At 72.9% G+C, this 56,759-nt stretch carries 53 protein-coding genes (1 of these 53 running past the window's edge); 34 read left to right on the top strand and 19 right to left on the bottom strand.

The window, feature by feature from the left end; translation table 11 throughout:
* Together arc and dop are read left to right on the top strand one after the other, a co-directional pair.
* A protein-coding gene (gene arc, locus PYR91_RS34995; protein WP_279787075.1) for a proteasome ATPase crosses the window boundary here: on the top strand, positions 1–502 show its end. 1,262 nt of this gene lie to the left of the window's left edge; the window shows 502 of its 1,764 coding nt (coding positions 1,263–1,764); the start codon falls outside the window, past its left edge; the stop codon is at positions 500–502.
* 180 nt (positions 503–682) lie between these two features.
* Complete coding sequence (gene dop, locus PYR91_RS34990; RefSeq protein ID WP_347943989.1) at positions 683–2,200, top strand: depupylase/deamidase Dop; 1,518 nt, start codon at positions 683–685, stop codon at positions 2,198–2,200.
* A gap of 69 nt (positions 2,201–2,269) precedes the next feature.
* Here the strand turns inward: dop and PYR91_RS34985 are convergent, their stop codons facing one another.
* Both PYR91_RS34985 and PYR91_RS34980 read right to left on the bottom strand, forming a co-directional pair.
* Positions 2,270–3,157, bottom strand: a complete 888-nt coding sequence (locus PYR91_RS34985; protein WP_279787073.1) for a serine/threonine-protein kinase — start codon at positions 3,155–3,157, stop codon at positions 2,270–2,272.
* A gap of 124 nt (positions 3,158–3,281) precedes the next feature.
* Complete coding sequence (locus PYR91_RS34980) at positions 3,282–3,695, bottom strand: hypothetical protein (RefSeq protein ID WP_279787072.1); 414 nt, start codon at positions 3,693–3,695, stop codon at positions 3,282–3,284.
* Between the two features lie 231 nt (positions 3,696–3,926).
* Here PYR91_RS34980 and PYR91_RS34975 point away from each other — a divergent pair, with 231 nt between their 5' ends.
* Positions 3,927–4,136 carry a ubiquitin-like protein Pup gene (locus PYR91_RS34975; protein WP_279787070.1) on the top strand — a complete coding sequence of 70 codons (210 nt, stop codon included), beginning with the start codon at positions 3,927–3,929 and terminating at the stop codon, positions 4,134–4,136.
* A gap of 15 nt (positions 4,137–4,151) precedes the next feature.
* On the opposite strand, the gene PYR91_RS34970 is transcribed toward PYR91_RS34975, so the two are convergent.
* The 6 genes from PYR91_RS34970 to PYR91_RS34945 form a co-directional block, all read right to left on the bottom strand.
* A complete protein-coding gene (locus PYR91_RS34970; RefSeq protein WP_279787068.1) occupies positions 4,152–6,902 on the bottom strand; it encodes an alpha-mannosidase in 2,751 nt (916 codons plus the stop codon).
* A 201-nt stretch (positions 6,903–7,103) separates the two neighbouring features.
* Positions 7,104–8,411, bottom strand: coding sequence for a CehA/McbA family metallohydrolase (locus PYR91_RS34965; protein ID WP_279787066.1), 1,308 nt, complete (start codon positions 8,409–8,411; stop codon positions 7,104–7,106).
* The gene (locus tag PYR91_RS34960; protein ID WP_279787064.1) at positions 8,408–9,496 is read right to left on the bottom strand and encodes an ABC transporter ATP-binding protein; all 1,089 of its coding nucleotides are present in this window, start codon (positions 9,494–9,496) and stop codon (positions 8,408–8,410) included. The genes PYR91_RS34965 and PYR91_RS34960 overlap by 4 nt, the downstream gene beginning before the upstream one ends.
* A complete protein-coding gene (locus tag PYR91_RS34955) occupies positions 9,493–10,359 on the bottom strand; it encodes a carbohydrate ABC transporter permease (protein WP_279787062.1) in 867 nt (288 codons plus the stop codon). The genes PYR91_RS34960 and PYR91_RS34955 overlap by 4 nt, the downstream gene beginning before the upstream one ends.
* Entirely contained in the window at positions 10,356–11,240 is an 885-nt protein-coding gene (locus PYR91_RS34950; RefSeq protein WP_279787060.1) for a sugar ABC transporter permease, read from the bottom strand. Before PYR91_RS34950 ends, PYR91_RS34955 begins: the two co-directional genes overlap by 4 nt.
* A 49-nt stretch (positions 11,241–11,289) precedes the next feature.
* A complete protein-coding gene (locus tag PYR91_RS34945; RefSeq protein ID WP_279787058.1) occupies positions 11,290–12,663 on the bottom strand; it encodes an extracellular solute-binding protein in 1,374 nt (457 codons plus the stop codon).
* Between the two features lie 239 nt (positions 12,664–12,902).
* On the opposite strand from PYR91_RS34945, the gene prcB reads away from it, so the two are divergent.
* From prcB to PYR91_RS34915, 6 genes are all read left to right on the top strand, one after another.
* On the top strand, positions 12,903–13,718 hold the full coding sequence (gene prcB / locus PYR91_RS34940) for a proteasome subunit beta (protein ID WP_279787120.1): 816 nt from the start codon (positions 12,903–12,905) through the stop codon (positions 13,716–13,718).
* Between the two features lie 39 nt (positions 13,719–13,757).
* Positions 13,758–14,597: a proteasome subunit alpha gene (gene prcA / locus PYR91_RS34935; RefSeq protein ID WP_279787056.1), complete on the top strand. Its 840-nt coding sequence runs from the start codon at positions 13,758–13,760 to the stop codon at positions 14,595–14,597.
* A 208-nt stretch (positions 14,598–14,805) separates the two neighbouring features.
* Complete coding sequence (gene pafA, locus PYR91_RS34930) at positions 14,806–16,164, top strand: Pup--protein ligase (protein WP_279787055.1); 1,359 nt, start codon at positions 14,806–14,808, stop codon at positions 16,162–16,164.
* Between the two features lie 230 nt (positions 16,165–16,394).
* Positions 16,395–17,342, top strand: a complete 948-nt coding sequence (locus PYR91_RS34925) for an FKBP-type peptidyl-prolyl cis-trans isomerase (RefSeq protein ID WP_279787053.1) — start codon at positions 16,395–16,397, stop codon at positions 17,340–17,342.
* A gap of 67 nt (positions 17,343–17,409) precedes the next feature.
* Positions 17,410–18,048 carry a transcriptional regulator gene (locus PYR91_RS34920; RefSeq protein ID WP_279787051.1) on the top strand — a complete coding sequence of 213 codons (639 nt, stop codon included), beginning with the start codon at positions 17,410–17,412 and terminating at the stop codon, positions 18,046–18,048.
* Between the two features lie 33 nt (positions 18,049–18,081).
* On the top strand, positions 18,082–18,525 hold the full coding sequence (locus PYR91_RS34915) for a DUF3291 domain-containing protein (RefSeq protein WP_279787049.1): 444 nt from the start codon (positions 18,082–18,084) through the stop codon (positions 18,523–18,525).
* 13 nt (positions 18,526–18,538) lie between these two features.
* On the opposite strand, the gene PYR91_RS34910 is transcribed toward PYR91_RS34915, so the two are convergent.
* The gene (locus tag PYR91_RS34910; RefSeq protein ID WP_279787047.1) at positions 18,539–19,612 is read right to left on the bottom strand and encodes a DUF3866 family protein; all 1,074 of its coding nucleotides are present in this window, start codon (positions 19,610–19,612) and stop codon (positions 18,539–18,541) included.
* A gap of 37 nt (positions 19,613–19,649) precedes the next feature.
* On the opposite strand from PYR91_RS34910, the gene PYR91_RS34905 reads away from it, so the two are divergent.
* From PYR91_RS34905 to PYR91_RS34875, 7 genes are all read left to right on the top strand, one after another.
* On the top strand, positions 19,650–20,594 hold the full coding sequence (locus PYR91_RS34905) for a WYL domain-containing protein (protein ID WP_279787045.1): 945 nt from the start codon (positions 19,650–19,652) through the stop codon (positions 20,592–20,594).
* On the top strand, positions 20,591–21,547 hold the full coding sequence (locus PYR91_RS34900; RefSeq protein WP_279787043.1) for a WYL domain-containing protein: 957 nt from the start codon (positions 20,591–20,593) through the stop codon (positions 21,545–21,547). Before PYR91_RS34905 ends, PYR91_RS34900 begins: the two co-directional genes overlap by 4 nt.
* 82 nt (positions 21,548–21,629) lie before the next feature.
* A complete protein-coding gene (locus tag PYR91_RS34895; RefSeq protein WP_279787041.1) occupies positions 21,630–21,818 on the top strand; it encodes a hypothetical protein in 189 nt (62 codons plus the stop codon).
* Positions 21,819–21,885: 67 nt separating this feature from the next.
* A complete protein-coding gene (gene tatA, locus PYR91_RS34890) occupies positions 21,886–22,248 on the top strand; it encodes a Sec-independent protein translocase subunit TatA (RefSeq protein ID WP_279787040.1) in 363 nt (120 codons plus the stop codon).
* 126 nt (positions 22,249–22,374) lie between these two features.
* Entirely contained in the window at positions 22,375–23,160 is a 786-nt protein-coding gene (gene tatC, locus PYR91_RS34885) for a twin-arginine translocase subunit TatC (RefSeq protein WP_279787038.1), read from the top strand.
* 91 nt (positions 23,161–23,251) lie between these two features.
* Positions 23,252–24,139, top strand: coding sequence for a YegS/Rv2252/BmrU family lipid kinase (locus PYR91_RS34880; RefSeq protein WP_279787036.1), 888 nt, complete (start codon positions 23,252–23,254; stop codon positions 24,137–24,139).
* Positions 24,140–24,200: 61 nt separating this feature from the next.
* On the top strand, positions 24,201–26,951 hold the full coding sequence (locus tag PYR91_RS34875; protein ID WP_279787035.1) for a DEAD/DEAH box helicase: 2,751 nt from the start codon (positions 24,201–24,203) through the stop codon (positions 26,949–26,951).
* Between the two features lie 22 nt (positions 26,952–26,973).
* Here PYR91_RS34875 and PYR91_RS34870 read toward each other — a convergent pair whose 3' ends face one another.
* Positions 26,974–27,156: a hypothetical protein gene (locus PYR91_RS34870; protein WP_279787032.1), complete on the bottom strand. Its 183-nt coding sequence runs from the start codon at positions 27,154–27,156 to the stop codon at positions 26,974–26,976.
* Positions 27,157–27,252: 96 nt separating this feature from the next.
* Complete coding sequence (locus PYR91_RS34865) at positions 27,253–27,873, bottom strand: serine hydrolase (RefSeq protein WP_279787030.1); 621 nt, start codon at positions 27,871–27,873, stop codon at positions 27,253–27,255.
* A gap of 9 nt (positions 27,874–27,882) precedes the next feature.
* Here PYR91_RS34865 and PYR91_RS34860 point away from each other — a divergent pair, with 9 nt between their 5' ends.
* The gene (locus tag PYR91_RS34860) at positions 27,883–28,005 is read left to right on the top strand and encodes a hypothetical protein (protein ID WP_279787028.1); all 123 of its coding nucleotides are present in this window, start codon (positions 27,883–27,885) and stop codon (positions 28,003–28,005) included.
* A gap of 27 nt (positions 28,006–28,032) precedes the next feature.
* Here the strand turns inward: PYR91_RS34860 and PYR91_RS34855 are convergent, their stop codons facing one another.
* Entirely contained in the window at positions 28,033–29,475 is a 1,443-nt protein-coding gene (locus PYR91_RS34855) for an RNB domain-containing ribonuclease (RefSeq protein ID WP_279787027.1), read from the bottom strand.
* A gap of 11 nt (positions 29,476–29,486) precedes the next feature.
* Positions 29,487–30,392: a 5'-3' exonuclease gene (locus PYR91_RS34850; RefSeq protein WP_279787025.1), complete on the bottom strand. Its 906-nt coding sequence runs from the start codon at positions 30,390–30,392 to the stop codon at positions 29,487–29,489.
* Between the two features lie 927 nt (positions 30,393–31,319).
* Here PYR91_RS34850 and PYR91_RS34845 point away from each other — a divergent pair.
* Together PYR91_RS34845 and PYR91_RS34840 are read left to right on the top strand one after the other, a co-directional pair.
* Positions 31,320–32,435 (top strand): Xaa-Pro peptidase family protein, encoded by a 1,116-nt coding sequence (locus PYR91_RS34845; protein WP_279787023.1) that lies wholly within the window; start codon positions 31,320–31,322, stop codon positions 32,433–32,435.
* A gap of 31 nt (positions 32,436–32,466) precedes the next feature.
* Positions 32,467–33,621, top strand: a complete 1,155-nt coding sequence (locus PYR91_RS34840) for an acyl-CoA dehydrogenase family protein (protein ID WP_279787021.1) — start codon at positions 32,467–32,469, stop codon at positions 33,619–33,621.
* A 126-nt stretch (positions 33,622–33,747) separates the two neighbouring features.
* On the opposite strand, the gene PYR91_RS34835 is transcribed toward PYR91_RS34840, so the two are convergent.
* Entirely contained in the window at positions 33,748–34,206 is a 459-nt protein-coding gene (locus tag PYR91_RS34835; protein WP_279787019.1) for a rhodanese-like domain-containing protein, read from the bottom strand.
* Positions 34,207–34,278: 72 nt separating this feature from the next.
* Between PYR91_RS34835 and PYR91_RS34830 the strand changes: the two genes are divergently transcribed.
* Both PYR91_RS34830 and hypF read left to right on the top strand, forming a co-directional pair.
* Positions 34,279–35,301, top strand: coding sequence for a helix-turn-helix domain-containing protein (locus PYR91_RS34830; protein ID WP_279787017.1), 1,023 nt, complete (start codon positions 34,279–34,281; stop codon positions 35,299–35,301).
* Between the two features lie 132 nt (positions 35,302–35,433).
* Positions 35,434–38,106, top strand: coding sequence for a carbamoyltransferase HypF (gene hypF, locus PYR91_RS34825; protein ID WP_279787015.1), 2,673 nt, complete (start codon positions 35,434–35,436; stop codon positions 38,104–38,106).
* A 210-nt stretch (positions 38,107–38,316) separates the two neighbouring features.
* Here the strand turns inward: hypF and PYR91_RS34820 are convergent, their stop codons facing one another.
* Positions 38,317–39,339 carry a PP2C family protein-serine/threonine phosphatase gene (locus tag PYR91_RS34820; protein ID WP_279787013.1) on the bottom strand — a complete coding sequence of 341 codons (1,023 nt, stop codon included), beginning with the start codon at positions 39,337–39,339 and terminating at the stop codon, positions 38,317–38,319.
* A gap of 197 nt (positions 39,340–39,536) precedes the next feature.
* Positions 39,537–40,223, bottom strand: coding sequence for an MBL fold metallo-hydrolase (locus PYR91_RS34815; RefSeq protein ID WP_279787011.1), 687 nt, complete (start codon positions 40,221–40,223; stop codon positions 39,537–39,539).
* Between the two features lie 184 nt (positions 40,224–40,407).
* On the opposite strand from PYR91_RS34815, the gene PYR91_RS34810 reads away from it, so the two are divergent.
* The 9 genes from PYR91_RS34810 (at position 40,408) to PYR91_RS34770 (ending at position 50,459) form a co-directional block, all read left to right on the top strand.
* Complete coding sequence (locus PYR91_RS34810) at positions 40,408–40,884, top strand: transcriptional regulator (RefSeq protein ID WP_279787009.1); 477 nt, start codon at positions 40,408–40,410, stop codon at positions 40,882–40,884.
* A gap of 1 nt (position 40,885) precedes the next feature.
* Positions 40,886–42,031, top strand: a complete 1,146-nt coding sequence (locus PYR91_RS34805) for an FAD-dependent monooxygenase (RefSeq protein ID WP_279787007.1) — start codon at positions 40,886–40,888, stop codon at positions 42,029–42,031.
* Positions 42,032–42,209: 178 nt separating this feature from the next.
* Positions 42,210–43,445 carry a cation:proton antiporter gene (locus PYR91_RS34800; protein ID WP_279787005.1) on the top strand — a complete coding sequence of 412 codons (1,236 nt, stop codon included), beginning with the start codon at positions 42,210–42,212 and terminating at the stop codon, positions 43,443–43,445.
* Positions 43,446–43,678: 233 nt separating this feature from the next.
* A complete protein-coding gene (locus PYR91_RS34795; protein WP_279787003.1) occupies positions 43,679–44,125 on the top strand; it encodes a CBS domain-containing protein in 447 nt (148 codons plus the stop codon).
* Positions 44,122–45,414, top strand: a complete 1,293-nt coding sequence (locus PYR91_RS34790) for an ArsB/NhaD family transporter (protein WP_279787001.1) — start codon at positions 44,122–44,124, stop codon at positions 45,412–45,414. The genes PYR91_RS34795 and PYR91_RS34790 overlap by 4 nt, the downstream gene beginning before the upstream one ends.
* A gap of 233 nt (positions 45,415–45,647) precedes the next feature.
* Complete coding sequence (locus PYR91_RS34785) at positions 45,648–46,646, top strand: ABC transporter ATP-binding protein (RefSeq protein ID WP_279786999.1); 999 nt, start codon at positions 45,648–45,650, stop codon at positions 46,644–46,646.
* Positions 46,639–47,418: an ABC transporter permease gene (locus tag PYR91_RS34780; protein WP_279786997.1), complete on the top strand. Its 780-nt coding sequence runs from the start codon at positions 46,639–46,641 to the stop codon at positions 47,416–47,418. The genes PYR91_RS34785 and PYR91_RS34780 overlap by 8 nt, the downstream gene beginning before the upstream one ends.
* Before the next feature lie 162 nt (positions 47,419–47,580).
* The gene (gene nhaA, locus PYR91_RS34775; RefSeq protein WP_279786995.1) at positions 47,581–48,903 is read left to right on the top strand and encodes a Na+/H+ antiporter NhaA; all 1,323 of its coding nucleotides are present in this window, start codon (positions 47,581–47,583) and stop codon (positions 48,901–48,903) included.
* 251 nt (positions 48,904–49,154) lie between these two features.
* On the top strand, positions 49,155–50,459 hold the full coding sequence (locus tag PYR91_RS34770; protein ID WP_279786993.1) for an MFS transporter: 1,305 nt from the start codon (positions 49,155–49,157) through the stop codon (positions 50,457–50,459).
* 8 nt (positions 50,460–50,467) lie between these two features.
* Here the strand turns inward: PYR91_RS34770 and PYR91_RS34765 are convergent, their stop codons facing one another.
* A complete protein-coding gene (locus tag PYR91_RS34765) occupies positions 50,468–50,860 on the bottom strand; it encodes a VOC family protein (protein WP_279786991.1) in 393 nt (130 codons plus the stop codon).
* A gap of 22 nt (positions 50,861–50,882) precedes the next feature.
* Positions 50,883–51,668, bottom strand: a complete 786-nt coding sequence (locus tag PYR91_RS34760; RefSeq protein ID WP_279786989.1) for a MarR family transcriptional regulator — start codon at positions 51,666–51,668, stop codon at positions 50,883–50,885.
* A gap of 317 nt (positions 51,669–51,985) precedes the next feature.
* On the opposite strand from PYR91_RS34760, the gene PYR91_RS34755 reads away from it, so the two are divergent.
* Both PYR91_RS34755 and chrA read left to right on the top strand, forming a co-directional pair.
* On the top strand, positions 51,986–52,705 hold the full coding sequence (locus PYR91_RS34755) for an ArsR family transcriptional regulator (RefSeq protein ID WP_279786988.1): 720 nt from the start codon (positions 51,986–51,988) through the stop codon (positions 52,703–52,705).
* On the top strand, positions 52,702–54,066 hold the full coding sequence (chrA, locus tag PYR91_RS34750) for a chromate efflux transporter (RefSeq protein WP_279786986.1): 1,365 nt from the start codon (positions 52,702–52,704) through the stop codon (positions 54,064–54,066). The genes PYR91_RS34755 and chrA overlap by 4 nt, the downstream gene beginning before the upstream one ends.
* A gap of 69 nt (positions 54,067–54,135) precedes the next feature.
* Here chrA and PYR91_RS34745 read toward each other — a convergent pair whose 3' ends face one another.
* Positions 54,136–54,807 carry a CBS domain-containing protein gene (locus PYR91_RS34745; protein WP_279786984.1) on the bottom strand — a complete coding sequence of 224 codons (672 nt, stop codon included), beginning with the start codon at positions 54,805–54,807 and terminating at the stop codon, positions 54,136–54,138.
* Positions 54,808–55,243: 436 nt separating this feature from the next.
* Between PYR91_RS34745 and PYR91_RS34740 the strand changes: the two genes are divergently transcribed.
* Positions 55,244–56,026, top strand: a complete 783-nt coding sequence (locus tag PYR91_RS34740) for a hypothetical protein (protein ID WP_279786982.1) — start codon at positions 55,244–55,246, stop codon at positions 56,024–56,026.
* A 79-nt stretch (positions 56,027–56,105) separates the two neighbouring features.
* Positions 56,106–56,759: GNAT family N-acetyltransferase (locus PYR91_RS34735; protein WP_279786980.1), on the top strand; the 654-nt coding region annotated here is incomplete at its 3' end.

Below are 56,759 nucleotides of genomic sequence, written 5' to 3'. Positions count from 1 at the left end.
GGCCAAGGACATCTTCTCGAAGTACATCACCACCGAGCTGCCGCTGCACGGGGAAGACCTCTCCGAGCACAGCGACTCGCGCGAGGCCACCGTCAGCGGCATGATCCAGCGGGTCGTCGAGCGCATGTACACCGAAACCGAGGAGAACCGCTTCCTTGAGGTGACGTACGCCAACGGTGACAAGGAAGTCCTTTACTTCAAGGACTTCAACTCCGGCGCCATGATTCAGAACATCGTGGACCGGGGCAAAAAAATGGCCATCAAGGCGTTCCTCGAGACCGGCCAGAAGGGCCTTCGCATCGCGCACCTCCTCGCCGCCTGCGTGGACGAGTTCAGCGAGAACGAAGACCTTCCCAACACCACCAACCCCGACGACTGGGCCCGCATCTCCGGAAAGAAGGGCGAGCGGATCGTCTACATCCGCACCCTGGTTTCCGGAAAACAGGGCACGGAGGCCGGGCGTTCCATCGACACGGTCGCCAACACCGGTCAGTATCTGTAATTGAAGCGGCATGCGACGGCGTGGTTCCTCCCGGGGCCGCGCCGTCGCTGTTTCCCCACCCGGTGTGCGGGCAGCGGACCGGAAGACCCTACGACCGCACAACGGTCTAGGCTCGGTGGTGACGGGCGACGTGACGGCGGTGGTCCAGGTGCGGCACAGCACAGATGAAGGGCTGAGAGCGTGACGGTACGGCGGGTGATGGGCATCGAGACGGAGTACGGCATTTCCGTACCCGGGCAGCCGGGCGCGAACGCGATGGTGACCTCCTCACAGGTGGTCAACGCTTACCTGGCGGCCTCGGCCGCGCGGGCGCGCCGCGCCAGATGGGACTTCGAGGAAGAGAATCCGCTGCGGGACGCCCGTGGCTTCGACCTGGCCCGCGAGATCGCCGACCCGACGCAGCTGACCGACGAGGATCTCGGCCTGGCCAACGTCATCTTGACCAACGGCGCGCGGCTGTACGTCGACCACGCCCATCCCGAGTACTCCACGCCCGAGTGCACCAATCCCCGGGCCGCGGTGATCTGGGACAAGGCGGGCGAGCGGGTGATGCACGACGCCGCGGTGCGGGCGTCGGCGATGCCCGGCAACGCCCCGATCCAGCTCTACAAGAACAACACCGACAACAAGGGCGCCTCCTACGGCTGCCACGAGAACTACCTCATGCGGCGGGCCACGCCGTTCGCCGACATCGTCAGGTACCTCACGCCGTTCTTCGTCTCCCGCCAGGTCGTGTGCGGGGCCGGCCGGGTCGGCATCGGGCAGGACTCCCGGGGTGACGGCTTCCAGATCAGCCAGCGGGCCGACTTCTTCGAGGTCGAGGTGGGCCTGGAGACCACGCTCAAGCGGCCGATCATCAACACGCGTGACGAGCCGCACGCCGACCCCGAGAAGTACCGCCGCCTGCACGTGATCATCGGCGACGCCAACATGTCGGAGATCTCCACCTATCTGAAGCTGGGCACGACGGCGCTGGTCCTGGCCATGATCGAGGACGGCTTCCTCACCGCCGACCTGTCGGTGGAGAGCCCCGTGGCGGCGCTGCGGGCGGTCTCGCACGACCCCACGTGCAAGTACGAGATCGCGCTGCGCGACGGCCGCAGGATGACCGCCGTGCAGCTCCAGATGGAGTACCTGGAGCAGGCCCGCAAGTACGTCGAGGACCGCTTCGGCGCGGCCGTGGACGACATGACCAAGGACGTGCTGAACCGCTGGGAGTCGGTGCTCACGCGCCTCGCCGAGGACCCCATGCAGCTCTCGCGCGAGCTCGACTGGGTGGCCAAGCTGGAGCTGCTGGAGGGGTACCGCACCCGCGACTCCCTGCCCTGGTCACACCCCAGGCTGCAGCTCGTCGACCTGCAGTACTCCGACATCCGGCCCGACCGCGGCCTGTACAACCGCCTGGTGGCCCGCGACCGCATGCAGCGCCTGGTGTCGGAGGAGGACGTCCAGCGGGCGATCGAGCTGCCGCCCACCGACACCCGGGCCTACTTCCGCGGCCGGTGCCTGCGCCAGTACAGCGAGTCGGTGGCGGCCGCCTCGTGGGACTCGGTGATCTTCGACATCCCCGGGCGCGAGTCGCTGCAGCGGGTGCCCACCCTGGAGCCGCTGCGCGGCACCAAGGCGCACGTGGGGGAGCTGCTCGACCGCTGCCGCACCGCCGCCGAGCTGGTCAGCGCCCTCACCGGGGAGCGCTGACCGGCCCCCCGCCGCCTCGGCGGCGGGGGAGACCCCGCCCGCGCGCGGGCGGGGGGCGAAAGTGCTGATCTACATTGTAAAGGCGCCCGGCGGGAGCATCTCGTCGCCGGTCAGCCGCATCGGCGGCACCGCGATGCCCTCCTTGCGCAGGATCTCCGACAGCAGCAGCACGGCCTGGTCGCTGGAGAGCCGGTCGACCGGGTCGGGCCGCAGCAGCCCCTCCAGCAGCGCCCTGAGGGCCCCCGCCCGGCGCGGCGGGCGCGCCTCGCCCGGAGGCCGCGCGGTCAGCAGGTCGCCGTCCCCGGACCCCGGGGGCCGTCCCTCGACCGAGAAGTACAGCGTGGCGCCGAACGACCAGAGGTCGGCGGCCTGGGTCGCCGGATGCCCGCGCAGCCGCTCGGGGGCGATGTAGCCGGGTGAGCCGACGATGGGCATGGTGTTGGTCTGGTGGGAGGTGTCGTCGTCCTGCAGCACCGCGATGCCGAAGTCGCTGAGCACCACCCGGTCGCCGGTGAGCAGCACGTTGCCCGGCTTGATGTCCCGGTGCAGCACGCCGGCCGCGTGGGCGTGGCGCAGCCCGCCGAGCAGGTGGAAGCCGATCCACGCCGTCCAGTGGACGGGCAGGCGTCCGAGGTGCCACGCGGTGGCCTGCAGGGTCAGGGCCTCCACCAGCTCCATGACGATCCAGAGCCGGCCGTCCTCCTCCAGCAGGTCGTGCACGGTCACGATGGCGGGATGGCTCAGCCGCGCGGCCGAGCGCGCCTCACGCAGGGCGTGCCGCCGGGCGCGGCGCACCTCGTGCTCGTCGTCGTGGCGGGTGGGGCGCAGCTCCTTGATCGCGACGTCCCGCGCCAGGCGCCGGTCGTGGGCGCGCCAGACGATCCCCATGCCCCCCTGGCCCAGCGGCGAGATCAGCCGATAGCGATCTCCGAGCTGCTGTGCGTGGTCCGATCTCATTTCACCCGTTCACATGTCGGCATCCAACCCCTGCCCCCACAGCCGCTTCATTTTCCCGTGTGAAGCGGGATGTCCATGGGTGGATCACCACAGAATGCCATATGGCCGGATGTAACAATCTGATTTACCCCTGGGATACCAGGCCTATCCCGAGGATCAGCGTACCGGCCGCCAGGCACAGCCCGCCCGCCACGGTCAGCCGGATCAGCTTGTTCGGATGGGTGTCGCCGGGCCGGGCCACCGAGAGGAAGAAGCCGAGCGGCATGAGGATCGGCGCCGCGACGAAGAGCGTGCGCGTCAGCGTGGCGAGGCCGTCCGGGAGCGCCGCCTGGTCGACGTACAGCATGGCCACCAGGGCGAACAGCACCAGCACGCCGGCGTGCGCGTGACCGGCCCGCCACAGGCCCCGCCGCACCGGGTTGTCGAGGTATCCGGGCGTGCGCCGGTTGACGGCCGACAGCAGGGTGGTGCCGCCGTAGGCGACGGCTGGGACGGTGATGAGCAGCACGCCCGCCGTGGACAGGGATGCGGGGGACATCGGGCCTCCAAAGTTGGACAGTGACCCTATCCAATCATTGGATAGGGTCACTGTCTAGTTGGTGGAATAGGGGGTAATTGCCTGATTTGCCACGCGGTGATGCGGGGAGGCTGTCTAACGGGACGGTCCACCTGCAGCCGGGCTCGCGTAGATCACCGGACGATCCGCGCGAATTGTCTCCCGGTTCGGGGAAGATATGAGTCAGATGCGTCCCCCAAGCGGAGGTACCACATGGCGACGAAGGACACCGGCGGACAGAAGCAGACCGGCCGTCAGGAGACCGAGGTCGAGGAGACCGAGGCACAGGCGGCTCCCGATGTGCAGGAGCGGCAGGAGAAGCTCACCGACGACGTCGACGCCATCCTCGACGAGATCGACGAGGTCCTGGAGGAGAACGCCGAGGAGTTCGTCCGCAGCTACGTGCAGAAGGGCGGCCAGTAGGGCGGAGGCCGCCGGTTACGGCTCCGCCGGAGCCGACGCCGGTCGGGCGACGTGAACGGTCGCGATCTCGAAGGGGCGGAGCGGCAGCCGCACGACTCCGCCCCCGGCGGCCAGCGGGCGTAGCGGCCGGCCCAGCGTGTCGGCCAGGCGCGCGACGTCGAAGTCACCCCGCAGGACCGCCTCGGTGGCCACCGGATGCTGGGCCGCCAGGCGGACCTCAAGCCAGCCCTCGCGTTCGCGCAGGGCACCCAGCACGACCCCCTCGCCGCTCAGCTCCAGCCGGGCGACCGGCGGGGGCGCGGCCTCGACGGCCGTGTCCGGCCCCGTCCCGGCCGCGTCCGCCCCCGCGGATCCGGGAACCGCCAACAGATCCAGCAGGTACTCCTCGGCCAGGCGTGGCAGCCCCGCCTCGTCCCAGGTCCCCTCGTGCGGGTGGACGGCGAACCGCGCGGTGACGGTCCCCGCGCACTGGGCGTCCGGGGTGGCGATCTGCGGCCCCGCCGGCTCGTCCCGCAGGGCGTTGCGGTTGCGCGACAGGTACCCCACCCCCCGCACCAGGGTCAGCGCCAGCTCCCCGGCCGTGCCGGCGTCCCGCGCGTCCCCGCCGGGCCCGACCGGCAGCTCGTACTCGGTGACGTGCTCCAGCAGCACCGCCAGCCCCCCGGCGGCCACGAACCCCGAGGCGGGGTAGGTGGGCAGCGGCTCCTCCCCGCAGCCGCCCTCGCCGGTCAGGCCCCGCCGGACGACGGCGTACTGGCCCTCGGCGAACGACGCGCGGGCCCGGCGCGGCAGCGGCGCGTGCCAGCGCACCCGGTGGTCGCGGCACGGGTTGTCGAACGTCACCGTCAGGCGCGCGTAGGGCTCGCCCGCGCGCAGCTCCACCCGGGTGGTCACCGCCACCTCGGCCTCCTCCGCCGAGCGCCCGTCCCCGTCGGCCCGCAGCGGCCAGCGGTAGCTCCCGGCCACCTCCAGCACCCAGACCAGCGGCCCGGAGCACACCTCGGTGACCGTCACCCGCTCCGGCGCACCGACCAGCCGGTCTGCGGCCGGAGGCGCGTGGTTGTAGGTGTCCCCGACGTCGCCGCCCTCGACGATCCGCCCCACGCCCTCGGCCCGCAGCCCCGAGGCGGTCACCATCGTCAGCGTCCCGTCCGCCTCCGCCGACACGCGCAGCAGGCCGTTGTCCAGGACGCCCGCGGCGCCCGGCGCGGCGGCGGCCCCGTCGCGGGCCGGGACGGCGGTCAGGACCGCGCGGCCCAGGGCCGGGACCTCCACTCGCGCGGCGACCGTCACGACGGGCTCGGCCAGCGTGCGGACCCGCCAGGGCCCCGGGGAGGACGCCGCCGCCGACAGGATGGCGGCCCTGAGGTCGTCGTACCGGTAGCGCGTGGTCGCGTGGCGGCCCACCACGACGGTGAACACGTTCCCCTCGGCGGACCAGGACGCGATCTCGTGGCCGAACAGCTCCCGCTCGTGGACCCGTCCCAGGAGCCGGGTGAGATCGTCCATCTCCGACTCGTCCAGCAGCGTGGGCGCGCTCGCCAGCCGCTGCGTGGCCACCTCGGAGCCGTCGTGCGCGGCCAGGCCCGCGCGCGTCTCGGGCAGGTCGGCGAGCACCAGCGCGGTGCGGGCGAACGGCGAGGGGTTGACCACGACGATCCTGTCGCGCCCCGCCGTCGCGGCCAGCGTGGAGCTCACCAGGTCGACCACGGCCTGCGCGGTCTGCTCGGCCTCGGCGATCCGCGCGGCGACCTGCTGGGCGGTCTCGTCGGCCCCGCAGCCGGTGATCGAGTCGTGGCCGCTGCAGGCCACCACGCCCCGCCAGGCCAGCTCGGTCAGGCGCCGCCCGGCCCCGCGGTCCCCGCCGGGCCACAGCGCCGACAGCGGCTCGGCGTAGCGGGTCAGGACGCGCTCGGCGCGCCCCATCACGCGCTTCAGCGGCACGCGGGCCGAGATGACGCCCGGCAGGATGTTCGCCCGGGCGTGCGAGCGCAGCTCGCCCTCCACCACCGGCAGGTCCGCCGCCTCGGGGCCCGGCTGCCCGGCCAGGTACTCGCCGAGCGTGGCCAGCCGCAGCCCGGCGGCCGAGATGCCGGCCGCCGGGGCGGAGTGGTCGGCGCCGTACATCGCCAGCAGCGGCCCTTCGGGATGCCAGGGGCGCATGGCGCTCGCGAAGGCGTCCAGCCGGTCGCCGAGCCCCTCGGCGGGGCCGGTGAACAGGGCGACCGCGTTGCCGTACCCGCCGGGCAGGTACTGGGTGCGGATCACCGTGCCGTCGGCGCCCCGCCACGCGAACACGTCGCGTTCGACCGACCCGGGGACCCCGCGCCACAGGCAGGCCACCGGCAGGCCCGCCAGCGCGAGGATCTGCGGCATCTGCGCGCAGTGGCCGAACTGGTCGGGCAGGTACCCGACCTCCATGGCGCCGCCCAGCTCGCGCGCCCCCCGCAGCCCGAACTCCAGGTTGCGGATCAGCGTCTCGCCCGAGCAGAGGAACTCGTCGGACAGGATCGTCCAGGGCCCCGCGGCGAACCGGCCCTCGCCGACGAAGCGCGCGAGGTCGGCGCGGCGCTCGGGCCGGATCTCCAGGTAGTCCTCGACGGCGGCGAGCTGCCCGTCCATGGTGAACCGGTAGGCCGGGTCGGCCTCAAGGAAGTCCAGCACCTCGTCGAGCATCCGCACCAGCCCCATGCGGAAGCGCTGGAAGGGCAGGTACCACTCGCGGTCCCAGTGGGTGTGCGGGACGACGACGATCTCGGTCGACACGGGTGCCTCCCTGGTCGGGCGCGGACGGGCGGACGGGCGCGGACGGCCCGGGGAGTGCGGCCGGGCGGGCGCCGTGGTGGCGCGGGCGCCGGGCCGGCCGGCGCGCGGCGGACGGGGCGCGGGCCGCGGAGCCGGGCGCCGGGATGGCGCGGGCCGCGGAGCCGGGATGGCGCGGGCCGGGAAGAGGGCCGGGGGCGGCGGTCAGGTGCACAGGGCCATGACCTCGTTGCGGGTGGTCTCCAGGCGGTGCGGGCCCGGCCGGGCGGGCAGCGTCACGCGGTCGCCGCGGATCACCCGCCGCTCGTCCGGGCCCCACAGCACCAGCCCGTCGGCGTCCAGCGCCAGGAACTCCTCCCCGTGCCGCAGCAGCAGCGGCCCGTAGGGCCCCGCCGACACGGCGGTGCGCCCGGCGCGGATCCCCGCCACGACGGCCTCCGGTGACGGGCCGGAGCCGGCGCCGTCCGGGGCCGAAGTGCCCGCGCCGTCCGGCGCCGAGGCGCCCGCGCCGCGGCCCCACGCCTGCCCGGGGTCCTCGGCGGTGAGCACCCACGTGGCGGGGGCGCCGGGCGGGTGGCCGCCCCCGGGGCCGTGGTAGTCGCCGCCGCCGACGTAGACCGGGTCGTCCCGCCAGGCCTGCGCCCACGACAGGGGGGCGCCCCAGGTGCGGTCCCACCAGCCCGAGTGCCAGACCTCCACCGTGCGGGGACGCTCGCCCGGCGGGTGCCGCCACGCGCAGTCGGCGCCCAGGGGATGGTTGACCGACAGCAGCCCGCCGCGTTCCCGCACGACCCGCGCCCAGGCGCCGGCGGGCTCCCTGAAGTCGACCCAGCCGATCGGGCCGAAGGCGTTGGCGTGGCCGAGGTCGGTGGTCACCTCCTGGCCGGGCACCAGCGTGATCCCGGCGGCCGCCGACACCGCGGGCAGCTCGGCGTGGTGGCTGACGGTGTTGTGGTCGGTCACGGCCAGGAAGTCCAGGCCCTCGGCGCGGGCGAGCAGGGCCAGCTCGGTCACGGTGAGCGCCCCGTCGGAGTGCACGGTGTGCGCGTGCAGCTCCCCGGCCCGCCACCGCATCCCGTCCAGCGCGGGGACCCCGCGCCGCACCGAGGCCGGGACGACCGGCGGCGGCGGGGGAGACGCCGCCGCGCCGTCCCCGGGCGGTGCCGGGGGCCTGCGGTGCGGCGTGACGGTGAGCTCGTAGGCCAGCCCCTCCAGCGGGACGCGGTAGAGGCCGAGCAGCACCCGCCAGACGCCGGGTTCGGGCTCGCCGGGCAGGTAGCCGGGCGTCGCCCACCCCGGCGCGATCGTGTAGCGGGACCGGGCGCCCCCCGACCAGCCCCGGAACCCCGCGGGGCCCTCGCACCCCAGGTCGAGCACGCCCGCGGATTGGTCGTAGGCCAGCTCGACGGTGAAGGCCGGCGTGCCCGGCGGCAGCTCGACGGGCACGGCGTGCACCTGCCGGGCCAGCCGGTCGTCGAGCGTCCACCGCCCGCCCAGCCGCCGCGGGCTCACGCGGTCACCAGCGCGCCGTCGCGGTACACCAGCGCGCGGGGATGGCGGGGGACCGCCCACGCGGCGCCACCGGCCACCGGCCAGGCCGGGGCGTCGCGGCCGGGGCCGTCGTCCTCCGGGACGACGGCCTGGACCAGATGGTCGCCGTCCGGCGACGTCACCTCCAGCGTCACGAGTGAGGAGGTGCCCAGGTTCTCCACGACCGAGACCTGCCCGGCGAAGGCGTCCGGCCGCGGCGAGGGTGACAGGTCGGTGTACTCCGGCCGCAGCCCGTACACCACCTCCTCACCGTCGGCCAGGCCGGCGGGCAGCGGCAGCGCGCCGCCGGCCACCCGGAGCGCGCCGTCCCGCACCACGCCCGGCAGCAGGTTCATCGGCGTCGAGCCGATGAAGGAGGCGACGAACGTGGTGGACGGCCGCCGGAAGACCTCCGCCGGGGTGCCGACCTGGACGATCCGGCCCGCCGACATGACGGCGACGCGGTCGGCCATGGCGAGCGCCTCGCCCTGGTCGTGGGTGACGAACACCGTGGTCACCGCGAGCTCCCGCTGCAGCCGCTTGAGGAACGTCCTGGCCTCCAGGCGCATCCGGGCGTCCAGGTTGGACAGCGGCTCGTCGAACAGGAAGGCGGCCGGGTGGCAGGCGATGGCCCGCGCCAGCGCGACCCGCTGCTGCTGGCCGCCGGACAGCTGCCCCGGCCGGCGCTCCAGCAGCTCGGCCAGGCCGAGCCGCGCCGCGACCTCGGCCGCCCTGGCCTCCCGCTCGGCGCGCGGCACCTTCTTGATCCGCAGCGGGTAGGAGATGTTGGCGGTGACGTCCATGTGCGGGAACAGCGCGTAGTCCTGGAAGACCATGGCGACGTCCCGCCTGCCGGGAGGCAGGGACGTCACGTCGGCCGCCCCGATCGTCACCGTGCCGGACGTGGGGGTCTCCAGGCCGGCGATCGTGCGCAGCAGGGTCGTCTTCCCGCACCCGGACGGCCCGAGCAGGGCGAAGAACTCGCCGTCGGCGATCTCCAGGTCGAGGGAGTCGAGCGCCCGGACCCCGCCGGGGAACACCTTGGTCAGGCCGTGCAGGGAGATCACCGTTTGATCCCTCCGTGGAAGCGGAAGCCGTACTTGCGGCTCACGAAGAGGTACATCAGGACCACCGGGAGCGAGTACAGCAGGGAGAAGGCGGAGATGAGGTCCAGGCGGGGCGCGCCGCCCTCGGTGTAGAGCGTGTAGAGGATGACGGCGCCGGGGGCCTTGGCGGGGTCCCGCAGCAGGATGAACGGGGTGAGGAAGCTGCCCCACACGCTGGCGACCGTCCAGACCGCGATGGTGGCCAGGCCCGGCCGGATCACCGGCACGACGATGTGCCACAGGATCTGCAGCGGGCGGGCGCCGAACACCCGCGCCGACTCCTCGTAGGAGGTGGGCGTGCCGTCCATGAAGTCCTTGAGTATGAAGATCGCGGCGGGCAGCAGCCCGCCCGACAGCGTGAGGACCACCCCGAGGTGGGTGTCGATCAGGTTCAGCCGGGTGGCCAGCTCGAAGATGGGCACCATCGCCGCGGTGCCGGTGACCACCGAGGACAGCAGGAGCAGCAGGTACAGCAGCGCGTCCCTGCCGGGGATCCTGACGCGCGACAGGGCGTAGGCCGCCGTCGCCGCCAGCGTCACCACCAGGACGGCGCCGGCCGCCGCCTGCAGCACCGAGTTGCCGAGCGAGCTGAGCAGGTAGGGGTTGGCGAGCAGCGCGCGGAAGTTGGCCAGCGTGAGCTCCGGCACCGAGGTCGTGATCGTCGGGTGGGCGTCGAACGGGGCGGAGGCCAGCCACAGCATCGGCAGCGCGAAGAAGCCGGTCACGGCGGCGAGGAACGTCGCCCGCCCGATCGCCGCCACCGAGTGCCGCACCCGGCCGTCCCCCGGGCGGCCGGCGCGGGCCGGCAGGTCGCGGGCGGTCACGCGACGGCCCCCTTCCGCTCGCGCAGCAGGCGCAGGTAGACCAGCGCCAGGACCAGGTTGACCAGCAGCACCAGGAACGACACCGCGGCCCCGAAGCCGAGCTGCCCGCCGCTGAGGGCCACGTTGTAGATGTAGACCGGCAGGATCTCCGAGCGCCCCTCCGGGCCGCCCGCCGTGATCTGGTACGTCGTGAAGTCGTTGAACGTCCACAGGCTGATCAGCAGCAGGTTCGTCAGGATGTGCCCTCTGATGTGGGGGAACACCACGTCGCGCAGCTGCTGGAAGGTGGACGCCCCGGCCAGCCTGGCCGTCTCCAGGTGGGACGGCGGCACGCTCGCCAGCGCCGCGCCGTAGAGCATCATCGAGAACGCGGTGCCCCGCCAGATGTTGAACGCGATGATCGACGGCATGGGGTGGTCCAGCAGCCAGGCGAACCCCGGGGTGTGCAGCAGGGCGTTCAGCGTCCCCTGGTCGCGGTCGAGCAGGGCGAGCCACAGGAACGCCACGACCGAGGAGGGCAGGATCCAGGCCAGCAGCACCACGCCCTCGACGGCCCGCTTGACCGGGCCGGGCCGGTCGCGCAGCGCCCAGGCGACGGCGAAGCCCAGGCCCGCCTGGCCGGCGATCGCCGAGCCGGCCACGAACTGCGCGGTCAGCCAGAAGGAGCTGTGGAACCGCTCGTCGGCCAGCGCCGCGGTGTAGTTGTCCGCTCCCACCATCTTCGGGTCGGCCGCCGCCAGGCCGGTGAGCCGGAAGTCGGTCAGCCCCAGGTAGACCGTCCACAGCGCGGGGAAGACCAGGAACACCCCGATCAGCACCAGGGCGGGCAGCACGAACCCGACCGCCCTGCGCCTGCCCAGCCCGGCCGCGTCGGTGCTCACCGGCGCCGCTCCGCCGGCGGGCGGGCCGCCGGGCCCCGCGCCGGGCCGGTCATCCGGCCACGTTCGCCGCGCCGCCGACGATGCGTTCCAGCTTGCCCCGGTAGGCGGCGGCGGCCTCCTCGACCCCCTGCCCGGACACGACCGCGGCGGTGGCCTCCTGCAGGGCCGTCGAGACCTGGGGGTAGACGGCCAGGCCGGGCCGGTAGGCCGTGATCGGCAGCACCTTCTCGGAGATGAAGCCCAGCAGCGGGTCGCCGCTCAGCACCTCGTCGTTCACGTCGGTGCGCGAGGTGATCCGCGCCTCGCCGGCCAGGCTCTCCTTGGTGGCCTCGGCCGAGTGCATGAACGACAGCAGCTCCCAGGCGAGCCCGGGGTTCTCGGCGTTGGGGTTCAGGGCGCGGACGGCGCCGCCGGACATGCTGACGAAGTCCTGGCCGCGCACCCCCGACCCGGGCTCCTTGGCGGGGATCAGCGCGTAGCCGACCACCTCGTCGCGGTCGGGCATGGGCGCCACGCCGGCCTTGGGCTCGACGACGGCGCGCCAGAAGTAGTCGCCCTCGAGCAGAACGCCGATCTCGCCCTCGGCGAACCGCTGGAAGGACTTGTCGCGGCCCTGGGCCTCCTGCTGCAGCCGGGGGTCGCCCAGGCCGCCGGTGTACACCTGCCGGTAGAAGTCGAGCACGTCCTTGACCGCCTGGGTGTCGCCGGCCCACTTGCCGCCGGAGAGGATCTCCGAGCCGGTGCCCGCCAGCAGCGGCAGCACGCCCTGCATGGAGGTCGCCTCGCCCATGGCCGTGCCCGCGTTGATCTGCAGCGGGGTCGGCACCCCGGCCTTCTTGAGGGCCTGGCCCGCCTGGATGATCTCCTGCCAGCTCTTGGGCTGCCAGTCGGCGGGCAGGCCCGCCTTGGCGAACAGGGTCTTGTTGTAGAACAGCACGCGGCCGTCGGTGCCCTGCGGCAGGCCGTACTTGCGCCCGTCGAAGATGCCGAGACCCTGGACCGCCTGGGGGATGCGGCTCCACCCCTCCCATCGCTCGACCTCGGGCCCGGCCGTCTCGGCGAGCGGCTTGACGTAGCCCGCCTGTGCGAACTCCCCGACCCAGATGCCGTCCAGGTCGATCACGTCGGCGCCGGCGCCCGACCGCAGGTCCAGGGCGATCTTGGTCTTGTACTGCTCGTCGTCCACGCCGTTGGGCTGGAACAGCACGCGGACGTCCCTGCCCTTGGCCTTCTGCGCCTGCTCGAACTTCGGGATGAGCCAGTCCTCGGTCCAGTCGGCCGTCGCGGCGTTCTTGCCGCCGGAGATGGCGTTGGCGGTGATCGTCAGGGTGACGCCGCCCGCTTCGGAGGGGCCTCCCGAGCCGCACGCGGCCAGGGGCAGAATCGCGGTGATCAGGACGGCGAGCGCTCGCGCGGGTCTCACGGAAGACCTCCCGGGGGGATGATGGAGGCGCACCTGTGTTCATGTCACGACAACTCGACAATCGCACGCCCGATCTCTCGGGTAAAGATTGATTTTGTGGAAGATGAGCAGGGATGGGCGAAAGTGGTTCGCGCTGAGCTGATCGTGGGAAGTGCAACCACGACAGCACCACGAGTAGGGTCGGCCTAGAAGTCTTGAGGCGCTTGGGAGGGAGTCGCGTGGCAGCACAGCGGGACTGGATGAACAACCTGTTCCTGGACACGGGATCGACGTCGTTCACCGAGTTCGTCGGGACCCACGCTCCCGGGTTGCTCCCGCGGAGGTTCGAGACCTTGGCGGCTCCGGTGGGTGATCAGATCCCGCACGCGACGACCATCATCGCGGCCGTGTTCGCCGACGGAGTGGTCATGGCGGCCGACCGGCGGGCGACGGCGGGGAACTACATCTCCCAGAAGGACATGGAGAAGGTCTTCCGCACCGACGAGTACTCCTGCATGGGCATCGCCGGCTCGGCGAGCACCGGCATCGAGCTGGCCCGTCTCTACTGCGTGGAGCTCGAGCACTACGAGAAGCGTGAAGGCCGCACGCTCTCGGTCCAGGGCAAGGCGAACCGGCTGTCCACCATGATCCGGGGCAATCTCCCCCTGGCGATGCAGGGAATGGTCGTGGTGCCGCTGTTCGTGGCCTACGACACCGACCGCGGGGGCGGCCGCATCTTCTCCTACGACGTCGGCGGCGGCCCGTACGAGCAGACCAACTTCGCGTCGATCGGCTCGGGCTCGCTGTTCGCCCGCGGCTCGATGAAGAAGCTCTACCGCGAGGGCGCCTCCGCCGAGGAGACCGTGCTGGCCTGCGTCAACGCGCTCTACGACGCGGCGGACGACGACTCGGCGACCGGTGGTCCCGATGTCAGCCGCCGCATCTGGCCGTCGGTCGCCGTGATCACCGACGAGGGGTTCCGCCGGCTGCCCGAGGAGGAGGTCGAGGGTCACGTGCGGCGGGTGCTCGACGTCCGCATGGCCGACCCCGACGGGCCCACCGCCCCGCTGCGCTAGTCACCATCAACGGCCACGAGAGGATCACCACCGGTGTCCATGCCCTTTGGATATGTGTCCCCCGAACAGGAGATGCGGGACAAGGCCGATTTCGCGCGGAAGGGCATCGCGCGCGGCCGCAGCGTCGTGGTGCTGCAGTACGAGAACGGCATATTGTTCGTCGCCCCCAACGCTTCGCGGGCCCTGCACAAGATCAGTGAGATCTACGACCGCATCGGGTTCGCGGCCGTCGGCAAGTACAACGAGTTCGAGGCGCTGCGGCTCGGCGGCATCCGCTACGCCGACGTCAACGGCTACACCTACGACCGCAGCGACGTCACCGCCCGCGGCCTGGCCAACCTCTACGCCCAGTCGCTCGGCATGGTGTTCACAGAGTCGCGCAAGCCGTACGAGGTCGAGCTCGTGGTCACCGAGGTCGGCGACGCCCCCGAGGACGACCAGATCTACCGCCTGACCTTCGACGGCTCGGTCACCGACGAGCACGGCTACGTCGTCATGGGCGGCGTGGCCGAGACCGTCAGCGGCCGCCTGAAAGATCGTTACCGTCCGGGCATGACGCTGGCGGAGGCCCTGGACGCCGCCCTGGCGGCGCTCACCGAGCCCGGCGGCGAGCGTACGCCGGTGTCGCAGCTCGAGGTCGCGGTGCTCGACCGCACCCGCGAGCACCGCAAGTTCCAGCGGCTGGTCGGCCCCCGCCTGGAGCGGCTGCTGGCCGCCTCCTCCGGGCCCGAGCCCACGCCGCCGGCCGGTGAGGGCGCCGAGGGCGCGCAGCCCGACACCGGCCCCACGCCCGGCGGCGGCGGCCCGCTGCAGGCCTCGGCGGACGACGGCGCGGCCACCGCGCCCGACGGCGACATCGACACCGGCTCCGGCGGCTGACCGGGCGCGGTGCACGCGCGAGGCCGGCGCCGTCAAGCTTGGGAAGATCTCCGGGCCCGCGCCCGCGACCGCTCCGGCGGTCCGGGAGGCGGGCCCTGTCGGCGCTTCGGCGCCCGCCGGCGCGGGGCGGCGTCAAGCCCCGGCGGGCAACCCCGAAAGGCCGGGAAGATCCCTCCCGTCCGGGGCTTCGGGAGCATAGTGTGATGTGATGGATCGTCGCATCTTCGGCTTGGAGAACGAGTACGGCGTCACCTGCACGTTCCGGGGGCAGCGAAGGCTGTCGCCAGACGAGGTCGCGCGCTATCTGTTCCGCAGAGTCGTGTCCTGGGGCCGATCGAGCAACGTGTTCCTCCGCAACGGCGCCCGGCTCTATCTCGACGTCGGCAGCCACCCCGAGTACGCCACCCCCGAGTGTGACAACGTCGTGGAGCTGGTCACCCACGACAAGGCGGGCGAGCGCATCCTGGAAGGGCTTCTCGTCGACGCCGAGAAGCGCCTTCGCGAGGAGGGCATCGCAGGGGACATCTACCTTTTCAAGAACAACACCGACTCGGCCGGCAACTCCTACGGCTGTCACGAGAACTATCTGGTCGGCAGGCACGGGGAGTTCGGCCGCCTGGCCGACGTCCTGATCCCCTTCCTGGTGACCCGCCAGATCATCTGCGGGGCGGGCAAGGTGCTGCAGACGCCCCGCGGGGCCGTCTACTGCGTGTCGCAGCGCGCCGAGCACATCTGGGAGGGCGTCTCCAGCGCCACCACCCGGTCCCGCCCCATCATCAACACCCGCGACGAGCCGCACGCCGACGCCGAGCGCTTCCGGCGCCTGCACGTCATCGTCGGCGACTCCAACATGAGCGAGGCGACCATGCTGCTCAAGGTCGGCGCCACCGACCTCGTGCTGCGCATGGTCGAGGCCGGCACGGTCATGCGCGACCTCAGCCTGGAGAACCCGATAAGAGCCATCCGGGAGGTCTCCCACGACATGACCGGCCGCAGGCGCGTGCGCCTGGCCAACGGCCGCGAGGCCTCCTCGCTGGAGATCCAGCAGGAGTACCTGTCCAAGGCGCGCGACTTCGTCGACCGCCGCGGCGGGGACGACATCACGCGCCGCGTGCTGGAGCTGTGGGAGCGCACGCTCAGGGCGGTGGAGACCGGCGACCTCGACCTGGTGTCCCGCGAGATCGACTGGGTCACCAAGTACCAGCTCATCGAGCGCTACCGCAACAAGTACGACCTGCCGCTGTCCTCGCCCCGGGTGGCCCAGCTCGACCTGGCCTACCACGACGTGCACCGCAAGCGAGGGCTGTTCTACCTGCTGCAGCGGCGCGGCGCGGTGGAGCGGGTCGCCTCCGACCTGAAGATCTTCGAGGCCAAGTCGGTGCCGCCGCAGACGACCCGCGCCCGGCTGCGCGGCGAGTTCATCCGCAAGGCGCAGGAGAAGAGGCGCGACTTCACCGTCGACTGGGTGCACCTGAAGCTGAACGACCAGGCCCAGCGCACGGTCCTGTGCAAGGACCCCTTCCGCAGCGTGGACGAGAGGGTCGACAAGCTGATCGCCGGCATGTAGGCGGCCCGCCGCGGGCGATCATGAATGTTTCACGGCGCCCGCGCCCGCGGCGCCCGCCCGCCGTGATCCCCGCCCGGCGTAACGGCACGTCGGGCGGGCGCTCGCGGCCGTCCGGGCAAGGCTTTCGAGGGAAAGGTCACGCTTCGGCAAGCACCGCGTGCGTGCCGACTCGAGGGGTATCGCCATTCGGGTAGTGTTACGCGAACGTGATGTCTTCCCGAGGGATACCCATGCGCCGACTGGCCGTTCTCGCCGCCCTGCCGTTGCTCTTCGCCACCGCCTGCGGCGGTGGCGGCGGCGAGGTGACCGCCAGCACCGGGGCATCGCCCGCCGGTGTCAAGGTCAGCGGGGCGTTCGGTAAGAAACCGCAGGTCACCTTCCCGTCGGGCAAGCCGCCGGTCACGTCGTCCTCCCAGACGATCTCCGCGGGCACCGGCGCCGCCGTCAAGGACGGCGACTCGGTGGTGGCCAACCTGACCGCCTACAGCTGGGACGGCAAGACCAACGCCGCCTCCGGCTCCACCTACGACGACGGCGCGCCGCAGTTGATCAAGGTCGACGCCAAGCTGCCCGGCGTCGTGCACAAGGCCTTCCAGGACAGCAAGCCGGGCGGCCGGTTCCTCGCGGTGGTCGCCAAGGACAGCCTCACCCCCGACCAGGCCGAGCAGGCCAAGTCGCAGGGCGCCGACACCTCCATCGCCAGCGTCTACGTCGTCGACGTGATGGGCGTGCCCACCGTCAAGGCGGCCCAGGGCACCGCCGCCGACCCGGCGGTCAAGGGCGTCACCCTGGAGAACCCCGGCGGCGACCAGGCGCCCAAGCTGACCACCAAGACCGACGTCAAGGCGCCCAAGGACCTCGTCTCCAAGACCGTGATCACCGGCACCGGCCCGGTGGTCAAGTCCGGCCAGACGCTCCTGGTGCACTACACCGGCAAGATCTGGGGCAGCGGCACCGAGTTCGACAGCAGCTGGGCCCGCGGCGAGCCCGCGATGTTCCCGATCGGCGTCGGCAAGGTCATCAAGGGCTGGGACCAGAGCCTGGTCGGCGTCCCGGTGGGCAGCCGCGTCCTGGTGTCCATCCCGCCGGCCCTCGGCTACGGCAAGGCCGGCTCCGGCGACAAGATCAAGGGCACCGACACCCTCGTCTTCGTCGTCGACCTCCTCGGCGCCTACTGAGCTCCCGGCGCGGGCCGCGTGCCGCCGGCGTGACGTCCCGCCGGCGGCGGCGCCTAGACTCGCCGCTGTGAGCGGCGACGACCTCGAGGTGCTCGGGCTCCTGCGCGACCCCGTGCGGCGGGCGCTGTACGACTACGTGGCGGCCCAGGGCCGCGAGGTGGGGCGCGACGAGGCGGCCGAAGGGGCGGGCGTGAGCCGCACGCTCGCCGCCTTCCATCTCGACAAGCTCGCCGAGGGCGGGCTGCTGGCGTCGGCGTTCCGGCGCCTGTCGGGCCGCTCGGGCCCCGGCGGCGGGCGCCCCGCCAAGGTGTACCTCCGCTCGCCCCAGGAGCGCCAGGTGAGCGTCCCCCCGCGCGACTACCGCACGCTGGCGGCCGTGCTCGCCGAGGCGGTCGACGCGCTGGGCGGCGACGAGGCGGCCGAGGAGGCCGCCCGGCGCGTGGGCGGGCGGGTCAGGGCCGCCGGCCTGCGCGAGGCGCTGTTCGAGCGCGGCTACGAGCCCTACGAGGCCGAGGGCGAGCTGCGGCTGCGCAACTGCCCCTTCCACGTGCTGGCCGACGAGCGGCCGGTGCTGGTCTGCTCGATCAACCTGGCCCTGTGCGAAGGCCTGCTGGCGGCCGTCGGCGACGACCGCACCACCGCGCGCCTCAACCCCCGGCCGGGGGAGTGCTGCGTGGCCTTCACTTCTAAAAACAATATCCGTTGACATAGAAGGGCCGGGAGTGGTCCCCTTGGGGGCATGCACCTGGCCCAGCTCAACGTCGCGCACATGCGCGCCCCCGTCGACTCCCCCCAGCTCGCCGACTTCGTCGACGCGCTGGAGCCCATCAACGCCCTGTCCGACTCCCACCCCGGCTTCGTGTGGCGGCTGAAGGGCGGGCCGGACCCCCACGACACCGTGCGGCACGACTACGGCGACCTGCTCCTGATCAACTTCTCGGTGTGGGCGTCCCGCGAGGACCTGTGGAACTTCGTGTACCGCACCGCCCACCTCGACGTCCTGCGCCGCCGCCGCGAATGGTTCCACCGCGTGGCCGAGCCCTACAGCGTGATGTGGTGGATCCCCGAAGGGCACGTCCCCGCCCTGGCCGAGGGCATGGACCGGCTCGACCTGCTGCGCGCCAAGGGGCCGTCCCCGGACGCCTTCACCTTCGCCGAGTTCCACGACCCTCCGGCGGCGTGACCGCGCGCCGGGGTCAGGGCAGGAGCGAGGCGGTGTGGCGGCCGGCGGCGGCCGAGGCGAGGAACCCGGCCAGATCCTGCGCGAGGCCGCGCCCCATCGTCGACAGCTTCACCGGGCTCTCGGCGAGCAGCTCACGCAGGCCGTCGACCGGCACGGTCACCAGCTCGTGGCGCGCGGCGAGGCCGGCGGCCTGCGCCGCCACCCGCTCGCCGAACTCCCCGGGCAGGCCGGGCACCACCACCTGCGCGGGCGCGAGAGCCACCCGGCCGTATGCGGTCAGCGAGTGGTGGGAGACGCCGATGTGACGCTCGCGCAGGTCGCCCTCGCTGACCCGCAGCGCGCCGACCGGCCGCCCCTCCAGCACGGCCGCGGCGTTGACGGCCTCGCCCGCCGACACCCCCGAGAACCCCCACCGGGTGCCCGTGCCCAGGTTGCCCGGCCCCTGCGTCACGACGGCGACGTCGGCGCCCAGCACGTGCCGTGCCGCCAGCAGGCCCGTGTGCACCGTCACGGCCTCCACGTCGCCGCCGAACGACTGGCCGGTGGTGACCACCCCGCACAGCCACCCGATCTCGCGCAGCCGGGCGGCCGACATCGAGAACCAGCCGGGAAGCGCGCCGCCGTCGAGCATGACGTAGGCGACCCTCGGCCGCCCGCCGGCCCGCGAGCCGTACAGCCCGCACAGGATCGCGGGCAGCGCCGAGTGCAGGTCGGCGACGACCACCGGCATGCCGCCGAGGGAGTCGGCCTCCCGCAGCACCTCGTGGAACGGCGAGTCCTGCTCGTCGGCGCCCAGCACCGTGGCCTGCAGGGGGGTGTACCGCGCCTTGACCAGGTGGCCGGGTCCTTGCGGATCTTCCGGTAAACGGTCTGGTATGGCCACTACCATGGCGTAACCTCCCGTACCGAGGTTCATGGCGAGCGCGGTGGTGTTCAGCAGCACCATGTCGCCGGGCCGGGGGCGGCCCACCAGAGACGGGTAGGCCAGGGCACGGCACTCCCCCTCGGGGAGGGCCACGTCCAGCTCCACCGCGCCCGGCCACTCGCGCCGGACCGAAAGCACCTCGCCTTTGCGCCACCGGATCACGCCGCAAGGGTAGCGTCACCAGGGGAAGGGAGGCCCGATGTCCCGGCGGAAGACCGAGCGGCTGCTCAACCTCGTCATCTGCCTGCTCGCCACGCGACGCCCGCTCAGCGCCGAGCAGATCCGTCACGCCGTGCCCGGCTACGACTCCGGCAACGACGAGGCCTTCCAGCGCATGTTCGAACGCGACAAGACCGAGCTGCGCGAGATCGGCATCCCGGTCGAGGTGCACAGAGACCCCTGGGAGGACGAGCCGGGCTACCGCATCGTCCGCCAGGCGTACGAGCTGCCCGAGATCACCCTGGAGGCCGACGAGGCGGCGGTGCTCGGCCTGGCCGCACAGGTGTGGCAGCGGGCCAACCTCGCCGAGGCGGCGAGCGGTGCGCTGCTGAAGCTGAGGGCCGCGGGGGTGGAGACCGCCGAGCTCGCCGAAGGCCCGCTGGAGCTGCGGGTCGACACCCGCGACCCCGCGTTCCCCGGTCTGTGGGAGGCCGTGCGCGACCGCCGGGTGGTGCGGTTCGACTACCGCGCGGCGGCCAGCGAGGTCCTGATGACCCGCACCGTGGAGCCGTGGGGCGTGGTCAGCCGCCGCGGGCGCTGGTACCTCGTCGGCCACGACCGCGAGCGCGACGCCCCCCGGGTGTTCCGGCTGAGCAGGATCAGCGGGCCGGTCACCCCGACCGGCCGGCCCGGCGCCGTCACCGTGCCCGGCGGCGTCGACATCCGCTCGATGGTGGGCACCCGCGACAGCCTCGTGCGCGAGCGGGTCGCCACCGTCCGCGTGCGCCCGGGCACCTGCCAGGGGCTGCGCCAGGCCGGCGCGGTGCGGCGGGGCGAGGACGACTGGGACGTCGTCACGCTCGACTTCGCCGACCCCGAGTGGCTGGCCGGGTGGGTCGTCGGCTTCGCCGGCGACGCCGAGGTCCTCGACCCGCCGGACGTCCGCGACGCGATCATCCGGCGCCTGAAGGGAGCCCTGGCGTGAGCTCGGCCGACCGGCTGCCGCGGCTGCTGGCCCTGGTGCCCTACCTCATGTCCCACCCCGGTGCCCAGGTGCCCGAGGTCGCCAAGCTGTTCGGGCTGACCGAGAAGCAGCTCGTCGACGACCTGCAGCTCGTCTGGATGTGCGGCCTGCCCGGTCACACGCCCGGCGACCTCATCGACGTCTCCTGGGACGGCGGCGAGATCCTCATCGACAACGCCGAGACCATCGCCCGGCCGCTGCGCCTGGGCGTCGACGAGGCCAGCGCGCTGCTGGTCGCGCTGCGCATGCTCGCCGAGCTGCCGGAGTTCGGCGAGGGCGACGTGCTGGCCCGGGTCATCGCCAAGCTGGAGCGCGCGGCCGGGGAGGGCGCCGCGGCGGTCAGCAGCCAGGTGGCGTTCGAGCTGGACGCCGCGCCCGACGCCACGGCCACGGTGCGCGAGGCCCTGCGCGCCAGGCGCCGCGTCTCGCTGCGTTACTACGTGCCCGGCCGCGACGAGGTCACCCCGCGCGAGGTCGACCCCACGCGGCTGGTGATGGTCGACGGCCGCCACTACCTCGAAGGCTGGTGCTACCGCGCCGACGGCATGCGCTTGTTCCGGCTCGACCGCGTGATGGAGGTGGAGGTGCTCGGCGTGCCCGCCGACCCGCCCGCCGAGGCCGAGCCGATCGACGTCACCGGCGGGGTCTTCCGCCCCTCGCCCACCGACGAACTGGTGGTGCTGGAGCTCACCCCCACCGGACGCTGGGTCGCCGAGTACTACCCGTGCGAGGAGGTCACCGAGCTGGGGGAGGGCCGCCTGCGCGTGGCCCTGCGCGCCCGCGACCAGGGCTGGATCGTGCGCCTGGCGCTGCGCCTGGGCGACAGCGGCCGCGTCGTGTCCCCCGGCTCGCTCGCCGAACGCGTGCGCGAGGTGGCCGCCCAGGCGCTCTCCCACTACGAGTCGGTGGGGTGAGGGCCCGGTCTCTCCGGGTGACTACAGGGGCGAAAGGCGCATTCCCGGATGAGCAGCCGCGACTGCGGTAAAGTCGCGGGCCATGATCTGGGTCTACGCCGGCGTGGGGCTGGCCGTCGCCGGTCTGGTCCCCCTGGTGCTGCTCGGCGTCCGCGTGGTGGTGGCCGCCCGGCGTCTGGCGGATGAAATCGAGCGGGCGACCTCCCGGCTGGAGCCCGTCCAGGCGCGGCTCGACGCCGTGATCGGCGCATCCAGGCGCCGAGAGGGGTGAAGGAAGTCACGGCGGCAGCGTACGATCGAACTTGAGATCGTACGTCGCTCGGCAATAAGGATGTCTCATGCCATCACTCGGTCCCATGGAATGGATCCTCATTCTTCTGGTCCTCATCCTGCTTTTCGGCGCCAAGAAGCTTCCCGACACCGCGCGGGCGCTCGGCCAGTCGCTGAGGCTCTTCAAGAAGGAGACGGCCAAGGACGAGCAGGAGGAGGCCGCGAGGGCCGCCGCGACGGCCGACCAGCCAGTCCCGCCCGTCACGCCGCCGCAGGCCTCCCTGCCGCCGGCGACGCCGTCGGTCGACGAGCGGCTGCGCGCGCTGGAGGAGGAGAACGCCAGGCTGCGCACCGCCCAGGCCCGCACGGGCGAGGCCGGAGTCAACGGCACCCCGCTCACCCAGGCACAGAAGGACCAGGGCTCCCTCTGATCGAGGGCCCGTCGACCTGACCACGACCGCTCGCGAGACCAGGACGTCCGCATGGCATTGTTGAAACGGTCACGCCCGGCCGGCGAGAGCCGGCCCGCGGCCGATCCCGATGGCCGCATGCCCCTCATGGAGCACCTCCGTGAGATGCGCAACCGCCTGGTCAAGGCGATCCTCGGCCTCGTCGTGGGCACGGCCGTCGGGTTCATCTTCTTCGACCGGCTCTGGAACTTCATGGTGGGGCCCTACTGCCGCCTCCCCGCCGCGCATGATCTCAAGGCCGGCGAGTGCACGCTCGTCGTCCAGAGCGTGTTCGAGGGCTTCATGGTGAACCTCCAGGTCGCCATCATGTTCGGTGCCGTGGTCACCGCCCCGATCTGGCTCTACCAGCTCTGGGCCTTCGTCACCCCGGGCCTGTACCGCAACGAGCGCCGCTACTCGCTGGCCTTCCTCGGGCTGTCGGTGCCGCTGTTCGCGGCGGGCGCCGCCCTCGCCTACCTCACCATGGACAAGGGCCTGGGCCTGCTGCTGAGCTTCGCGCCGAGCAACGTGATCGCGCTCATCACCATGCAGGAGTACGTCGGGTTCCTGCTGGCCATGCTGGTCATCTTCGGCGTGTCCTTCGAGCTGCCGCTGCTGCTGGTGTTCCTCAACTTCATCGGCGTGGTGCCGTTCCGGGTCGTCCAGAAGCACCAGCGGCTGGTCATCTTCCTGATGTTCCTGTTCGCGGCCGTCGCCACTCCGAGCCAGGATCCCTTCACCATGCTGGCGCTCGCGCTTCCCATGGTCGGCATGTTCCTGATCGCCGAGGTGGTCATGTACTTCCACGACCGCAAGAGGGACCGCCTTGAGGCGGAGCGCCAGCGTGAGCTGGCCGAGGAGCTCGACGGGCCGGGCGCCGGCATCGTCGACTGAGTGGGGGCCGGGCCCCGCCCGGTTCTGTCACACAGGTGTTTCCAGCGGTCAACCCCTGGATTGCCGGGCGTTACCCGGATAGGTTCCGGCTGTGGCTGGTGAGCTGGTCCTCCTCGTGAACCCGGCGGCCCGCGGTGGCCGCTCCCTGCGACTGCTCGACCCCGTCGTGCGCCGCCTGCGCGAGGCCGGGCTGCCCGTGTCGGTGATCGTGGGCACCTCCGGCCAGGACGCCCTCGAACGCGCCTGCACGGCGGTCGCCGAGGGCCCCGAGGCGCTGGTCGCCTTCGGCGGCGACGGCCTGGTGCACCTGGCCGTCCAGGCGGTCGCCGGCACCGACGTGCCGCTCGGCGTCATCCCGGCCGGCACCGGCAACGACATCGCCCGCGCCCTCGGCATCCCACGGGCGGACCTGGTGGCCGCCGCCGACGTCGTGGCCGCCGGCAAGACGCGCACGGTGGACGCCGCCAGGATCGGCGGGGAGGAGTGGTTCGCCGGCGTGATGGCCTGCGGCTTCGACTCGCGGGTGAACGAGCGCGCCAACGCGATGGCCGGCCCCGGCGGCCGGGGCAGGTACCTGCTGGCCACGCTGGCCGAGCTCCGGTCGTTCACCCCCCTGCCCTTCACGATCATCGCCGACGGCGAGGTGCTCGAACGGGAGGCCATGCTGGTGGCCGTCGGCAACACCTCCAGCTACGGCGCCGGGATGCGTGTCTGCCCGGACGCCGTGCCCGACGACGGGCTGCTGGACGTGGTGATCGTCGGCCCGATGGCCGCGGGCGCCTTCCTGCGCACCTTCCCCCGCGTCTACCGCGGCTCCCATCTCACCCACCCCGCCGTCACCGTCCGGCGCGTCCGCCGGGTCACCCTGCGGGCCCCCGGAACCGTCGCCTACGCCGACGGCGAGCGCGTCGGCCCGCTGCCGCTCACCTGCGCCGTCGAGCCCGGCGCGCTGCGCGTGCTGGCCCCCGCGGGCCGCTGAGGGCCCACGGGCGGACGGAGCTCTACGGGACCGGAATGCGGATATCGGTAGGCTGAACTGCATGACGACGCCTGCGGAGCGCTACGCCGCCTTCCGGGAGAAGCACGCCGACAGCGGGCCCGCTCTCACATCCTTCCGCGCGTTGTACGACTTCGAGCTGGACGACTTCCAGTTGGACGCCTGCCGGGCCCTGGAGGCCGGCGACGGCGTGCTGGTGGCCGCGCCCACCGGCTCGGGCAAGACGGTCGTGGGCGAGTTCGCCGTCCACCTGGCGCTCGCGCAGGGCAGCAAGTGCTTCTACACCACGCCGATCAAGGCGCTGTCGAACCAGAAGTTCAACGACCTGTCGCGCCGCTACGGCGCCGGGAAGGTCGGGCTGCTCACCGGCGACAACAGCGTCAACGGCGACGCGCCGATCGTGGTCATGACCACCGAGGTGCTGCGCAACATGCTCTACGCGGGCTCCTCCACGCTCACCGGGCTCAGCCACGTGGTCATGGACGAGGTGCACTACCTCGCCGACCGCTTCCGCGGCGCGGTCTGGGAGGAGGTGATCATCCACCTGCCGGAGTCGGTGCGGGTGGTGGCCCTGTCGGCGACGGTCAGCAACGCCGAGGAGTTCGGCGAGTGGCTCGGCGAGGTGCGCGGCGACACCACCGTCATCGTCGACGAGCACCGGCCCGTCCCGCTGTGGCAGCACATGCTGGTGGGCGACCGCCTGTACGACCTGTTCGTCGACGAGGACAACCGGCCCCGCATCAACCCCGACCTCATGCGCATCTCCCGCGACGAGCAGCGCCTGGCCCAGGCGCGCGGCAGGAGGGGCTACTCGCGCCCGCGCCGGTCGGCGGGCGGCGTCAGCCGCTCGGACGCCATCGAGAAGCTCGACTCCGAGGGGCTGCTGCCGGCGATCACCTTCATCTTCTCGCGGGCCGGGTGCGACGCCGCCGTGATGCAGTGCCTGTACGCCGGCATCCGGCTCACCACCGACAGCGAGCGCCACGAGATCCGGCAGATCGTCGACGAGCGCACCGCACACCTGCCCGACGAGGACCTCGCGGTGCTCGGCTACCTGGAGTGGCGCGACTGCCTGGAGCGCGGCCTGGCCGCCCACCACGCCGGCATGCTTCCGGCGTTCAAGGAGGTCGTCGAGGAGCTGTTCACCCGCGGCCTGGTCAAAGCCGTGTTCGCCACCGAGACCCTGGCGCTGGGCATCAACATGCCCGCCCGGTCGGTGGTCATCGAGAAGCTCGACAAGTGGAACGGCGAGACCCACGCCGACCTCACCCCGGGGGAGTACACCCAGCTCACCGGGCGGGCCGGGCGGCGCGGCATCGACGTCGAGGGGCACGCCGTCGTCAACTGGCAGCCGGGCACCGACCCCGTCGCCGTCGCCGGGCTCGCCAGCACCCGCACCTACCCGCTGCGCTCCAGCTTCCGCCCGTCGTACAACATGGCCGTCAACCTGGTCGGCCAGGTCGGCAGGGAGCGCGCCCGCACGCTGCTGGAGTCCTCCTTCGCCCAGTTCCAGGCCGACCGCGCGGTCGTCGGCATCGCCAAGCAGGTGCGGCGCGCCGAGGAGGCTCTGGACGGCTACTCCGAGGCGATGACCTGCCACCTCGGCGACTTCCCCGAGTACGCCGGCATGCGCAGGGAGCTGTCCGACCGCGAGGCCGACCTGTCGCGGCAGCGCGGCACGGCCCGGCGCGCCCAGGCCCTGCGTTCGCTGGAGGCGCTGAAGCCGGGGGACGTCATCCGCGTCCCCGGCGGCAGGCGGGCCGGCCTGGCGGTGATCCTCGACCCGGGCCTGACCATGCGCACCGAGGGGCCCTCCCCGCTGGTGCTGACCAGCGGCAAGCAGGTCAAGCGCCTGTCGGCCGCCGACTTCCCGGTGCCCGTCGAGCCGCTGGAGCGCCTGCGCATCCCCAAGGGCTTCAATCCGCGCGCCCCCAAGGACCGCGCCAACCTCGTCGCGACCCTGCACGCCAGGCTGGGCGACCGCGATCTGGGCCGCCCGGTGCGCGCCCGCGACCACGACGCCGACAGCATGGAGGGCCGGGGCGCCGCGCCCGGCACCCCCGAGTGGGAGATCGCCGAGCTGCGGCGCCGGCTGCGCGCCCACCCGTGCCACGGCTGCGACCAGCGTGAGGACCACGCCCGCTGGGCCGAGCGCTACCACAAGCTGCTGCGCGAGACCGAGGGCCTGCGCCGGCGCATGGAGAGCAGGTCGCACGTCATCGCCCGCACGTTCGACCGCGTGTGCGGGGTGCTCGACGAGCTCGGCTACCTGCAGGACGAGGCCGTCACGCCCGAGGGCCGCCGCCTGGCCCAGCTCTACACCGAGCTCGACCTGCTGACCGCCGAGTGCCTGCGCACCGGCATCTGGGAGGAGCTGGAGCCGGCCGAGCTGGCGGCGTGCGTGTCCTCGCTGGTCTTCGAGTCCCGTCAGGCCGACGACGCCCGCCAGCCCAAGATCCCGGCCGGGCGCACGAAGGACGCGCTGGCCGCGATGGTGCGCATCTTCGCCGACCTGGAGAACGTCGAGCGCGACCACGGCCTTTCGTTCGTCAGGGAGCCCGACTTCGGGTTCGCCTGGGCGGCCTACCGGTGGGCCCGGGGCCACACGCTGGACGCCGTGCTCACCGACGGCGACCTCGCCGCGGGCGACTTCGTCCGCTGGGTCAAGCAGCTGCTCGACCTGCTCGACCAGGTGGGCAAGGCCGCCCCCCAGGGCAGCCGCGTGAAGCAGAACGCCTCCCGCGCCATCGACGCCCTGCGCCGAGGCGTGGTCGCCTACTCCTCGGTCGGCTGAGCCGGCCGCGCCGCCGGACCGGTCACGTGGTCTTGGGCGTGGCCCGCATGCCGATGTACACGCAGGGGGCGCCGTCCGCCAGGGTGGCGAAGACCACGGGGACGGGGTCGTCGCCGAGCAGGCCGGTCGCGGCGAACACCGACCCGGTCGCCGACCGCGACACCGGCAGCAGGTCCGCCTCCAGGGGCGGGGAGAGGTCCTTCATGCCGTCGACGAAGTCGGAGTGGATGCGGCCGCGGCCGTCGTCGCCCCGGGTGACGGTGGTGACGACGCCCTCGCGCCGGTAGGTCCAACCAGGGGGTCACGTCGATGCGCGGCGGGTCGGCGGGCACCGCGAAGGCGTCCGGCATCCGCACGCCGGCCAGTTCCGCCAGCAGCTCGGCGAACAGGGCGGCGTACAGCCGGTTGACGTCGCCGCCGTCGGCCAGCAGGACGACGGCCACGCCCGCGTGCGGGACGACGCGCAGGAAGGAGTGCTGGCTGACGGCGCTGCCGTCGTGGCCGTAGCCGGGTACGCCGCCCAGTCGTACGGGGTCCAGCCCAGGCGCCAGCCGTCGCCGGAGACGATGACCCTGCCGTACGGTCCGGCCGAGCGGGGCATCGGGTCCCAGGCCGGCGCCGGACCGGGGTCGTGCCCGGGGGCGCCCAGGTGGCCCATGGCCGCGCGGAACCGCAGCGCCTCCTCCGGCAGCGTCATCGAGTGCGACAGCCCGAGCGGGGTGAAGAGCCTGTCCCGCAGGGCGGCGTCCCAGGTCTGGCCGGTCAGCACCCCGACGACGCGGCCGAGCACCGCGTAGCCGAGGCTGCTGTAGGACAGCGCCGTCCCCGGCGGGCAGTCGAGCGGCACGTCCTTGGCGGCCGCGACGTACGCGGCGACGCAGTCGTCACCGCGCCCGGAGTTGTAGGTGAAGTCGCAGGTCAACCCGCGGGTGTGGCTGAGCAGCCGCCGGATGGTGATCGCGCCGGCGGCCTCCAGAGCTTCGACGGCGGGCTCGAATGCGTCCTGGACGGTCTGGCGGCCCGTCTTCCCGCCACCGGCGGCCCCGCCGGCTGAGGCCGGCTCGCCCGGGGAGCCGGGAGCTCAGGCCAGGGTGAAGCGGACCTCCCGGGTGGCGAGGTCGGCGCGCGTGAGGCGCACCTGCACCTTCTCGCCCAGGGGGAGGGCGTCGCCGTCGCAGCGGGCGATGACGGCGGGGTCGGCGACCTGGACGACGCCCCCCGGGCGGCCCTGCTCGGCGTCGACCACGACGGCGTCGAAGGTCTGGCCCACCCGGTCGCGCAGCACGAACGCCTCCACCAGGTCGACGCAGGCCCGCTCGGCGGCCGAGGCGCGGCGCCCGGACCCCGTCATCAGGGCCGGGAGCTCCTCCAGCGCCTCCTGCACGGGCTCGGGCACCGGGACTCCCTCGGCCACGGCCAGGCACACCTCGGTGCCGTAGCGGTCGACCAGGCGGCGCAGCGGGGCGGTGACGTGGGCGTACGGGGCGGCGACGGCGGCGTGCGAGGCGTCCTTGGGGGGCTCGCCGTTGAAGGCGGTGTACCCGGCGCCGCGCAGCAGCGCCGCCGACTCCTTCAGGAAGGCCGCGTTGGCGGGCACCTTGGGGTCCAGCGCCCGGACGACCTCGCCGAACCCGTCGCCGTCCGGCCAGGGGACGCCCAGGGCGGCGGCGACCCGGCGCACCGTGGCGAGGGTGTCGGGCGGGGCGGCGGGCAGGGTGCGCAGCACGCCCATCTCGGCGTCGAGCATCATGGCGGCGGCGGCCATGCCGGTCATCAGCGAGATCTGGGCGTTCCACGTCTCGGCGGGCAGGGGCGTGCGGAACTCCAGGCGGTAACCGTCGCCGAAGGGGACGACCTCCTGGTCGGGGGTCGGCAGCGAGACGCCGCCGCGTTCGCGCTCCAACTCCAGGCGCAGCGCGCCGACCACCGCCAGCAGCCGCAGGGTGTCGTCGGCGGTGCCGGTGTCGACGGCGGCCTGCACGTAGTCGTAGTCGAGCCGCTCGCGGCTGCGCACCAGCGCCCGGCTCACGTCGGCCCCGACCGTGCGGCCCTCGGCGTCCAGGTCGAGGCACCACAGCGCGGCGGGCCTGACCACGCCGGGCAGCAGGCTCGCGGCGCCCTCCGACAGCACGGGCGGGTGCAGCGGGACCCGCGTGTCGGGCATGTAGACGGTCTCGCCCCGCACCCGCGCCTCGCGGTCGATCTCGCCCCCGGGGCGCACGAAGGCGCCGACGTCGGCGATGGCGTACCACACCCGGAATCCGCTGGGCCGCTGCTCGATGCACAGCGCCTGGTCGAGGTCCATCGACCCGGGCGGGTCGACGGTCAGCAGCGGCAGGTCGGTGCGGTCGGCCCGGGGCACGGCGGGCGGTGCCGCCACGCGCTCGGCCTCCTCCAGCACGGGCTGGGGGAACTCTTCGGGAAGCTCCAGCTCGTCGCGGACGCGTTCGAAGCCGTCGGCGAGGCGCGGGGCTCCGGAGAGCCGGGGCGCGTCCGGTACGTGGACCGGTGATGTGTGGCGCACAATCCAGGATCTTAGGGGGCCAACACGGCGAGCAGCCTGTTGAGCGGGTTGTCGAGGCCGTAACGGTCGGCCAGCGCGACCAGGGCCTCGGGGTCGCGCGCCTTCACGGGCAGCGTCACGTCGACGTCGGGCAGCGGGGCGTCGTGGGCGACCTTCACCACGGCCGGGGCGACGGCCAGGTAGTCGCGCGCGGCGTTGAGCCGGTTGCGGCTGCCGGCGGGGAACCCGGTGGAGGCGCCGTCGTCGAGCGCGGCCATCATGGCCTCCAGGGTGCCGAACCGGGTGATCAGCGCGGCGGCCGTCTTGTCGCCGACCCCGGGAACGCCGGGCAGGCCGTCGCTGGGGTCGCCGCGCAGGGTGGCGTAGTCGGCGTAGGCGCGCCCGGGGATGCCGTACTTGGCGGTGACGTGGGCCTCGTCGATCACCTGGATGTTGCGGATTCCCTTTACCGTGTAAAGGACGCGGCGCCGGCGCTCGTCGTCCACGAGCTGGAACAGGTCGCGGTCGCCGGTGACGATGTCGACCGGCCCGGTGGCCTGAGCGGTGTAGGTGCCGATCACGTCGTCGGCCTCGTAGCCGTCCACCCCCACGCGGGCGACGCCCAGAGCGTCGAGCACCTGCTCGATCACCGGCACCTGCGGCGCCAGGGTGTCCGGCACCTCCTCCTCGTGCCCCGTGGCCACGCGGTGGGCCTTGTAGGACGGGATCGCCGCGACCCGGAAGGCCGGCCGCCAGTCGGCGTCCATGCACGCCACCAGCTCGGTGGGCTCATGCGCGCGCACGAGCGTGGCGATCATGTCGATCAGCCCCCTGACCGCGTTCACCGGCATGCCGTCCGGAGCCGTCATCGACTCGGGCACCCCGAAGTAGGCGCGGAAGTACAGCGAAGGCGTGTCGAGAAGCATCAGCCGTGGCATGCGCCCATCCTTCCAGCATTCCCCCACCGAGGTCACCGCCTCACCCCCCTTCCCACCCCCAGGCGCCCCTCCTCCCCAGCCGCCGAACCCCCGGCGCCACAGCCCACGCGCACGAACGACCCCACGGCACCGCCCGCCCCCTGGAACGGCGCGACCGGCTCCCCCCGGCTCATCGCTTCGGCGCCGGGCCGGCGCCATCTCCGGCTGGCAGATGCCCGGACCGCACGGCACCGCCCGCCCCTGGAACGGCGCGGCCGGCTCCCACCCGCTCATCGCTCGCACCTCCGGCGCCGGGGCCGGCGACATCTCCGGCCCGCCCATGCCCGGACCGCACGGCACCGCCCGACCTGGGAACGGCGCGGCTGGCTCCCCCGGCTCATCGCTTCGGCGCCGGGCCGGCGACATCCCCGGCCCCCATGCCCGGACCGCACGGCACCAACAGCCCCTGGAACGGCGCGGCCGACTCCCACCCGCTCATCGCTCGCACCTCCCGCGCCGGGACCGGCGACATCTCCGGCCCGCCCATGCCCGGACCGCACGGCACCGCCCGACCTGGGAACGGCGCGGCCGACTCCCACACCCGCTCATGGCTTCGGCGCCGGGCCGGCGACATCCCCCGCCTGCCCATGCCCGGACCGTTACGGCACCGCCCGACTCTGGACCCGCCGAGGACGCCGTCTCGCCCCCTTCTTGCCCGGCCGCCTCGGGCCGGGGCGTCGTGGGTTCCGCAGGTGGACGGGGCCGGGCGGCTGCCGGGCGGTGGGGTGAGTGCCGCCCCTGGGGCGGGCCTCTTCTCGTCCCGCGTCCGGAACCCTCCCGCCGGCGCCGATGCGGCGGGTCCCGGTACGGCGAAGGCGGCGCCGTCGTGCGGCGGCCCGCGGTGGAGCGGGGTGAGGGCCGTGCCCCGGGGGTGGATACATTGGCGGGGTGACTGCGACGTCCTTGGACCTTTACCCCGTGACCCGCCTGGCGGCGCTGCGAGAGGCGACCGCTGCCGCGGGAATCGGCGCGCTGCTGCTGACGCCCGGGCCCGACCTGCGGTACGTGACCGGCTACGAGGCGCTCCCTCTGGAGCGGCTCACCTGCCTGGTGGTGCCCGCCGCGGGGGAGGCGTTCATGGTGGTGCCCCGGCTGGAGCTACCGGCCGCCGAGCATTCGCCGGCCGCGCGGCTCGGCGTGGAGTTCGTCCCGTGGGACGAGACCGACGACCCGTACGCGCTGGTGGCCCGCAGGATCGGCCCGGTGGCCGACGTCGGGCTCGCCGACCGCATGTGGGCCATGCAGTCGCTGCGCTTCCGCGACGTCCTGCCCGAGGCCCGCCAGCTGCTCGCCGGCTCGGTGCTCAGAGACCTGCGCATGACCAAGAGCCCCGCCGAGGTGGACGCCCTGCGCGAGGCGGGGGCCGCGATCGACGCCGTGCACGCCCTGGTGCCGGGCCTGCTGAAGGCGGGCCGCACCGAGCGCGAGGTCGGGCGGGACATCGCGGAGGCCATCGTCGCGGCCGGGCACGAGACGGTCGACTTCGTGATCGTCGCGTCCGGCCCGAACGGCGCCAGCCCGCACCACGAGCTGTCCCAGCGGGTCATCCAGGCGGGTGACCCGGTCGTCGTCGACATCGGCGGGCGCATGCCCAGCGGCTACTGCTCCGACTCCACCCGCACCTACTCCGTCGGAGAGCCGCCCGCCGACTTCGCCGCCTACTACGAGATCCTGCGCCGCGCCCAGGACGCCGCCTGCGCCGCCGTGCGCCCCGGGGTCTCCTGCGAGTCCGTCGACGCCGCCGCCCGCGAGGTGATCACCGAGGCCGGTTACGGCGAGTACTTCATCCACCGCACGGGCCACGGCATCGGCCTGGAGACCCACGAGGAGCCCTACATCGTCGCGGGCAACACCGAGCCCCTCGTCCCCGGTCACGCCTTCTCGGTCGAGCCCGGGGTCTACCTGCCCGGCAGGCACGGCGCCCGCATCGAGGACATCGTCGTGTGCACGCCGTCCGGGGCCGAGCGTCTCAACGTCCGCCCCCGCGAGCTCGTCGTGGTCTGAGTCGTCCCCCCGTGATCTGGAGTGTCAAGCCATGCCGGTCGACCGCGTCCTGCCCACCGCCGAATCCCGTGACCTGCTCGATCTCGTCCGCGACCTGATCGCCAAGGAGGTGGCGCCGCGCGCGGCCGGAGACGAGGCCGAGGGCCGCTTCCCCCGCGAGGTGTTCACCACCCTGGGACGATCGGGCCTGCTCGGGCTGCCCTACCCGGAGGAGTACGGCGGCGCGGCCCAGCCGTACGAGGTGTACCTCCAGGTCGTGGAGGAGCTGGCCGGGGCCTACCTCGCCGTCGGCCTGGGCCTGTCGGTGCACACCCTGTCGTGCTTCCCGGTCGCGGCGTACGCCGGCGAGGAGCGCAGGGCGGAGCTGCTACCCACCATGATCGGCGGCGAGACGCTCGGCGCGTACTGCCTGTCGGAGCCGCATTCGGGCTCGGACGCCGCCGCGCTGAGCACGCAGGCCGCCGCCGACGGCGAGGGTGGCTACGTCGTGAACGGCGTCAAGGCCTGGACCACTCACGGCGGCGTGGCCGACTTCTACACGCTCATGGCCCGCACCTCCGGCGCCGGCGCCCGCGGCATCTCCTGCCTGCACGTGCCCGCCGACTCCCCGGGGCTGTCGTTCGGCCGTCCGGAGCGCAAGATGGGCATGCGCTCCTCGCCCACCGCTCAGGTGCGCCTCGACGGCGTGCGCCTGGGCCCGGACGCCCTGGTCGGCGCGGAGGGGGAGGGGTTCCGCATCGCGATGGCCGCGCTGGACGGCGGGCGCCTGGGCATCGCCGCCTGCGCGGTCGGCGTAGCCCAGGCGGCGCTGGACGCCGCCACCGCCTATGCCCGCGAACGCCGCCAGTTCGGTTCGCGCATCGCCGACTTCCAGGGCGTCGGCTTCATGCTGGCCGACATGGCGACCCAGGTCGCCGCCGCGCGGTCCCTCTACCTGGACGCCGCGCGGCTGCGCGACGCCGGACGGCCCTACGGCACCCGGGCGGCGATGGCCAAGCTGTTCGCCTCCGACATGGCCATGAGGGTCACCACGGACGCCGTGCAGGTCTTCGGCGGCTATGGCTACGTCGAGGACTTCCTGGTCGAGCGCCTGATGCGCGAGGCCAAGGTCCTGCAGATCGTCGAGGGCACCAACCAGATCCAGCGCCTGGTCATCAGCCGCGCCCTCACCAAGGACGCCACCTGACGCCCACCCCCGGCCACTGACGTCCGGCGCTGCCGCGGGCCGCGTACACCGCGACCACACGGCCCCGGACGGCGACCGGCGCCGTCGAGCGCCGGACGTGCCTCGCCGTGGGTGTGGGGCGGCGGCTCAGCAGTCGCACGTCACCGCCTGGCGCGGCGCGGTCAGGTCGTCGACCGGGCGCCGGGTGAGGTCGTCGCCGGCCCGCACCGGGAGTCCTTCGCGCACCCAGTACTCGAAGCCGCCGATCATCTCCTTGACCCGGTAGCCGAGCGTGGCGAACTCCAGCGCGGCCCGGGTCGCGCCGTTGCACCCCGGCCCCCAGCAGTAGGTCACCACGACGGCGCCGGCCGGGATGAGCTCGGCGGCCCGCGCCGCGATCTCGGCGGTGGGCAGGTGGACGGCGCCGGGCAGATGCCCCTGCTCCCAGGCCTGCCCGCCACGGGAGTCGACCACGACCAGCCCGGTCACGCCGGCCTCCAGGTCGGCGTGGACGTCGCTGACGTCGGTCTCGAAGCTCAGCCGCCCGGCGAAGTGGGCGGCGGCCCGCGCGGGGGCCGCGGGCGGGGTGGACAGCACGTTCGACATGCCCCCGATCCTCCCGGCGGCCGCCGGACGCCCGCCAGCGGCGCCCATGACACCTTGCGCTAACATCCCGCCATGCCCCCAGAGGTCCGGCCGGGCCCGGCGGCCGATCGGCGGCCGACGGTGTCCGTCCTCGCCTACGAAGGGATGTCGGTGTTCGAGACCGGCATCGTCACCGAGGTGTTCGGGCTGGCGCGGCCCGAGTTCGACGTCCCGTGGTACGAGCTGACCGTGTGCGCGGAGCGGCCGGGGCCGGTCGGCGTCGTCGGCGGCGCGAGCCTGTACACGCCGCACGGCCTCGACGCGTTCGCCGAAGCGGACACCGTGATCGTGCCCGGCGTGCCGGACGTCACCGCCGCCGCCTCGCCGGGCGTGGTCGCGGCCCTGCGGCGGGCGCACCGGCGCGGCGCCCGGATCATGTCGATCTGCTCCGGCGCGTTCGCCCTGGCAGGAGCGGGCCTGCTCGACGACCGCGCCGCCACCACCCACTGGCGCTACGCCGACCTGCTGCGCCGCCGGTACCCCGCCGTCCGGGTCGATCCGCGCGTGCTCTACATCGACGACGGCGACGTGCTGACCAGCGCGGGCAGCGCCGCCGGGCTCGACCTGTGCCTGCACGTCGTCCGGCTCGACTTCGGCGCCGCGATCGCCGGCGCGGTGGCCCGGCGGCTGGTGGTGCAGCCGCACCGCGACGGCGGCCAGGCCCAGTTCATCGAGGCGCCCATGCCCGCCGCCCCCGACGACGACCGGGTGGCGCGCAGCATGGCCTGGGCGCTGGAGCACCTGGCCGCCCCGCTCAGCGTCGAGGCGCTGGCCCGTCAGGCGCACATGTCGGCCCGCACCTACCTGCGCCACTTCGCCCGCTGCACCGGCACCACGCCGATCCGCTGGCTGATCACCCAGCGCGTCCGGGCCAGCCTCGTCCTGCTGGAGACCACCGGCATGACGGTCGAGCGGATCGCCCGCTCCACCGGCTTCGACACCCCCGTCACCTACCGCCACCACTTCACCCGCACCATGCGCACCTCCCCGTCCGCCTACCGCCGCGCCTTCCAGACCGGCCACCCGGAGCCGTCCGGCGACCCCACCTCCGGTTGACACGACCGCCGGCCTCGGGCCCGCGGCCCCGCTCTTCGCCCGGCCCTTTCCTTATCGACCGGCGGGACGACGCCTGAGGACGGTCGTGTCGTCACGGTGTGTTTCCGCTTGGTTACGGTGCACACTTGGTTGATGGGAGAGTGGGCACGGGTCGAGGTGCGGGTCGAAGGCGTGGTCCAGGGGGTCGGGTTCCGGCCGTTCGTGTACTCCCTGGCCACCCGGCTCGGGCTGCACGGCCGGGTGGGCAACGACGCGGGCGGCGTGTTCGCCGAGGTCGAGGGGCCGCGACGCCAGATCGAGGCGTTCCTCACCGCGCTGGAGCTCGATCCGCCCCCGCTGGCCGCCATCGACCAGATCCACGTCGCCGCGGGCAAGCCCGGCGGCGCCACCGGCTTCACGATCGTCGAGAGCACCGCCGGTGGCCGGCGCGGAGTCGGAGACGCCGATGTGAGCCGCGCCGGCGCCGGCGCCGTGGAGGCCCTTCGGGCAGGCGGCGCAGGGGACTCCGGGGGCGGCTGGGGCGGCGCCACGGCGGGGGAGCGGGGGGACGGCTCTCGGGTGGGGGCGGGTGGCACGGCCGGGGTGGGCGCGGCGTGCCGGAGCGGCGGCGTGCGGCGGCGCCCGGGCGACGGGGTCACGGGCCGGGCGAGCGCGCTGATCTCGCCGGACACCGCCACCTGTGACGACTGCCTGCGGGAGCTCGCCGACCCGGCGGACCGGCGGTTCGGCTACCCGTTCGTCAACTGCGTCAACTGCGGGCCCAGGTTCACCATCGTGCGCGACGTGCCGTACGACCGGCCGCTCACGACGATGGCCGGGTTCCCCATGTGCCGGGCCTGCGCCGCCGAGTACCACGACCCCGGCGACCGGCGGTTCCACGCCCAGCCCATCTGCTGCCCCGCCTGCGGCCCCCGGCTGCGGCTGGCGGGCCCCGGCGGCGCCGGGCTGCCAGGCGACCTGCTCGCCGCGTCCGCCGGGCTGCCGGGGGACCCGGTCGCCGCGTCCGCCGCGTTGCTGCGGGACGGGCGGGTGCTGGCGGTCAAGGGGCTGGGCGGCTACCACCTGGCGGCGCTGGCCGGCGACGAGGCCGCGGTGTCGGCGTTGCGGCGGCGCAAGCACCGCGAGGACAAGCCGTTCGCCGTGATGGCCGCCGGCGTGCCGGAGGCGCGGCTGCTCTGCGAGGTGAGCCCGGAGGCCGAAGCCCTGCTGACCGGCCGGGCGCGGCCGATCGTGCTGCTGCCGCGCCTTTCCCCCTGCCCGGTCGCGGCGCAGGTGGCTCCGGGCGGCCGGGAGCTCGGCCTCATGCTGCCCTACACGCCTCTGCACCATCTGCTGCTCGCCGCCGTAGGGGCGCCGATCGTGCTGACCAGCGGCAACGTGTCCGACGAGCCGATCGTCCACGTGGACTCCGACGCCTTCGAACGCCTGGCCGGCATCGCCGACGCCTTCCTCACCCACGACCGGCCCATCCACGTCCGCGCCGACGACTCGGTGGTCCGCCCGTCTCCGGGCGGCGGCATGGTGCTGCGCCGCTCCCGGGGGTACGTGCCCGAGCCCGTCGAGCTTCCGCGGGAGGCGCCGCGGCCGATCCTGGCCTGCGGCGCCGAGCTGAAGAACACCTTCTGCCTGGCCAGCGGCGCCCGCGCGTTCCTCTCCCCGCACATCGGCGACCTGGAGGACTACCCGACCCTGCGATCGTTCACCGGCGGCATCGCGCACCTGCGCCGCCTGACCGGCATCGAGCCGGAGGTGGTCGCGCACGACCTGCACCCGGAGTACCTGTCGGCCAAACACGCCCGGGAGATCGCGGGCGTCGAGCTCGTCGGCGTGCAGCACCACCACGCCCACATCGCCGCCTGCCTCGCCGACAACGGCGAACGGGGGCCGGTGATCGGCGTCGCCTTCGACGGGCTCGGGTACGGCACCGACGGCACCCTGTGGGGCGGCGAGTTCCTGCTCGCCGACCTGTTCACCTTCCAGCGGGCCGGCCACCTGGCCCCGGTGCCGATGCCCGGCGGGCCGACGGCGGTCAGGCAGCCGTGGCGCATGGCCGCGGCCTACCTCGACGCCGCCTACGACGGTCACCCGCCCCCCGGCCTGGCGGTGGCACGGCGTAACGCCGCCCGCTGGGCCGACGTACTCACCCTGGCCCGCTCGGGCGTCGGCGCACCGCCCACGTCCAGCGCGGGCCGCCTGTTCGACGCCGTGTCAGCCCTGCTCGGCCTCCGCGACACGGTCGCCTACGAGGGCCAGGCCGCCATCGAACTGGAACAGCGCGCGGACCCTCACGAACGCGGCACCTACCACGCGACCATCACGCCCTCGGCCCCGAGCCTCACCGCCGGCCCGGCCACGGAGACCCTCACCGCCGGCCCGGGCACGAAAGCCCGCACGGCCGGCCCGGCCACGGGAGCGTTCACGGACGAGGGCGGCCGCGTGCCGGCGGCACCGGGCGGCACGCCGCACGAGCCTTCGCCGCTGGTCGTCTCCGGCGCCGATCTGGTGCGGGCGTCCGCCGCCGACCTGCTGGCCGGCGCCGCCCCGCCGGCCGTCGCCGCGCGCTTCCACAACGGCCTGGCCGACGCCGTCGCCCGCTGCTGCGCCGCCGTCCGCGACTCCTCCGGCCTGGACACCGTCGCCCTGTCCGGCGGCGTCTTCCAGAACCGCCTCCTGCTCGACCGCACGACGCACCGCCTGCGCGCCGCCGGCTTCCGCGTCCTCACCCACACCCGCGTCCCCCCCAACGACGCCGGCATCAGCCTCGGCCAGGCCGCCATCGCGGCCGCGAGAGACCATCTCGCCTAACGCCGGCCAGCCCACCGGACTGTTCACCCCACCATGCGCCGTCTCCCCACCCGAACCGGCGCCGTATCGGGGCCCGCGAGAAGGAACCCGCGACCACGGAAGGCGTGCGGCGGTGCGCAGTCGCCCGGTCGCCGCGGCGCCGATCCCGATGCCGATCCGTGAGAGCCGTTCATCAGAATCCCGCTTCCCTGGGACGGCCGGGACGGCTGGTCAGGCGTGCCGGCGCAGGAGAAGCATCGCCACGTCGTCCAGGAGGGGACCGCCCACATGGTCGAGCAGGTCGGCGCGCAGTTCGTCCAGAGCGGCTTGCGGGTCAGGGTCGACCAGCACCTTCGCTCGTTCCGACAGTGGGTAGAAGGCTCTTGACTCATCGCGAGCCTCGATCACGCCGTCGGTGTACAGGAGGATCTGGTCACCCTCCTGGAACGGTATGCGGTGCGGCTGGGGCTTGTCGGGGCCGAGCGCCACCAGACCGAGCGGCGGGCATTCCGTCGCCGGTTCGGCGAAGGCGCTGGATCCGTCGCGGCGCAGGACCAGGGGAGCGGGATGGCCGAAGTTGAGCAGGGAGATCTCACCCTCATGGACTTCGGCGAGGATCGCGGTGACGAACTTCTCGCCGCCCAGATGCCGCGTGAGGCTGTTCTCCACGCGCTGCCCCACGCCCGACAGGTCGGGTTCGTCGTAGGCGGCCTCGCGGAACGCGCCGAGCACCCAGGCGGCCGTTTCCACCGCCTCCAAACCTTTGCCTTGCACGTCGCCGATGAGCAGACGGACGCCGCGCGGGGTGGTGACGACCTCGTAAAGGTCACCACCGATCTGCGACTCCGCCGCCGCGGAGGTGTAGGACAGCGCGATGCGCAGGTCGCCGGCCCGGCGGGGCACAGGGCGCAACAGCACGCGTTGGGCCGCCTCCGCCACCAGGCGTACGTTGGCGAGCTCGCGCTCACGCTTGATGCGCAGGTGGCTGGCCAGGGCGCTGGCACCGGTGACGCCGATGACGGCCGCGATGGTGAGATTGTTCTGCGGAGTCGTCAGCAGCCCGTTGTAGTGGGCCAGAGGCAGGCAGACCGCGAGCGCGAGCACGCCCACGGCCAGAGTGCGCCGCACGCTTCCCGATACCGATGCGAACGTGGGACCCAGCGTCAGCAATGGCAGGAAACCCAGTCGGGGACCGGCCAGTAGATCGACGCACGCGACGGCGGCGATGGCGACGAACGGCAGTGATCTCAGCACTGTGTGCGATTTGGTGGGGATGTGTGTCGCCAGAGCGTTCAGGGCAAACCTCCAATCCCCTCAAGTTATCGGGACACCATGTCGGTGCGCCATCACCGCACGCCACACCCCGGAAGTCGGGTCGCGACCTCGTTGACGCCCGGCAAGGGTCTGCGTACAGCCACGCCGACGCTTATGTCATGCTTCGACCCTCTTTGTCAGTATGTGCCCCCCCCGTCGCTCAGCGTGACGTGGAGTCCTTCCTCGGCCGCCAGCACTTCACCGCCGAACTCCTCGCGGGCGGCGGCCACGGAGGCGGCACGGTCGTTGCCCGGCCAGAAGTGGGTGAGCATCAGCCGGCGGGCGCCCGCGCGGCGGGCCCAGTGACCGGCCTCCGCGGAGGTCAGCAGGTTGCGGGTGGGGCGGTCGGTCTCGCCGTCGCGGTCGGTGGCCTCGACGATGAACAGGTCGGCGTCGCGGCCGAGTTCGGCCAGCGCGGGGGTGGGGCCGGTGTCGCCGGTGTAGGCCAGGGCGACCCCGCCGGCCTCCAGGCGGATGCCGGCGTTGGGCACGTAGTGCGGCAGCGACGTTCCGGTCAGGGTGAACGGCCCCACACGATGACCGCCGGGCAGCGGACGCACGTCGAAGACCGCGCGCAGGTCGGCATCGGGCTCCAGCCCGCCGAGCCGGTCGAGCACGCCCGGCGGGCAGTACAACGGCAGCCGCGGCCCGCCGGGGTCGCCGTAGAGCCGCATCCGGAACAGCCCGTGCAGGTCGACGCAGTGGTCGGGGTGCTCGTGGGTGACGACGACGGCGTCCACCGCGCCGTCCGGCCAGTGTGCGAGCAACCGCGGCAGCGCGGCGTACCCCAGGTCGAGCAGCAACCGGTATCCATCCCAGTCCACCGCGAACCCACTACAGGCCCGCCCCGGCTCTGGAAAGGCACCACAACTGCCCAGAACGGTTACCTGTCGCATCCGCACAGGATGTCAGCCCTCAGGCGATCATGACGGCGTGCGCCGGGGCTTTCCTTGACTGTGATTTCACAATATTGTGAAATAGCTTTCCATTAATGAAGGAGCTGGCCACATGAAGGGCGTGGAGCGTGAGGCGGATCACGACGAGGTGCTTCTCTGGGTCGAGCGGGTGGCGATGTTCCTCACCGCTGACGGCCTGCCGCCGGTCGCGGGACGCGTTCTGGGCTGGCTGATGATCTGCGACCCGCCCGAGCAGTCGGCCGGGCAGATCAGCCAGGCGATCGGAGCCAGCCGCGCGGCCCTGACCACGAACATGCGGGTGCTGTTGACCATGGGATTCGTCAGCCGGCGCACCCGGCCCGGCGAGCGCACCGCCTACTACCGGGTGGAGGAGGGTGCCTGGGAGAAGGTCGTCCGACGGCAGATCACGACCTTGACCGCGTTTCGCGAGGTCGCCGGTGACGGCATGGACCTGATCGGACCGCGGTCCGCGCGGGCCGCGCGGATCCGTGAGGCGCATCACATCTTCAGCTGGATGGCGAAGGTATTCGACGACGCACTGCCCCCCACCCCCGCGAAGGAGACCTGACATGCCCAAGAACGCCGTAGTGGTCGGCGGCGGCATCGGCGGCCTGGCCGCCGCCATCGCGTTGCGGCGTATCGGCTGGACGGCGACCGTCCTGGAGCGCGCTCCCGAACTCGGGGAGCTCGGCGCCGGCATGTCCCAGTCGCCCAACGCCCTGCGCGCCCTGGCCGAGCTCGGCGTCGCCGATCAGGCGCGGGCAGTCGGGGTGCCGTTTCACGGCGTGTTCAACCTGCGCACCCCATCAGGCGGTCACATCGCACGGGCGCTGCCCGGCACCGCCAGCCCGCTGCTCGGCTTCCACCGCGCCGACCTGCACCGGGTGCTCATGGACGCGTTGCCCGCCGGGTGGGTGCGCGCCGGCGCGCAGGTCACCGCCGTGCGGCAGGGCGCGGACGAGGCCACGGTGAGCTGCGGCGCCGAGGAGTGGGCGGCCGATCTGGTCGTGGCGGCCGACGGAGTGCGCAGCACGGTCAGGCATCTGCTGTGGCCCGAGGCGCCCGGCCCGCGGTTCTGGGGGAACACGGTCTGGCGGGGCGTCGCGCGGGCGGAGGGCGTCGACGCCGGCATGACCCTGGGCCGCGGCCGGTACTTCCTGACCATGCCGGTCGGGCGCGGCCGGGTGTACTGGGCGCTGGGCGCCCACGCCGACCGGTCCGGAGTGCGCTACGAGGACGAGCTCGCCGAAGTGCGCCGCCGCGTCCACCGCTGGCACGACCCGATCGAGCGCCTGCTGGACGCGACCCCGCCTGAGGCGGTCCTGCACCACGACATCACCGACCTGGACCCGCTGGACGGTTATGTGCGCGGAAGGGTGGTCCTGCTCGGCGACGCCGCCCACGCGATGCACCCCGACATGGCCCAGGGCGCCGCCCAGTCGCTGGAGGACGCCGTCGTGCTCGCCGCCGCCCTCGCCGAGGCCGGTGACGTCCCCGAGGCGCTGGCCCGCTATGACGAGCGACGACGCCCCCGCACCCAGGCCATCGTCGAACAGGCGCGCGCGAAGGGCCTGGCGTCGACCTCGGGCAACGCCGTCGGGTACCAGCTGCGAACGCTCGCGGTACGCATGGTCCCGTCGTCGCGCTGGCCCACCTTGGCCGCCCGGGCACTCGCCCCGGTATGGGACTGGAGGCCGCCGCGGCTACCCCGCTGAACGATCCCACCCGGGCCGGATCCGATCTCTCGTGGGCCGGGGGGTCCGGAGATCGGCGACTTTCCCATAGGCGCGGGTATCGGCGGTTCTGTGGGGTTGTTAGGGTGTGCGACGGTGCGCCGGGAAGTCTGGTCGGCAGTTCTTACCGCACGTCCCGCCACCGGACCGGAGCCCGCCGATGAACCTGCTGCTCGCCTTCTCCGCGTTGTTGCTGCTGGCGGTCCTGGTATCCAGCCTGGCGAACCGGACGATTTTGTCGACCGCGGCGCTGTTCCTGCTGGCGGGGTTCGTCCTGGGTGACGGTGTCAGCGGGCTCATCCCGCTGACACCCGGCGATCCGGTGGTGGGCACGCTGGCCGAGCTGGCGCTGTTCGCGGTGCTGTTCACCGACGGCATGCGGGTCGGCTGGGCCGACCTGCGCAGCGCCTGGCGGCTGCCCGGCCGGGCCCTGGGCTGGGGTCTGCCGCTCACCCTGGTCATCACCGCGCTGGCGGCGCACTATGTCATCGGGCTGGGCTGGGTCGAGTCGCTGCTCATCGGGGCGATCCTGGCACCCACCGACCCGGTGTTCGCCGCCGCGCTGGTCGGCAACGAGCGGGTGCCCCCTCGGCTGCGTCAGCTGCTGAACGTGGAGTCCGGCGTCAACGACGGCCTGGCGCTGCCGTTCGTCATGGTGTTCCTCGCCGTCGCGGCCGGGTCGGCCGACCTGCACCTGGGCGAGCTGAGCCTGGAACTGGGCCTGGGAGTGCTGATCGGCGTCGCGGTGCCGTGGGCGGCCATCATGCTGGAGCGCACCCGCTGGTTCTCCGCCTCCCACCACTACGAGCCGCTCAACGCCGTGGCCATCGGCCTGCTGGTGCTGGCCCTGGGCAAGGCCACCCACGGCAACCTGTTCCTCGCCGCCTTCTCCGCTGGGATCACCGTGGCGACCTTCGGCGAACGCCAGCGCGAATCCTTCGAACAGTTCGGCGAGCTCATCGCCGAGTTGCTCAAACTGGCCGCCCTGCTGGTCTTCGGCGCGCTCATCTCCCCGGCCCTGCTGGCCTCGGTGGGCTGGCGGGGCTGGCTGTTCGCGATCCTGGCCCTGGTGCTGGCCCGCCCGCTGGCCATCTGGCTGTCCTTCCTGCGCTCCGGGCTCGGCCCACGGGAGGTGGCGGCCGTGATGTGGTTCGGCCCCAAGGGCTTCGCCTCGGTCGTCTACGCCCTGATCGTGCTCAACTCCGCCATCACCGCGGCCCAACAGGTGTTCACCCTGGTCGCCGTGACCATCGTGGCCTCGATCCTGCTGCACTCCTCCACCGACGTCGTGGTGGCCCGCTGGTTCGACGACGAGCGCGACACACCCGCCTGGCACGGCGCGGCCCGCCGGATCCGGACCCGGCTGAGAGGCGGAGCGACCGATGCCCCGGCGTGACCCTGCCCGCCGGCTCATCGGTCGCGCTGCGGTGGCAACGCACGAGCGCACGGGCTCCCGATCGTGCGGGCTGCCCGCTCGCAGGCGGGAGACTCGCTCGCGCGCCTTCCGCCGCAGGCTGAACGGGCTGCCGCGAGTGCGAGGCAGGCCGGCCCCGTACAGTCCACGCGTCGTCCGCAGGTGCCGGGAAGTCTGGTCGGCACCTTGGTCCCATCGTCCGAAGGATGTGCTCTATGCGCGCCCGTGACCTGCTTGCCGACTTTCCCGTGGTCGGTCTCGACTCGCCGGTGATCGACGCGGCCAGGATGCTGGCCGAGCAGGACCTGCCCGGCATCATCGTGGTCGGGGACGACGGTTCGCCGTTCACGATCCTGCCCGGCACCGAGGTGCTGCGGCTGGCCGTGCCCACCTACTGCCAAGACGACCCGGCGCTGGCCAGGGTGGTGGACGAGGCGCACGCCGACGCCTTCCTGGACGCCCTGAACGGCCGCACCGTGCGCGAGGCCCTGCCGCGGCAGCGGCGCGAGCTGCCGGTCACCGACCTCGACGCCACCGTGCTGGAGCTGGCCGCGCTGATGGCCCGCACACGCAGCCCGCTGGTCGCCGTGCTCGGCGACGACCGCCGGTTGACAGGGGCGGTCACGCTGCAGGCGCTGCTGGACCGGATGCTCGCGACGTGAGCGTTCTGTCGTGGATGAGCGTGGCGGTGTTCCTGGCCGCCTACACGCTGATCGCCACCGAGAAGGTTCACCGCGTCGCGGCCGCGCTGGGCGGTGCGGGGATCATGCTGCTGATCCACGCCACCGGCGCGCAGGCGGCGTTCTTCTCCGAGCAGTCCGGGATCGACTGGAACGTCATCTTCCTGCTGCTCGGCATGATGATCATCGTGGGGGTGCTGAAACAGACCGGCGTCTTCGAGTATCTGGCCATCTGGGCCGCCAAACGCGCCCGGGGCCGGCCGTTCCGGCTGATGGTGCTGCTGGTGCTCATCACCGCGGCGGCGTCCGCGCTGCTCGACAACGTCACCACGGTGCTCCTGATCGCGCCGGTGACGCTCCTGGTGTGCGAGCGGCTGGCCGTCAACGTCGCGCCGTTTCTGATCGCCGAGGCGCTGGCCTCCAACATCGGCGGCGCCGCCACCCTTGTCGGCGACCCACCCAACATCATCATCGCCAGCCGGGGCGGGCTGAGTTTCAACGACTTCCTCATCCACATGGCGCCGATGGTCATCGTGCTGATGGTGGTGTTCATCGGGTTGTGCTGGCTGATGTTCGGCCGCTCGTTCCGCTACGACCCGGAACGGGCCGCGTCGATCATGGAACTGGAGGAGAAGGAGGCGATCGAGGACCGGCGGCTGCTCTGGCAGTCGCTGGCCGTGCTGGTGATCGTCATGGCCGCGTTCGTGCTGCACCCGGTGCTGCACTACGAGCCGTCGGTGGTCGCTCTGCTGGGCGGGGGCCTGCTGGTCGCCGCGACCAGGGTGACCACCTCCGACGCCATCGCCGAGGTGGAATGGCCCACGCTGGTGTTCTTCGCCGGCCTGTTCGTCATGGTCGGCGCCCTGGTCGAGACCGGCGTCATCGGCCGGCTGTCCCAGGCCGCCGTCGCCGGCACCGACGGGCGGCTGGAGCTGACCACCATGGGGTTGCTGGGAGGCTCCGCCGTACTGTCGGCCATCGTGGACAACATCCCCTACGTCGCCACGATGAGCCCGATCGTCGAGCAACTGGTGCAGTCCACCGGCGGTGCCGGGCAGGGACAGGTGCTGTGGTGGGCGCTGGCCTTCGGCGCCGACCTCGGCGGCAACGCCACCGCCGTCGGCGCCGCCGCCAACGTGGTCATCCTCGGCATCGCCGCCCGTAACGGCACCCCGATCAGCTTCTGGCAGTTCACCAAGTACGGCCTGATCGTCACCGCGGTCACCGTCCCGATGGTCGCCCCGTACCTGTGGCTGCGCTATCTCCTGTGACCGTGGACGGCCGTCCGGGCCGGCGCGGGATGTCGTGCCGGCCGCGGGGACGGCGGTGTGAGAAGGCGGAAGCGCTGTCCGGCGCAGGCCGATGGGGATAGGCTGGGCACCAGGTGAGCCGGGAAGCCTGGTCGGCACGTCCACTCCGCGTCGAGTGAAGGATGTGCCGTGCGCCCCCGCAACCCCGAGTCCCAGGCCCTGATGATCCCGCATCCGCGCCTGCGCTGCCTGTCATGACCAACCGTCCGCTCCGTGACGCGGCGATGCCGGTCATCGAGATCGTCCATCTCGGCAAGCGCTATCGCGACGTGGCGGCCGTCGACGACGTCACCCTGCAGGTTCGGGCAGGACAGATCTACGCCCTGCTCGGCCTCAACGGCGCAGGCAAGACGACCCTGATCCGCCTGCTGCTCGGCATGATCGCACCCACCGCGGGGACGGTGCGCGTCCTCGGCGCCGCCGTCTCGGCCGGCGACCGCGCCGCCTGGGGGAGAGTGGGCTACCTGGTGGAGGCGGCCGCCGCCTACCCCGAGCTGACCGTGCGCGAGAACCTGGACGTGGCCCGCCGCCTGCGCCGCCTGCCCGGCACCTCCGACGACGTCATCGAACGGCTGGCGCTCACCCCCTACGCCGAGCGCCGCGCCCGCACCCTGTCACTCGGCAACCTGCAACGCCTGGCCCTGGCCAGGGCCCTGCTGCACACCCCCGCCCTGCTCGTCCTCGACGAACCCGTCAACGGCCTGGACCCCGCCGGCGTCGCCGAGATCCGCGCCCTGCTCGCCGACCTGGCCCACCAGCACGGCACCACCGTGTTCCTGTCCAGCCACCTGCTGGCCGAGGTCGCCCGCCTGGCCACCCGCATCGGCATCATGCACGACGGCCGGCTGGTCGGCGAACACGACGCCGGCCAACTGGACCGGCACCGTCGCCGCCACCTGCGCCTGGCCACCCACGACGACGCCGCCGCCCACGCGGTGCTCCGCGCACACGGCTACCACCCCGAACCTGCCACGCCGGCCGGCCTGCTGCTCACCGACGAGCGCGCCCTCGCCCAACCGGAGCGGGTCGCCACCGCGCTCGTGCACGGCGGGGTGCCACCCACCGACCTCCACCTGCAAGAAGAGGACCTCGAAGCCTTCTTCCTGCGCACGGTCGGATCGAGCCGGAAGACCGGCCCCGAAGCCGGCACGGGGACCTACCCAGGCACTGGGACGGGGGCCGGGGATGCGTGAGGCGCTGTGGGCGGAACTGCTGAAGGCGCGGCGAAGCCGCCTGCCCTGGGTGACCGCGCTGGCCTTCGGCGTGGCCACGCTGGTGTGCGGGATGTTCATGTTCATCCTGGCCGACCCCGCCCGTGCCCGGGCCTTCGGCCTCCTTGGCGGCAAGGCCGAGATCTCCGGTGCCGGCGCCGACTGGCCCGGCTATCTCGCCCTGCTCGCCCAGGCCGCCGCGGTGGGCGGCCTGGGCGTCTACGGGCTGATCGTCGTCTGGCTGTTCGGCCGCGAGTTCAGCGACCGCACCGCCACCGACCTGCTCGCCCTGCCCACCTCCCGCACCGCCGTCGTGGCCGCCAAGTTCACCATCGGCGCGATCTGGGCACTGCTGCTGGCCCTCCTGCTCACCGGGCTCGGCCTGCTGATCGGCGCCCTGCTCGCTCTGCCCGGCTGGTCGGCGCCGGGCGCGGTGCAGGGCAGTGGGCGCATCATGGCCGCCGCCGCGCTGGCCGCGCTGACCGCCGCACCGCTGGCCCTGGCCGCCAGCGTCGGCCGCGGCTACCTGGCGGCCGTCGGCGTCCTGTTCGCCATCGTGTTCACCTCCCAGGTCATCGCCGCACTCGGTTACGGCGCCGTCTTCCCCTGGTCGGTGCCCGGCCTGTTCGCCGGGATCGCCGGCCCCGGCCAGGACCCGCCCGGCCTGGCCGGGCTCGCGCTGGTCGCGGCCACCGGCGTCACCGGCGCCATCACCACCGCCGTCTGGTGGAACCGCGCCGACCACACCCGATGACGCGCCGCGACCGCTCACCGGAAGCGCCGCCGTCACGCCCCGCCGGGCGGCTGTGGCAGCCGAGGCCGGCCGCCTTGTCGGGGTACCTTCGATCATTGTGCTGCCGTGCGGTGTGCCTCGGGTGATCGGCGCTCGGACCCGTACTCGAAACCCGGAGACTCCATGACGCACCCTGTTCCGCCGCGCCGTCCCGTCCTGCTTGGCCGGGGATCATGGAGCGAGGCTCGCCGCATCGCCGGCATCCTGCGCAAGGAGACCGTCGGAGGGGCGTTGCTGCTGGTCGCCGCGGTGGCGGCGATGATCTGGGCCAACTCCCCGTGGGCCGAAGCCTACGAGTCGCTGCGCGATCTGCGTGTCGGGCCCGAGGTGCTGCATCTGAACCTCTCCCTGGCCGGCTGGGCCGGCGACGGCCTGCTGGCGATCTTCTTCTTCGTGGCCGGGCTGGAGCTCAAACGCGAGTTCGTCGCCGGTGACCTGCGCGACGTGCGGCGGGCCGCGGTCCCGATCGCGGCCGCGGTCGGCGGGGTGATCCTCCCCGCGGCGCTGTACCTGCTCATCACCCGGGACGTCGCGGGCGCGGGCAAGGGGTGGGCGATCCCCACCGCCACCGACATCGCCTTCGCTCTGGCCGTGCTCGCGGTCATCGGCCGGTTCCTGCCGAACGCGTTGCGCACCTTCCTGCTCACCCTGGCCGTGGTGGACGACCTGGTGGCCATCGTCATCATCGCGCTGTTCTACACCGACACCCTGGCGCCGCTCCCGCTGGCCGCGGCGCTGGCGCCGCTGGCGGCCTTCACCGTGCTGGTGCAGCGCCGGGTGCGCGCCTGGTGGCTGCTGCTGCCGCTGGCGGTCGCGGTCTGGGCGCTGGTGCACGCCTCGGGCGTGCACGCCACCGTCGCCGGGGTGCTGCTGGCCTTCACGGTGCCGGTCGTCCGCAGTGAGCGGGCCGGCGGCCCGGACGCCGGGCCCGGCCTGGCCGAGCACTTCGAGCACCGATTCCGCCCCATCTCGGCCGGGATGGCCGTGCCGGTGTTCGCGTTCTTCTCCGCCGGAGTGGCCCTGGGCGGGCTGGACGGCCTGGTGAGCGCTTTCGGCGACCCGGTCGTACTGGGGGTCGTGGTGGGCCTGGTGGCGGGTAAGCCGATCGGTATCCTCGCCGCGACCTGGCTGACGGCCCGCTTCACCCGGGCCGACCTGGACGAGGGCCTGGCCTGGGTGGACGTGGCCGGGGTGTCGGTGCTGGCGGGGATCGGGTTCACCGTCTCGCTGCTGATCGGTGAACTGGCCTTCGGCGTCGAAGGCGGCGAGCACGTCAAGGTGGCGGTGCTGGCCGGCTCGCTGGCCGCGGCGCTGATCGCGGCGGTGATCCTTCGCCTGCGCAACCGCACCTACCGGCGCATCCACGAGATCGAGACGGCCGACTTCGACCACGACGGCGTGCCGGACGTCTACACGACCGGCCCGCCCGGCAAGGCCGAGGACTGACGCGCGGGCCCGATCAGTCGGGAGTCGTGACCGGCGGGCCGGCGATCACGTCGATAATCATCGAAACAGCAGATGGGTGCTGCGCGCTTCGTCGTGACGGTTCTGGGGCGTCAGGAAGATCCCGGCCGACGTCACATTCGGCGAGGCGCGCGGCGCCGTCTGCGCCGCCGCCTGCCGCGCGGGCGGCGCCGTGGAACGCGTGCACCTCCGTCCTGCGGTTTCGCCGAGCCCGTATCGATCAGGGGAGAGCCATGAGCGACAGTTGCCGCGGCACCCCCACCGCGCCGGCTGATCGGCTGTACCGTCGAGCCGGACGGAGCTCCACCGGCCAGACCGCCGCTTCCCGCGCGGGAGGCGGCGGCCGGCCGGGCCGCCGGCGCGGTTGGCGGATCGTCGCCGCTCTGGCCGTCACCCAGACCGTCGGCTACGGCGTGCTCTACTACGCCTTCTCCGTGCTGCTCGTTCCCATGGCGACCGACCTTGGCGCCGGCGCCCCCCAGATCACCGCGGCCCTGACCGGCTCCGTCCTGGTCGCCGCGCTGTGCGCGCCACTGGCGGGGCGCTGGCTGGACGCCCATGGCGGCCGAGGCCTGATGACCGCCGGGTCGATCATCGGCACCGGCGCCGTTCTGGCGTGGTCGCGGGTGGACAGCCTGCTCCAGTTGTACGCGGTGTTCGCGGCCATCGGGGTCGCGAGCGCGATGGTGCTGTACGAGAGCGCGTTCGCCGTCGTCGTCACGTGGTTCGACGGGCCGGATCGCGAGCGCGGCCGGGCGAACGCCCTGCTCGCGGTCACCGTCGTGGCCGGGTTCGCCTCTTCGATCTTCCTTCCGCTGGCCGGTCTGCTCGTCGAGTGGCACGGCTGGCGCCAGGCGCTCGTCATCCTGGCTGTGATCTATGGCGCGGCGGCGATCCCCCTGCACGGTTTCGTCGTGCGCCGCCGTCCCCACGCCGACCGTGCGCCGGCCACCGCCGCGGACCGCGCCAGGATCGTCACGGCCGCCACCCGCCGGCGTCCGTTCTGGCTGCTCGTGCTCGCCTTCACCGCCAACGGCGGCGCGGTGGCCGTGGTGGCCGTCCTGCTCGTCACCTACCTCGTCCACCTTGGTCACCCACCCGTCCTGGCGGCGACGCTGGCCGGGTTGCTGGGCGTTCTGTCGGTGACCGGACGCCTGATCACCACCGGCCTGCAGACCCGCCTGCCCGCCGCGCTCATCGCGGCGGCGATCTTCACACTGCAGGGGGTCGCCGCGCTGCTCCTGCCCGTGGTCGGGCGGACGGTGCCCGGCGCGATCGGTTGTGTGCTCGGCTTCGGGCTCGGGTTCGGCGTCGGCTCCATCACCCTGCCGCACCTGCTGGTCCAGCGGTACGGCACGGCCGCCTACGCCACCTTGGCCGGCAGGGTCGCCGCCTTCTCCGTCGCCGACAAGGCCCTGGCCCCGCTCGGGGCGGTCGCGCTCGCCCAGGCGGTGGGCTACGGGTGGGTCATGGGCGCGGTGAGCATCGCGTGCGCGATCGCCGCCTCGGCATTGCTGGCATACCAGCGGTGCGGCTGAGCCCGCTGTCAGGCGCCGGCGGGCTGGAACAACTCCACCACGTTGCCGGACGGGTCTTCAAGCAGGATCTGCCGACCGCCAGGGCCGGTCACGATGTCGTTCCGGAACGTCAGGCCTGATGCGCGCAACCGGTCGACCTCGGCGGCGATGTCGCTCACGATGAGATGGATGCGGTTCCACCCGCCCGGTGCCGGCTTGGCGCCGTCTGGCATCGGCCGCCCCGCCGAGCTGGCCGGCCCGCTCAGCAGGAGCCGTAGCCTGCCACGCACGACGTCGGCGAACGCCGGCGCCGCGCTCATCCTGAGGGTGAACCCGAGGTGTTCGGTGTAGAAGTCGATCGCGGTGCCGACGTCGTCGACGATGTATCTGACGTTGACCAGGTCCGCCACGTCGTCGGGCATCTCTAGATCCTCTCCGGGCTCTTCAGGGTGTGTCGATCGCGTACAGCAAGAACTGGATACGTGTCCTCAACTCATCCGCGGTGCGGACGAAGGCGTGGTAACCGCATTGGCCGGCCGCTGCTTCGACCGCCGGATCGGGAAGGCTCCAATGAGCCACCGTGGGGGAGCCGGGGAAGTCGGGGCACACTTCCCGGACGCGATCACAAAGGCTGATCACGTGATCGAACCGCTGGTCGGCGAACGTGCTCAGATGCTTGGAGCGACGGCCGCTGATGTCGACGCCGCGTTCGCGCATCACACGCACGGCGTCGGGGTGCAGCGGTTTGGGCTGACTCCCGGCGCTCACGGCCTCGACCCCGGCGCCGCCCAGCTGTCCCAGGATCGCCTCGGCCATCTGAGAACGAGAGCTGTTGCCCGTGCACAGGAACAGCACCCGGACGGGTCGCCCGGGCGGTCGCCGATCAGGAGCGCCCGTCGACGGCGCCCCGGCCGGGACCAGGTGCAGGCCGGGGTGAAGCGCGGCGCCGGCTTCAGCCAGACGTGCGCGACACGCGGCCAGGTCGAGGCTGTAGTAGGTGTCACGTCTGTCGGCGGAGCTACGCCGCATGGTCACCAGCCCACCTGCGCGCAACTGGCCGAGATGGTAGGAGGTCAGACTCTGCCGCTGGCCGGTCAGAGCCGTCAGCTCGCGAACCTGCCGATCGCTGCGCGCCAGCTCGCTCAGCAGATGCCATCGCACGGGATGACCGGTCAGGCGGAGAAAACCGGGCGGTGTGGCCGGTGTCTCAGGAGAGCTGGGGGAGCGCACGCCCGCAGCATACATCAAAATAGATCGATGGATTCAACCGCGGTGCCGTGTTCCCGCCATCGCCAAGGACCTGCGGCGGCGCGGCGGCAAGGTCGTCGTCGTCGACCCGCGCCGCACCCGCACCGCCGCGGCCGCCGACGAGCACCTGTTCGTGCGCCCGGGCACCGACGCGCACCGGCCGGGCCGGCCTGTCGCCGTCCACGATTCAGCGCAGCCGGGTGGTGATGACCGTGGTGACCCTCTTCCGCCGGCCACCCGGCATGGCCGCGGCTGCGGCGGCATTGACTCGTGGAAGGGCGTCGGCCACCATTGGCTCAATGGGGATTGAGATAAACGACCGGCGGCGGCGGGCGGCCCTGCACCGCGTCCTGGCTGACCCCGCCCGGCTGACGATCGTCGATGCCCTGATGGTCGGCGACCTGTCGCCCGGGGAGCTCGGCGGTGCCCTCGGCCTTACCTCCAACCTGCTGGCGCATCACCTCCGAGTGCTGCTAGAGGCGGGCCTCGTCGCCCGCACCCGCTCCAACGCCGATCGGCGCCGGGCGTATGTGCGGCTGATCCCGGCGGCCCTGGATGCGTTGAACGCCACCACAACCGTGCCGGTGCCCCCTCGGGTGGTGTTCGTGTGCACCCGCAACGCCGCCCGCTCGCCGCTGGCGGCCGCGCTGTGGGCGGCCCGCAGCCCGATTCCGGTCACCTCCGCCGGCACCCGCCCCGGCCCCTGCCTCAGCCCGCGAGCCGTGAGCACCGCCCGCCGCCACGGGCTGCGCCTGGGGCGCCAGGGCACCGCCCACGTCCGTGACGTACTCGAGCCCGCCGACCTGGTCGTCGCCGTCTGCGACAAGGCCTACGAGAAACTCGGCCCCGCCCGTCCGCAAGTGCACTGGTCGGTCCCCGATCCCGGCCCGATCGACACCGACGAGGCCTTCGAAGAGGTCCTGGCCCAGCTCACCGAACGCGTCGACAGGCTGGCGGCCCTGGCCGGCGCCCCCGTGTTCGCCGCACCCCGGCTCGCTGAACCCGAGCTCCCGTCATGACCAACCCGCAGAAGCTGCCCCCCGTGGACGTGGTTCCCTTCGGGCAGGCTGTGCGTGCTTGGTTCGGCATCTCCCTGCAGACGTTCGGCGGTCCGGCCGGGCAGATCGCGGTGATGCAGCGCACGCTGGTGGAGGAGCGGCGCTGGATCGGGCAGCAGCGGTTCAACCACGCGCTGAACTACTGCATGCTGTTGCCAGGGCCGGAGGCGCAGCAGTTGGCGATCTACGTCGGCTGGCTGCTCAACGGCACCCGGGGCGGGCTGGTGGCGGGCACCCTGTTCGTGCTGCCGGGCATGGTGGCCCTGCTGGCGTTGTCGGCCGTCTACGTCCTCTGGCAGGACACCTCGCTGGTCACCGCCGTGTTCGCCGGCATCGCCCCGGCGGTGCTGGCCATCGTCGCCCAGGCCGTGATCCGGGTGGCCCGGCGCTCGCTGACCCACCCGGCCCTCATCGTCATCGCGGTGGCCGCGTTCGCCGCCCTGGCGTTGTTCGCGGTGCCGTTCCCCGTGGTCGTCGCCGCGGCCGCCGCGGCCGGATGGTGCGTGCACCGGCTGGCGCCCCGCGCCTTCACCCCCGGCGCGGGGCACGGCGGCGACGGCGGGCCGGCCCCGCTGATCTCCGACGACGCCCTGCACCACGCCACCCCCAGCCTGCGCTCGGCCGGCAGGATCCTGGCCGTGGGCCTGGCCGCCTGGTGGCTGCCGGTCGCCGCCGTCGCCCTGCTCACCGGCACCGGCAGCGTCTTCACCACCCAGGGCCTGTTCTTCTCCGGCACCGCCCTGGTCACCTTCGGCGGCGCCTACGCCGTGCTCGCCTTCGTCGCCCAGCAGGCCGTCCAGACCTACGCCTGGCTCACCCCCGCCGAGATGGTCCGCGGCCTGGCCCTGGCCGAGACCACCCCCGGCCCGCTCATCATGGTGGTGCAGTTCGTCGCCTTCCTCGGCGCCTACCGCGACCCCGGCGCCCTGACCCCCTGGGCCGGCGCCGTGCTGGGCGCGCTGCTGACCACCTGGGTCACCTTCGTCCCCTGCTTCCTGTTCATCTTCCTGGGCGCCCCGCACGTGGAACGGCTGCGGCACAACACCGCGATCAGCGCCGCGCTGACCGGCATCACCGCCGCCGTCGTCGGGGTCATCGCCAACCTCGCCCTGTACTTCGCCCAGCACACCCTGTTCACCGCCACCCGCGTGTGGACCTGGGGCCCGCTGCACGCCCAGATCCCCCAACCGGCCACCCTCAACCCGCTCGCCCTGGCCCTCACCGCCGCCGCGCTCATCATGACCTTCGCGCTGCGCTGGCCCCTGCTGCGCACCCTCGGAGCCTGCGCGCTGCTGGGCGCCGCCTCCCTCCTGCTTCCCTGACCCCGGGCATGACGAAGCCCGTCCCGCGACTTCGCGCGGGGCGGGCTTCGTCGTCTCCCATCGTCGTCTCTAGAAGTACACCGAAGGCACGTAAGCCTGGTCGTCCCGGGTGAAGGAGAGGTCGTCGACGACTTCGACGACGCCGTCGACGGCTTCGGCCGAGGTGGCGAGCCTGGCGGCCTCGGAGCGCAGCGGCGTCTGCCCCATCAGCGTCACGACGCCTCCCTCGACGGCGACGCCCAGTCCTTCACCGGCGACGTTCGAGTCCTCGATCACCTGCCAGACGTCGCGCTCGATGTCGGCAGCCGGGCGGGCGTAGACCTTGAGCAGGTCCTTCTGGTGAACGGTTCCCGCCACTCGGCCGGTCATCACGTTGATCACGGGCAACTGCTTGATGTGCTGGGTGTGCATCAGCCGCGCGGCCTCGCGGACCGAGGTGCCCTCGGTCACCGTTATGGCGGGGCTCGTCATGAGCTCCTGAGCGGTGGTGCCGGCGGCCTTCCGCTTCTCGTCACGCCGTCTGCGGCTCTCGAAGAGCGCCCCGCGATCCGACTGGGGGTGGATCTCCTTGAGCAGGGCGTCCTCGGTCGACACGATTCCGACGGGGCGACGGTCGGCATCGACGACGGTGACGGCGCCCACGGCGAATCGCCGCATCGTGTCGACGAGCATCGTGAACGTCGCGTCCAGTGGCACGGTGATCGCCACGCTTCCCATCACGTCTTTGACTTTCATCGTCATGACGAGCCTCCTTCTCACTACTCACGATGGCTCAGAGGAATGCATTCGGTCAGCGGTGGAAGTCCTCCGCCCGATGGACCTTCGTCGTCGGCCTCACTGTCGTGTTCGCTCTCATCACACCGGTCCGCCGCGCCCGCGGGCAGTGCCGTATCGCTTGAGCCGGCCGGTCGGACGTCCCGTCCGATGCGGGACCTTCTGCTCTGCCGCTTCCGGAGCCGGGGTCAGAGCCTCAAAGGGTCGATGAAGGAGGTGCGCCATGCCTTTTCCCGCAGACTCAGGCCCAGGGGTCCGCCGGCTGCTCGCGGCGGCCGGTCAGGCGCCTTCGATCCACAACACCCAACCGTGGCGTTTGCAGATCACGGCGAGGTCTGTCGAGCTGTTCGCGGATCCGGACCGGCGGCTCAGAACCGGTGACCCGCGTGGCCGATCCCTGCACGTGAGCTGCGGCGCCGCGTTGTTCAACCTGCGCCTGGCCATCCGCGTGGCCGGGTTCCAGCCTCTGACGTGGTTGATGCCCGGCTCAGAGGCCAAGCCGCATCTGCTGGCGATCGTCCATACGCCGGAGTTCGGCCCGCCGTCTCCGACCGAGCTGGAGCTGTACGCCAACATCGCCACGCGACGCACCAACCGCGAGCCGTACAGCGAAAGGCGGCTGCCCCCGTGGGTGCTGGCGGATCTGCGGATCGCCGCCTCCAGAGAGGGCGCCAACCTGGTCCCGCTGGAAGGTCAGGCCTCGGCTGACCTGCTCGACTACGTCGCGATGGCCGGGGACGAGCTGGCCGGTGATCCCGGCTACCTTGCCGAGCTACGAGCCTGGACGACGCGCGGAACGCGGGCCGACGGCCTGCCGTCCGGCGTCCTCGGCCCGCCCCCCGCCGGCGACCCGGCCGTGATCCGTGACTTCGGCACGCATACGGCCCGGCCTGCCGAGCGTTTCGAGCGCCACCCGCAGATCGCGGTGCTCACCACCGGGGGTGACCGTCCCGCCGACTGGCTTCGAGCCGGGCAGGCCCTGCAGAGGGTGTTGCTCCTGGCGAGCGCCCACGGTGTGTCGGCCTCGTTCCTGAACCAGCCACTCGACCTGCGAGACATGCGCCACCGCACCGATCCCCATCACCGCCTGGGACACGCGCAGATGATCATCAGGCTGGGGTACGGCCCGCCGGTCCCTCGCGCCCCGCGGCGCCCGCCCGCCGAACTGGGAACGGGCCGGGTCTGAGCACCCGGGACGAGAGTCCTCGGTCGCGGGGCAGTTGGACTCTGTGGAGGGTGGCGGTGGTTGGAGGAGCCTTCCACCCATGACGAGTTCTCTGCCCGAGGAATGCGACGTGCTGCTGCGTGACGGCGGCATCGCCCACATCCGCCCGCTGCGCGCCTCCGACCGGGCCGCGCTGCACCAGTTGGTCGACAGGTCATCCGAACGTTCCACCTACCTGCGGTTCGCGGCAGGCGGCACCGCCACGGCACACGCTTACATGGACCGTATGAGCGGGCCTGGCTACCGGGGCCGGGCGCTGGCGGCTCTGGTGCGGGGCCGGCTGGTCGGCGTGGCCGAGTACGTCGGCGACGACGCGGGCGCGGAGGCTGATCTTGGAATTTTGATCGACGACGAGACCCATGGCCACGGTCTGGGCACGGTGATGCTGGAGCATCTGGCTCTGAACGCGGCGGAAGACGGGATCAAGGAGCTGGTGGCGGACGTGCTCGCGGAGAACACGCCGGTGATCCAGATGCTGAGAGACTCCGGTCTGGAGCTGCGGCGGAGTCACTCCGACGGATGGGTCAGCTTCCAGATCTCCACGGCGACCAGCGCTGAGTTGCTGGCCAGGATCGACGCTCGTGAGCACGAGGCGGAACGCGGCTCGCTGTCCGGCGTGTTCGCTCCGCGTTCGGTGGCGGTGATCGGGGCGGGTCGCGCGGTGGGCGGTGTGGGGCATCGGGTGTTGCGCAAT

The sequence above is a fragment of the Sphaerisporangium sp. TRM90804 genome (assembly GCF_029846175.1).
Taxonomy (GTDB): domain Bacteria; phylum Actinomycetota; class Actinomycetes; order Streptosporangiales; family Streptosporangiaceae; genus Sphaerisporangium.
This window is presented reverse-complemented; position numbering and strand designations above follow the sequence as displayed.

Bases quoted from the DNA above. Each gene is read 5' to 3' on its own strand.
- nhaA (WP_279786995.1), top strand. From the start codon at position 47,581: ATGACGCACCCTGTTCCGCCGCGCCGTCCCGTCCTGCTTGGCCGGGGA.
- PYR91_RS34895 (WP_279787041.1), top strand. From the start codon at position 21,630: ATGATCTGGGTCTACGCCGGCGTGGGGCTGGCCGTCGCCGGTCTGGTC.
- PYR91_RS34830 (WP_279787017.1), top strand. From the start codon at position 34,279: ATGCCCCCAGAGGTCCGGCCGGGCCCGGCGGCCGATCGGCGGCCGACG.
- pafA (WP_279787055.1), top strand. From the start codon at position 14,806: ATGGATCGTCGCATCTTCGGCTTGGAGAACGAGTACGGCGTCACCTGC.
- PYR91_RS34785 (WP_279786999.1), top strand. From the start codon at position 45,648: ATGACCAACCGTCCGCTCCGTGACGCGGCGATGCCGGTCATCGAGATC.
- PYR91_RS34755 (WP_279786988.1), top strand. From the start codon at position 51,986: ATGGGGATTGAGATAAACGACCGGCGGCGGCGGGCGGCCCTGCACCGC.
- PYR91_RS34850 (WP_279787025.1), bottom strand. From the start codon at position 30,392: ATGCCACGGCTGATGCTTCTCGACACGCCTTCGCTGTACTTCCGCGCC.
- prcB (WP_279787120.1), top strand. From the start codon at position 12,903: ATGAACAACCTGTTCCTGGACACGGGATCGACGTCGTTCACCGAGTTC.
- PYR91_RS34905 (WP_279787045.1), top strand. From the start codon at position 19,650: ATGTCCCGGCGGAAGACCGAGCGGCTGCTCAACCTCGTCATCTGCCTG.
- chrA (WP_279786986.1), top strand. From the start codon at position 52,702: ATGACCAACCCGCAGAAGCTGCCCCCCGTGGACGTGGTTCCCTTCGGG.
- PYR91_RS34975 (WP_279787070.1), top strand. From the start codon at position 3,927: ATGGCGACGAAGGACACCGGCGGACAGAAGCAGACCGGCCGTCAGGAG.
- PYR91_RS34800 (WP_279787005.1), top strand. From the start codon at position 42,210: ATGAACCTGCTGCTCGCCTTCTCCGCGTTGTTGCTGCTGGCGGTCCTG.
- PYR91_RS34925 (WP_279787053.1), top strand. From the start codon at position 16,395: ATGCGCCGACTGGCCGTTCTCGCCGCCCTGCCGTTGCTCTTCGCCACC.
- PYR91_RS34795 (WP_279787003.1), top strand. From the start codon at position 43,679: ATGCGCGCCCGTGACCTGCTTGCCGACTTTCCCGTGGTCGGTCTCGAC.
- hypF (WP_279787015.1), top strand. From the start codon at position 35,434: ATGGGAGAGTGGGCACGGGTCGAGGTGCGGGTCGAAGGCGTGGTCCAG.
- prcA (WP_279787056.1), top strand. From the start codon at position 13,758: ATGCCCTTTGGATATGTGTCCCCCGAACAGGAGATGCGGGACAAGGCC.
- PYR91_RS34980 (WP_279787072.1), bottom strand. From the start codon at position 3,695: ATGTCCCCCGCATCCCTGTCCACGGCGGGCGTGCTGCTCATCACCGTC.
- PYR91_RS34835 (WP_279787019.1), bottom strand. From the start codon at position 34,206: ATGTCGAACGTGCTGTCCACCCCGCCCGCGGCCCCCGCGCGGGCCGCC.
- PYR91_RS34805 (WP_279787007.1), top strand. From the start codon at position 40,886: ATGCCCAAGAACGCCGTAGTGGTCGGCGGCGGCATCGGCGGCCTGGCC.
- PYR91_RS34985 (WP_279787073.1), bottom strand. From the start codon at position 3,157: ATGAGATCGGACCACGCACAGCAGCTCGGAGATCGCTATCGGCTGATC.
- PYR91_RS34770 (WP_279786993.1), top strand. From the start codon at position 49,155: ATGAGCGACAGTTGCCGCGGCACCCCCACCGCGCCGGCTGATCGGCTG.
- PYR91_RS34915 (WP_279787049.1), top strand. From the start codon at position 18,082: ATGCACCTGGCCCAGCTCAACGTCGCGCACATGCGCGCCCCCGTCGAC.
- PYR91_RS34780 (WP_279786997.1), top strand. From the start codon at position 46,639: ATGCGTGAGGCGCTGTGGGCGGAACTGCTGAAGGCGCGGCGAAGCCGC.
- PYR91_RS34745 (WP_279786984.1), bottom strand. From the start codon at position 54,807: ATGACGATGAAAGTCAAAGACGTGATGGGAAGCGTGGCGATCACCGTG.
- PYR91_RS34810 (WP_279787009.1), top strand. From the start codon at position 40,408: ATGAAGGGCGTGGAGCGTGAGGCGGATCACGACGAGGTGCTTCTCTGG.
- PYR91_RS34765 (WP_279786991.1), bottom strand. From the start codon at position 50,860: ATGCCCGACGACGTGGCGGACCTGGTCAACGTCAGATACATCGTCGAC.
- PYR91_RS34875 (WP_279787035.1), top strand. From the start codon at position 24,201: ATGACGACGCCTGCGGAGCGCTACGCCGCCTTCCGGGAGAAGCACGCC.
- PYR91_RS34840 (WP_279787021.1), top strand. From the start codon at position 32,467: ATGCCGGTCGACCGCGTCCTGCCCACCGCCGAATCCCGTGACCTGCTC.
- PYR91_RS34870 (WP_279787032.1), bottom strand. From the start codon at position 27,156: ATGAAGGACCTCTCCCCGCCCCTGGAGGCGGACCTGCTGCCGGTGTCG.
- tatA (WP_279787040.1), top strand. From the start codon at position 21,886: ATGCCATCACTCGGTCCCATGGAATGGATCCTCATTCTTCTGGTCCTC.
- tatC (WP_279787038.1), top strand. From the start codon at position 22,375: ATGGAGCACCTCCGTGAGATGCGCAACCGCCTGGTCAAGGCGATCCTC.